Annotated in this window: 53 protein-coding genes (1 of these 53 only partly in view); 33 read left to right on the top strand and 20 right to left on the bottom strand. The window is 65.3% G+C overall.

All coding sequences use genetic code 11. The features are described 5' to 3' along the window. From QW868_RS14525 to tyrS, 3 genes are all read right to left on the bottom strand, one after another. Positions 1-1,116: the 5' portion of a methyl-accepting chemotaxis protein gene (locus tag QW868_RS14525; protein ID WP_316230808.1), read on the bottom strand. 582 nt of this gene lie to the left of the window's left edge; 1,116 of the gene's 1,698 nt are visible here — the first part of the coding sequence; the start codon lies at positions 1,114-1,116; its stop codon lies off the left edge, out of view. Positions 1,117-1,265: 149 nt separating this feature from the next. Continuing rightward, positions 1,266-2,525: an MFS transporter gene (locus QW868_RS14520; protein WP_316230807.1), complete on the bottom strand. Its 1,260-nt coding sequence runs from the start codon at positions 2,523-2,525 to the stop codon at positions 1,266-1,268. Between the two features lie 55 nt (positions 2,526-2,580). Next, on the bottom strand, positions 2,581-3,834 hold the full coding sequence (tyrS, locus tag QW868_RS14515; RefSeq protein WP_315774653.1) for a tyrosine--tRNA ligase: 1,254 nt from the start codon (positions 3,832-3,834) through the stop codon (positions 2,581-2,583). A gap of 193 nt (positions 3,835-4,027) precedes the next feature. Here tyrS and QW868_RS14510 point away from each other — a divergent pair, with 193 nt between their 5' ends. Both QW868_RS14510 and QW868_RS14505 read left to right on the top strand, forming a co-directional pair. Next, entirely contained in the window at positions 4,028-5,131 is a 1,104-nt protein-coding gene (locus QW868_RS14510) for an anhydro-N-acetylmuramic acid kinase (protein WP_315737801.1), read from the top strand. 81 nt (positions 5,132-5,212) lie between these two features. Next, positions 5,213-5,890, top strand: a complete 678-nt coding sequence (locus QW868_RS14505; RefSeq protein WP_316230806.1) for a glutathione S-transferase family protein — start codon at positions 5,213-5,215, stop codon at positions 5,888-5,890. 320 nt (positions 5,891-6,210) lie between these two features. Here the strand turns inward: QW868_RS14505 and QW868_RS14500 are convergent, their stop codons facing one another. Both QW868_RS14500 and QW868_RS14495 read right to left on the bottom strand, forming a co-directional pair. Further along, a complete protein-coding gene (locus QW868_RS14500; protein ID WP_008971476.1) occupies positions 6,211-6,858 on the bottom strand; it encodes an alpha/beta hydrolase in 648 nt (215 codons plus the stop codon). 318 nt (positions 6,859-7,176) lie between these two features. After that, entirely contained in the window at positions 7,177-7,968 is a 792-nt protein-coding gene (locus QW868_RS14495) for a LytTR family DNA-binding domain-containing protein (RefSeq protein WP_316230805.1), read from the bottom strand. 172 nt (positions 7,969-8,140) lie between these two features. Here QW868_RS14495 and QW868_RS14490 point away from each other — a divergent pair, with 172 nt between their 5' ends. From QW868_RS14490 to QW868_RS14455, 8 genes are all read left to right on the top strand, one after another. Beyond that, the gene (locus QW868_RS14490; RefSeq protein ID WP_316230804.1) at positions 8,141-9,304 is read left to right on the top strand and encodes a cysteine desulfurase family protein; all 1,164 of its coding nucleotides are present in this window, start codon (positions 8,141-8,143) and stop codon (positions 9,302-9,304) included. An 84-nt stretch (positions 9,305-9,388) separates the two neighbouring features. Then, positions 9,389-10,885, top strand: a complete 1,497-nt coding sequence (sufB, locus tag QW868_RS14485) for a Fe-S cluster assembly protein SufB (RefSeq protein WP_315798542.1) — start codon at positions 9,389-9,391, stop codon at positions 10,883-10,885. A 113-nt stretch (positions 10,886-10,998) separates the two neighbouring features. Continuing rightward, positions 10,999-11,751: a Fe-S cluster assembly ATPase SufC gene (gene sufC, locus QW868_RS14480; protein WP_315712154.1), complete on the top strand. Its 753-nt coding sequence runs from the start codon at positions 10,999-11,001 to the stop codon at positions 11,749-11,751. A 22-nt stretch (positions 11,752-11,773) separates the two neighbouring features. Beyond that, on the top strand, positions 11,774-13,087 hold the full coding sequence (sufD, locus tag QW868_RS14475; protein WP_316230803.1) for a Fe-S cluster assembly protein SufD: 1,314 nt from the start codon (positions 11,774-11,776) through the stop codon (positions 13,085-13,087). Then, a complete protein-coding gene (locus tag QW868_RS14470) occupies positions 13,084-14,331 on the top strand; it encodes a cysteine desulfurase (protein ID WP_315755584.1) in 1,248 nt (415 codons plus the stop codon). Before sufD ends, QW868_RS14470 begins: the two co-directional genes overlap by 4 nt. Beyond that, a complete protein-coding gene (locus QW868_RS14465; RefSeq protein ID WP_315737808.1) occupies positions 14,328-14,699 on the top strand; it encodes an SUF system Fe-S cluster assembly protein in 372 nt (123 codons plus the stop codon). The genes QW868_RS14470 and QW868_RS14465 overlap by 4 nt, the downstream gene beginning before the upstream one ends. A gap of 61 nt (positions 14,700-14,760) precedes the next feature. Beyond that, the gene (locus QW868_RS14460) at positions 14,761-15,162 is read left to right on the top strand and encodes an iron-sulfur cluster assembly accessory protein (RefSeq protein WP_315737809.1); all 402 of its coding nucleotides are present in this window, start codon (positions 14,761-14,763) and stop codon (positions 15,160-15,162) included. A gap of 117 nt (positions 15,163-15,279) precedes the next feature. Beyond that, positions 15,280-15,831, top strand: coding sequence for a TfoX/Sxy family protein (locus QW868_RS14455; protein ID WP_316230802.1), 552 nt, complete (start codon positions 15,280-15,282; stop codon positions 15,829-15,831). A gap of 34 nt (positions 15,832-15,865) precedes the next feature. Here QW868_RS14455 and QW868_RS14450 read toward each other — a convergent pair whose 3' ends face one another. After that, positions 15,866-16,864, bottom strand: coding sequence for a diguanylate cyclase (locus QW868_RS14450; RefSeq protein ID WP_316230801.1), 999 nt, complete (start codon positions 16,862-16,864; stop codon positions 15,866-15,868). On the opposite strand from QW868_RS14450, the gene QW868_RS14445 reads away from it, so the two are divergent. After that, on the top strand, positions 16,853-16,984 hold the full coding sequence (locus QW868_RS14445; RefSeq protein WP_316230800.1) for a hypothetical protein: 132 nt from the start codon (positions 16,853-16,855) through the stop codon (positions 16,982-16,984). The two genes, QW868_RS14450 and QW868_RS14445, sit on opposite strands and share 12 nt — an antisense overlap. A 298-nt stretch (positions 16,985-17,282) precedes the next feature. Here the strand turns inward: QW868_RS14445 and QW868_RS14440 are convergent, their stop codons facing one another. After that, the gene (locus tag QW868_RS14440) at positions 17,283-18,743 is read right to left on the bottom strand and encodes a DEAD/DEAH box helicase (RefSeq protein ID WP_315755582.1); all 1,461 of its coding nucleotides are present in this window, start codon (positions 18,741-18,743) and stop codon (positions 17,283-17,285) included. Between the two features lie 484 nt (positions 18,744-19,227). Here QW868_RS14440 and QW868_RS14435 point away from each other — a divergent pair, with 484 nt between their 5' ends. Further along, on the top strand, positions 19,228-20,727 hold the full coding sequence (locus tag QW868_RS14435; RefSeq protein WP_410051297.1) for a caspase domain-containing protein: 1,500 nt from the start codon (positions 19,228-19,230) through the stop codon (positions 20,725-20,727). Positions 20,728-20,735: 8 nt separating this feature from the next. Here the strand turns inward: QW868_RS14435 and QW868_RS14430 are convergent, their stop codons facing one another. The 4 genes from QW868_RS14430 to parE form a co-directional block, all read right to left on the bottom strand. Continuing rightward, positions 20,736-21,503, bottom strand: a complete 768-nt coding sequence (locus tag QW868_RS14430; protein ID WP_315774660.1) for a glucose 1-dehydrogenase — start codon at positions 21,501-21,503, stop codon at positions 20,736-20,738. 28 nt (positions 21,504-21,531) lie between these two features. Next, complete coding sequence (locus tag QW868_RS14425) at positions 21,532-21,717, bottom strand: hypothetical protein (protein ID WP_315712631.1); 186 nt, start codon at positions 21,715-21,717, stop codon at positions 21,532-21,534. Between the two features lie 202 nt (positions 21,718-21,919). Next, a complete protein-coding gene (locus tag QW868_RS14420) occupies positions 21,920-22,693 on the bottom strand; it encodes a porin family protein (RefSeq protein WP_315755578.1) in 774 nt (257 codons plus the stop codon). Between the two features lie 238 nt (positions 22,694-22,931). Next, positions 22,932-24,995 (bottom strand): DNA topoisomerase IV subunit B, encoded by a 2,064-nt coding sequence (gene parE, locus QW868_RS14415; RefSeq protein ID WP_315737816.1) that lies wholly within the window; start codon positions 24,993-24,995, stop codon positions 22,932-22,934. A 270-nt stretch (positions 24,996-25,265) separates the two neighbouring features. Here parE and QW868_RS14410 point away from each other — a divergent pair, with 270 nt between their 5' ends. The 10 genes from QW868_RS14410 to QW868_RS14365 all read left to right on the top strand — a co-directional run bounded on the left by QW868_RS14410 (position 25,266) and on the right by QW868_RS14365 (position 35,157). Next, positions 25,266-25,796: a DedA family protein gene (locus tag QW868_RS14410; protein ID WP_315737817.1), complete on the top strand. Its 531-nt coding sequence runs from the start codon at positions 25,266-25,268 to the stop codon at positions 25,794-25,796. A gap of 250 nt (positions 25,797-26,046) precedes the next feature. Beyond that, positions 26,047-26,712 (top strand): FMN-binding negative transcriptional regulator, encoded by a 666-nt coding sequence (locus QW868_RS14405; RefSeq protein ID WP_315811101.1) that lies wholly within the window; start codon positions 26,047-26,049, stop codon positions 26,710-26,712. Continuing rightward, on the top strand, positions 26,709-27,701 hold the full coding sequence (argC, locus tag QW868_RS14400) for an N-acetyl-gamma-glutamyl-phosphate reductase (protein ID WP_315811100.1): 993 nt from the start codon (positions 26,709-26,711) through the stop codon (positions 27,699-27,701). Before QW868_RS14405 ends, argC begins: the two co-directional genes overlap by 4 nt. A gap of 117 nt (positions 27,702-27,818) precedes the next feature. Beyond that, the gene (locus QW868_RS14395; protein WP_315811099.1) at positions 27,819-29,045 is read left to right on the top strand and encodes a threonine ammonia-lyase; all 1,227 of its coding nucleotides are present in this window, start codon (positions 27,819-27,821) and stop codon (positions 29,043-29,045) included. 247 nt (positions 29,046-29,292) lie between these two features. Further along, positions 29,293-30,552 (top strand): extracellular solute-binding protein, encoded by a 1,260-nt coding sequence (locus QW868_RS14390; protein WP_315811098.1) that lies wholly within the window; start codon positions 29,293-29,295, stop codon positions 30,550-30,552. Between the two features lies 1 nt (position 30,553). Continuing rightward, positions 30,554-31,495, top strand: a complete 942-nt coding sequence (locus QW868_RS14385) for a sugar ABC transporter permease (RefSeq protein WP_315811097.1) — start codon at positions 30,554-30,556, stop codon at positions 31,493-31,495. Continuing rightward, positions 31,488-32,336, top strand: coding sequence for a carbohydrate ABC transporter permease (locus QW868_RS14380; RefSeq protein WP_315798550.1), 849 nt, complete (start codon positions 31,488-31,490; stop codon positions 32,334-32,336). Before QW868_RS14385 ends, QW868_RS14380 begins: the two co-directional genes overlap by 8 nt. A 22-nt stretch (positions 32,337-32,358) precedes the next feature. Continuing rightward, the gene (locus tag QW868_RS14375) at positions 32,359-33,456 is read left to right on the top strand and encodes a Gfo/Idh/MocA family oxidoreductase (RefSeq protein WP_315811096.1); all 1,098 of its coding nucleotides are present in this window, start codon (positions 32,359-32,361) and stop codon (positions 33,454-33,456) included. A gap of 10 nt (positions 33,457-33,466) precedes the next feature. Further along, positions 33,467-34,111, top strand: coding sequence for a ThuA domain-containing protein (locus tag QW868_RS14370; protein WP_315712128.1), 645 nt, complete (start codon positions 33,467-33,469; stop codon positions 34,109-34,111). Then, positions 34,108-35,157: a LacI family DNA-binding transcriptional regulator gene (locus QW868_RS14365; protein ID WP_315755568.1), complete on the top strand. Its 1,050-nt coding sequence runs from the start codon at positions 34,108-34,110 to the stop codon at positions 35,155-35,157. The genes QW868_RS14370 and QW868_RS14365 overlap by 4 nt, the downstream gene beginning before the upstream one ends. Before the next feature lie 9 nt (positions 35,158-35,166). On the opposite strand, the gene QW868_RS14360 is transcribed toward QW868_RS14365, so the two are convergent. Both QW868_RS14360 and QW868_RS14355 read right to left on the bottom strand, forming a co-directional pair. Beyond that, positions 35,167-35,565: an MAPEG family protein gene (locus QW868_RS14360; protein ID WP_315737826.1), complete on the bottom strand. Its 399-nt coding sequence runs from the start codon at positions 35,563-35,565 to the stop codon at positions 35,167-35,169. Positions 35,566-35,638: 73 nt separating this feature from the next. Further along, complete coding sequence (locus tag QW868_RS14355) at positions 35,639-37,444, bottom strand: class I poly(R)-hydroxyalkanoic acid synthase (RefSeq protein ID WP_315798553.1); 1,806 nt, start codon at positions 37,442-37,444, stop codon at positions 35,639-35,641. A gap of 369 nt (positions 37,445-37,813) precedes the next feature. Between QW868_RS14355 and QW868_RS33560 the strand changes: the two genes are divergently transcribed. The 5 genes from QW868_RS33560 to QW868_RS14330 all read left to right on the top strand — a co-directional run bounded on the left by QW868_RS33560 (position 37,814) and on the right by QW868_RS14330 (position 42,866). Next, positions 37,814-38,002, top strand: coding sequence for a hypothetical protein (locus tag QW868_RS33560; RefSeq protein WP_409997747.1), 189 nt, complete (start codon positions 37,814-37,816; stop codon positions 38,000-38,002). A 234-nt stretch (positions 38,003-38,236) separates the two neighbouring features. After that, positions 38,237-39,457 carry an LL-diaminopimelate aminotransferase gene (locus QW868_RS14345; protein WP_315737828.1) on the top strand — a complete coding sequence of 407 codons (1,221 nt, stop codon included), beginning with the start codon at positions 38,237-38,239 and terminating at the stop codon, positions 39,455-39,457. A 39-nt stretch (positions 39,458-39,496) separates the two neighbouring features. Beyond that, complete coding sequence (locus tag QW868_RS14340) at positions 39,497-40,816, top strand: homoserine dehydrogenase (RefSeq protein WP_315737829.1); 1,320 nt, start codon at positions 39,497-39,499, stop codon at positions 40,814-40,816. Positions 40,817-41,021: 205 nt separating this feature from the next. Next, positions 41,022-42,023 carry a class II fructose-bisphosphatase gene (glpX, locus tag QW868_RS14335; protein WP_315737830.1) on the top strand — a complete coding sequence of 334 codons (1,002 nt, stop codon included), beginning with the start codon at positions 41,022-41,024 and terminating at the stop codon, positions 42,021-42,023. Between the two features lie 123 nt (positions 42,024-42,146). Continuing rightward, positions 42,147-42,866, top strand: coding sequence for a haloacid dehalogenase type II (locus QW868_RS14330; RefSeq protein ID WP_315737831.1), 720 nt, complete (start codon positions 42,147-42,149; stop codon positions 42,864-42,866). A gap of 10 nt (positions 42,867-42,876) precedes the next feature. Here QW868_RS14330 and QW868_RS14325 read toward each other — a convergent pair whose 3' ends face one another. Further along, positions 42,877-43,965 carry a methyl-accepting chemotaxis protein gene (locus QW868_RS14325; protein WP_316230797.1) on the bottom strand — a complete coding sequence of 363 codons (1,089 nt, stop codon included), beginning with the start codon at positions 43,963-43,965 and terminating at the stop codon, positions 42,877-42,879. Between the two features lie 309 nt (positions 43,966-44,274). On the opposite strand from QW868_RS14325, the gene recJ reads away from it, so the two are divergent. From recJ to QW868_RS14310, 3 genes are all read left to right on the top strand, one after another. Beyond that, positions 44,275-46,116 (top strand): single-stranded-DNA-specific exonuclease RecJ, encoded by a 1,842-nt coding sequence (gene recJ / locus QW868_RS14320; RefSeq protein WP_316230796.1) that lies wholly within the window; start codon positions 44,275-44,277, stop codon positions 46,114-46,116. Between the two features lie 521 nt (positions 46,117-46,637). Beyond that, positions 46,638-47,594, top strand: a complete 957-nt coding sequence (locus QW868_RS14315; RefSeq protein ID WP_316230795.1) for an IS481 family transposase — start codon at positions 46,638-46,640, stop codon at positions 47,592-47,594. Positions 47,595-48,027: 433 nt separating this feature from the next. Next, positions 48,028-49,035 carry a serine hydrolase gene (locus tag QW868_RS14310; RefSeq protein ID WP_316159839.1) on the top strand — a complete coding sequence of 336 codons (1,008 nt, stop codon included), beginning with the start codon at positions 48,028-48,030 and terminating at the stop codon, positions 49,033-49,035. Between the two features lie 121 nt (positions 49,036-49,156). Here QW868_RS14310 and QW868_RS14305 read toward each other — a convergent pair whose 3' ends face one another. Beyond that, on the bottom strand, positions 49,157-49,558 hold the full coding sequence (locus tag QW868_RS14305; RefSeq protein WP_315737835.1) for a hypothetical protein: 402 nt from the start codon (positions 49,556-49,558) through the stop codon (positions 49,157-49,159). Between the two features lie 295 nt (positions 49,559-49,853). On the opposite strand from QW868_RS14305, the gene QW868_RS14300 reads away from it, so the two are divergent. Next, positions 49,854-50,645 (top strand): NYN domain-containing protein, encoded by a 792-nt coding sequence (locus QW868_RS14300; protein WP_315737836.1) that lies wholly within the window; start codon positions 49,854-49,856, stop codon positions 50,643-50,645. A gap of 190 nt (positions 50,646-50,835) precedes the next feature. Here the strand turns inward: QW868_RS14300 and QW868_RS14295 are convergent, their stop codons facing one another. Both QW868_RS14295 and QW868_RS14290 read right to left on the bottom strand, forming a co-directional pair. After that, positions 50,836-52,068, bottom strand: a complete 1,233-nt coding sequence (locus QW868_RS14295; protein ID WP_315811092.1) for a lytic murein transglycosylase — start codon at positions 52,066-52,068, stop codon at positions 50,836-50,838. A 58-nt stretch (positions 52,069-52,126) separates the two neighbouring features. Then, complete coding sequence (locus QW868_RS14290) at positions 52,127-52,672, bottom strand: MarR family winged helix-turn-helix transcriptional regulator (protein ID WP_315811091.1); 546 nt, start codon at positions 52,670-52,672, stop codon at positions 52,127-52,129. 53 nt (positions 52,673-52,725) lie between these two features. On the opposite strand from QW868_RS14290, the gene QW868_RS14285 reads away from it, so the two are divergent. Both QW868_RS14285 and QW868_RS14280 read left to right on the top strand, forming a co-directional pair. Further along, positions 52,726-53,196: a carboxymuconolactone decarboxylase family protein gene (locus QW868_RS14285; RefSeq protein ID WP_315785262.1), complete on the top strand. Its 471-nt coding sequence runs from the start codon at positions 52,726-52,728 to the stop codon at positions 53,194-53,196. A gap of 59 nt (positions 53,197-53,255) precedes the next feature. Beyond that, on the top strand, positions 53,256-53,438 hold the full coding sequence (locus tag QW868_RS14280; protein WP_315712101.1) for a hypothetical protein: 183 nt from the start codon (positions 53,256-53,258) through the stop codon (positions 53,436-53,438). A gap of 91 nt (positions 53,439-53,529) precedes the next feature. On the opposite strand, the gene QW868_RS14275 is transcribed toward QW868_RS14280, so the two are convergent. The 3 genes from QW868_RS14275 to efp form a co-directional block, all read right to left on the bottom strand. After that, entirely contained in the window at positions 53,530-53,793 is a 264-nt protein-coding gene (locus QW868_RS14275) for a hypothetical protein (RefSeq protein ID WP_316230794.1), read from the bottom strand. Between the two features lie 62 nt (positions 53,794-53,855). After that, positions 53,856-55,469: a M23 family peptidase gene (locus QW868_RS14270; protein WP_316230793.1), complete on the bottom strand. Its 1,614-nt coding sequence runs from the start codon at positions 55,467-55,469 to the stop codon at positions 53,856-53,858. 39 nt (positions 55,470-55,508) lie between these two features. Next, positions 55,509-56,075, bottom strand: a complete 567-nt coding sequence (gene efp / locus QW868_RS14265; RefSeq protein ID WP_315712097.1) for an elongation factor P — start codon at positions 56,073-56,075, stop codon at positions 55,509-55,511. Between the last annotated feature and the right edge of the window lie 123 nt (positions 56,076-56,198).

The following is a 56,198-nucleotide window of genomic DNA, read 5'->3' as shown; positions in this document are numbered from 1 at the left end:
GACCTCGGCGGATTGGGCGACCTGACGGCTGATCTCGGTGATCGACGAGGTCAGCTCCTCCGCAGCGGTGGCGACCGTCTGCACGCGCGAGCTCGCCTCCGTCGCCGCGGAGCTGACGGCGGTGGCGCGCGCATTGGTGCTCTCTGCCGTGCCGGTCATCGATTTTGCCGTCGCCTCGAGTTCTCCGGCGCCGGACGCCATCAGGGCGACGAGCTGGCCGACGGAGGCATCGAAGCGGTCGGCCATCGCAATCAGCGCGTCGCGCTTGTCCGCTTCGCTGCGCTGCTTGGATGCGGCCTGCTCCTGCTCCAGCATGCGCGCGGTGATCGCCGTCTTGCGCAGCACCTCCAGGGTCTCGGCCATGCGGCCGATCTCGTCGCCACGCTCGGTCTCGGCCACCGGCTGCTCGAGCCGCCCGCCGGCGATATCCTGCATGCGATCCTTCAGCCGATGCAGCCCGCCGACCACGTTGTGCGAGATCAGGAAGGACAGGAGGCCGAGCAGCACGAGCAGCGCCGCGCCGATCCCCGCGAGCCGCATCAGCAGTGCATAGACATCCGCCTCGATGTCGTCGACATAGAGCCCGTAGCTCATGACGATGTTCCACGGCGCGAAGCTGCGGACGAAGACGACCTTCCTGAGCGGCTCGGTCTGGCCGGGCCGGGGATAGAGATAGGACGTCGTGCTGCCTTCGGGTTTCTGCTGCGCAGCCTTGATCTGCGCATCGGCGATCATGACGCCGTTGGCGTCCTTGGTGCCGAGGATCTTGCCTTCCAGCTTCTCGTTGGCGGCGTTCAGAAGAAGCGCCGAATCGGACGCGTTGTAGGCGATCGGATATCCCTGGCCGTTGTTGAACGTCATCCGTCGCGCAAGGTAACGAAACTTGTTCTTGGCCTCCTCCACCGACATCTTTCCTGCCGCGACCTCCGTCTGCAGCGTCTCCGCGAGGCCGTAGACGAGGTCGACCGCCGTATGCATCTGGGTGATGCGGTCCTCCAGCATGCGCGCGCGGCTGAGCCAACCGGAGACGGCCACGATCGCGATCACCGTCGCGATCGCAAGGATCACCATGCTTGCAAGCTTGGTGCGGAACTTCATGCGGCTGAGCAGTGTCACGGCGTCCTCTTCGTTGTTGTTGCCGGAACAACTATCATCAAGCTGCTTACTAATCATGAATGCGAATCTGTCGAGCCGAGTCCACTATGTGGACTGACGCGGCAATCAGGCGCGTCCCAGCACATCGTGCGCGGATGGCCCGACCGCAACTACGTGCGGAGGGCAGGAACCACGAGGAACGGGATCATCCCGATGACGACGCTCACGAGCGCGAGCAGAATGACGGCATCGTAGCCGTGGGTGAGATCGTGGATGACGCCGCCGCTCCACGATCCCAGCGCGGATCCGAGCCCGCTGCCGATCGTGATGGTGCCGTAGATGGTGCCGAGCCGCCTGCCGCGGAAGATCTTCATCGCGGTGGCCGACAGGAGCGGTCCGCGCGAGCCGATCATGCTGCCGAAGCAGACGACGAAGCCGGCGAGCAGGAAGATGTTCGGCGAGAATTGCAACGCCCACAGCATCAGGATTCCTGCGATCGATACGGCGTAGGAGAACAGCACCGATGGCCGTCGGCCGATCAACCCATCCAGGGCCGAGACGCCGAGCATGCCGAACAGCAGCACCACGCCCGAGAAGCCCCAGGCGGTGGCGGCCTGCAGCGGCGCGAAGCCGGCGTCGATCAGATAGGCGACGACCTGCGGCGCGATCGCATACATGCCAACGGCGGTGAAGAAGAAGGTCGAGAACAACGCCCAGAAGGCGTGATGACGTAGCGCCCGCGACAAGGTCCAGGCATCGTCGGCGAGCTCGTCGGCGACGGGCCTGGTAATGTGGGGCGCGCCGGCGGCAAACAGCCGCCAGGGCAGCAGCGCCAGCGGCACCAGCAGAATGAAGGCGGCGGCGCCGAACGCCTGATAGGTGCTGCGCCACCCGATCGCGTCGATCAGCAGTTGCGAGCCCGGCAGCAGGATCAGCACGCCGGCGCCGGTGGCGGAATAGATCACCGCCATCGCGGTCGGCAGCTTCTTGCCGAACCAGCGGCCCAGCAGGATCGAGTTGGGGACGTTGCCGATCAGCGCGATGCCGATGCCGACGCACAGGCCGATGCTGATCTGGAACTGCCACAGCGCCTGCGCGTGCGCGGCGGCCGTGAAGGCTGAACCAAGCAGCAGGAGGCCGAGCGCATAGACGGCGCGTGGTCCGGAGTGGTCGAACAGCCGCCCGATCAGCGGAGCGGCGAGGCCGCCGGCGAGCGCCGTCAGCGAATAGATCGAGACGACCTCGGAACGATCCCAGCCGAAGCTGTCGGAGATCGGCTTGAGAAAGACGGTGAAGCTTTCTCCCAGCCCGCGGCCGATCACCGACAGCGCAAAGCAGAGACCCAGCACCACGAACGCCATGCGCACTCGTGGTGGAGCTGTCGGGGTTTCCTCGGCTTGCGCAGGCTCTCGCGGTGCGCTGATCGTCATGCCGTCAGGGAGCGCCTTTCGGCCTTCCCTGACAAGCAGGCAAAAACGAATACGGCTATGCAGGCTTGACCAGCACGTGGCGCTTCTTGCCCAGCGACAGCTTGATCACGCCCTCGCTGGTCAGTGCAGCCGGCGTCAGCGCCATCTTCTCGTCGGTGACCGCAACGTCGTTGACGCGCAGGCCGCCGCCCTTGATCTGCCGCCGCGCCTCGCCGTTGGAAGCCACGAGGCCGGCCTTGACGAAGGCGTTGAGCACGCCAAGGCCAGCGTCGAGCTCGGCCTGCGGCACCTCGACCGTCGGCAGGTTCTCGGCGATGGCGCCTTCCTCGAAGGTGCGGCGGGCGGTCTCGGCAGCGGTGCGCGCCGCCTCTTCGCCATGCAGCAAGGTGGTGGCCGCATCGGCCAGTGCCTTCTTGGCCTCGTTGATCTCGGCGCCCTGCAGTGCAGCGAGCTTCTCGATTTCGGACAGCGGCAGCGTGGTGAACAGCTTGAGGAACTTGACGACGTCGGCGTCCTCGGTGTTGCGCCAGTACTGCCAGAAATCATACGGGCTGCACTGGTCGGCGTTGAGCCAGATCGCGCCCTGCGCGGTCTTGCCCATCTTGGCGCCGGAGGCGGTGGTCAAGAGCGGCGTGGTCAGCGCGAACAGCTGCTCGGTGCCCATGCGGCGGCCGAGCTCGACGCCGTTGACGATGTTGCCCCACTGGTCGGAGCCGCCCATCTGCAGCCGGCAGCCGGTGCGCCGCGCCAGCTCGACGAAGTCGTAGGCCTGGCAGACCATGTAGTTGAACTCGATGAAGCTCATCTCCTGCTCGCGCTCGAGCCGCAGCTTGACCGAGTCCATGGTCAGCATGCGGTTGACCGAGAAGTGCCGGCCGATGTCGCGCAGCATCTCGATCCATTTCAGCTGCGTCAGCCATTCGGCATTGTCGAGCATGATGGCGTCGGTGGCGCCATCGCCGTAGCGCAGCACCTTGGCAAACACGCCGCGGATCGACGCCTTGTTGGCCTCGATCTCCTCGACCGTGCGCATCGCGCGGGTCTCGTCCTTGCCGGAGGGATCGCCGACCATCGTCGTGCCGCCGCCCATCAGGGTGATCGGCTTGTTCCCGGTCTGCTGCAGCCAGTACAGCATCATCATGGTCAGGAAGTTGCCGATGTGCAGCGAGCGTGCGGTGCAGTCGTAGCCGACATAGGCGGTCGCCTGGCCCTTGGCGGCGAGGGCATCCAGCCCCTCGAAATCCGAACACTGATGAATGAACCCGCGGCTCTGCAGCACGTTCAGGAAATCAGACTTGAAGCCAGTCATTGTCGGCGACTCTGAGCATTTGTTTACGGTATTGACCGCTTGTCGCGGGGACGTGCGGGGGGCACATGCCACGGATACGGGCGTTGTGGCATTATAAGATGCGCCGGGCTTGTACAAGCATGTGCACGGCCTGGGCGGGACCTCAAATCGGCCGTACTTGGCAAGCAGGGCAGGGTTTTTAGGTTCGACTGCAATGATTCTGACCGCACTTGGCCTCATGAGTGGCACCTCGCTCGACGGGGTGGACGTGGCCCTGATCGAGACCGATGGGCGGCAGATCAAGAGCCTCGGTCCCTCGGGCTACCGGGCCTATAGCGCTGCGGAGCGCAGCCTGCTGCGCGAGGCGCTCGCCGATGCGGTGCAGATCGAGCGGCGCGATGCGCGCCCCGGACGGGTGCGCGACGCCGAGCGCGTCGTGACGGTGGCGCATGCCGAGGCGGTCGCCGCGTTCCTGGCGCAGCACCGGCTGAAGCCCGAGGACATCGATATCATCGGCTTTCATGGCCAGACCGTGCTGCACCGCCCCGAACGCCGCCTGACCGTGCAGATCGGCGACGCGGCCGCGCTCGCCAAGTCCGTCCATATCCCGGTGATGCACGATTTCCGCGCTGCCGACGTCGATTTCGGCGGGCAGGGCGCGCCGTTCGTGCCGGTCTATCACCGCGCCCTGGCGCAATCGCTGTCGCGCGCGGGGCCGATCGCCGTGGTCAATATCGGCGGCGTCTCCAACATCACCTATATCGACGGCGACGACGTGCTGATCGCCTGCGACACCGGTCCCGGGAATGCGCTGCTCGACGACTTCATGCACCGGACCACGGGCCAAGCATTCGATCAGGATGGCCGCGTGGCGGAGCAGGGCAACCCGGACGAGGCCTGGATCACCAGCGCGCTGGAAATGCCCTTTTTCGCGCTGCCGCCGCCGAAATCTCTCGACCGCAACGATTTTGCCGCGCTGAAGCTGGGCGATGTGAAGCCGGCGGACGGGGCCGCGACCCTGACGGCGTTCACGGCCGCAGCGATTGCCCGCATCATCCCGCTGCTGCCGAAGCCGCCGGCGAGCTGGATCGTCTGCGGCGGCGGCGCCCGCAACCATACCATGATGCGGATGCTGCGCGAGCGCGTCGCGCCGGCGAGCGTCGAATCGGCCGATGCGCTGGGCTGGTCGGCGGACGCCATCGAGGCCCAGGCGTTCGGCTTCCTGGCGGTCCGCGGCATGAAGGGCCTGCCGCTGAGCTACCCCACCACCACAGGCGTGCCGTTTCCGATGACCGGCGGGGTGATTGCGCGCCCTTGATTCATGCAATTGCATGAACCTTGACAGTTAGATGCGTATGCATCTAGTTTGATGCATCTGCATCAAACTGCCGAGGATGTCATGGCGCCTGTCCTGAAGCTGATCAGCCACAAGCTCTGCCCCTATGTGCAACGCGCCGTCATTGCGCTCACCGAGAAGGGCGTCGCATTCGAGCGGATCGACATCGATCTCGCCAACAAGCCCGACTGGTTCCTGAAGATCTCGCCGCTCGGCAAGGTGCCGGTGCTGGTGGTACCCTTGGGCCAGGGCGAGGTGGCGCTGTTCGAGAGCAACGTGATCTGCGAGTACATCGAGGAGACGCAGCCGGCTGTGAGGCTGCATCCCGAGGACGCGCTGGTCCGCGCGCAGCATCGGGCCTGGATGGAGTTCGGCTCAGCGATCCTCGGCGATCTCTGGGGCCTGGAGACGACGCAGGATGCCGCATTGTTCGCCGCCAAGCGCGAGGCGCTGACGGCGAAGTTTGCTCGCGTCGAGGATGCGCTGGGCGAGGGGCCGTATTTTGCCGGCGCGCGTTTCAGCCTGGTCGACGCCGTGTTCGCGCCGATCTTCCGCTACTTCGATGTGTTCGATGCGTACGGTGATCTCGGCATCTTTGCGTCCACGCCGAAAGTTCGGGCGTGGCGCGATCAACTCGCGCAGCGGCCGAGCGTGAGGACGGCGGTCAGCGTCGACTATCCGCAGCTGCTGCGCGCGTTCCTCGCGCGGCACGATGCGTATTTGTTGAAGCAGGCGGCGTAGAGAGGCACGACGTTGTCATGGAAGGTGCCGGCTCCACTCGCAGCGTCATCGTCCGCGCAGGCGGACGATCAAGTATTCCGAGACGCCGGTGACGAACTGAGAAGCCGCGGCGCACTGGATCACCCGCCTGCGGACGATGACGGCGGAGAATGTGGCGGCAGTTCGTAGTTCGTAGGGTGGGCAAAGCCGCAGGCGTGCCCACCATTGTCTCCGAGCCGCCAAATGAAGATGGTGGGCACGGCGCGTTGCGACCATCCGCGTTGACGGAGCGCGCCTTTGCCCACCCTACAGACCGAGGGCTTTGCAACGACGCGCCGACCTCACCTCACATTGGCGAGGCGCATGTCCAAATAGGCGGTGATGGTTTCCATCAGTGGCTCGAGCTTGCCGTCGAAGAAGTGGTTGGCGCCGGGGATGACCTGCTGGTCGATCACGATGCCCTTCTGCGTCTTCAGCTTCTCGACCAGCGTATTGACGTCCTTGGGCGGCACCACCGCGTCGCGCTCGCCATGCACGATCAGCCCGGAGGACGGGCAGGGCGCGAGGAACGAGAAGTCGTAGAGGTTGGCGGGCGGCGCGATCGAGATGAAGCCCTCGACCTCCGGGCGGCGCATCAAAAGCTGCATGCCGATCCAGGCGCCGAACGAGAACCCGGCGACCCAGCAGGCGCGTGCCTCGGGGTTGATGGTCTGCGCCCAATCGAGCGCGGAGGCCGCATCGGACAGCTCGCCGGTGCCGTGGTCGAACGAGCCCTGGCTGCGGCCGACGCCGCGGAAATTGAAGCGCAGCACCGAGAAGCCGCGATGCGCGAAGGCGTAGTAGCACTGGTACACGATCTGATGGTTCATCGTGCCGTGGAACTGCGGATGCGGATGCAGGATCATCGCGATCGGCGCGTTCTTCTGCTTCGCCGGATGGTAACGGCCTTCGAGGCGGCCGGCCGGACCGTTGAAGATGACTTCAGGCATCAGAGAATCCTTGGCAGAGCGTCGACCGACTTCGTCCGAGCTTCATCTGGCGCCTCGCCGACGAATTCCGCAGGAGAAGTGGTGATCGAGCGCCATCCGTTCGCTTGGACGGAGCAGCGCTGGCGTGACTGGAAGTTGGCCTTCTAGCATGGAGCGCGGGGCAAAAAGCAAGGATTTTCAACGCCCGGCAAGGCGGCTGCGGCAGGGATGCAGACCGGGCCGCCGACACAGCGGCGGGGCGAAGCGGCCGCGGAACGTGATCCGAATGCGCCTGCAATTCGATGAAAATACTGGCGTTTTCGTCTGCAGCCCGGCCGTTCAGTGCAGCGACGCCGTGTGCTCCAGCTGCGCAACGGCGCTGCGATAGCGGCGGCTGCCCTGCACGGATTGTCCGCTGTCGAAGGTCAGGCCGAAATCGCCCGTTGGCAGGACCGAAAGCGCGGCGACCCGGGCCATGTTGACCAGCCGGCCGCGGTGGATGCGGACGAGCGCGAAGCGGGCGAGCTCGACCTCGGCGGCCGACAAGGTGCCGCGGATGAGATGCCGCCTGCCGTCGGCCATGGCATATTCAACGTAGTTGCCGGCCGCGGCCACCCACAGGATGTCGGCCGGCGAGATGCGGATGCGGCTCGGGCCGTCGCGCAGCCAGAGCGTGGCAGGGGCAGGAGGCTCGGATCGCCGTGTCGGCTCTCGGACAGCGCTCGCGCGATAGCCGTCGTACAGCCAGAGCGTGCCACCGATGAGCAGCGCCGTCATGACGTCCTTGCGGAACTCGTACACGATGGTGGCAAGGGAGAGCTGGAAGTCGTACGCGCCGCCCGCGGTCCACATCAGCAGCTTGCGCAGCGTCACCATGCCGATCATGTGAAGCGCAGAGAAGGCGACGACGGCGGCGACGGCGAGCGCGATATGACGTGCCATGGCGGCCGGGCCCAGCCGGATGGAACGAACGGTGGCGACCGGCAGCGGCGCCAGCAGGATGATGACGACAATGCTCGTCATTTCCCACAGCAACTGCTTTTCCAGATCGTAGGCCGCGCCCCGCCTGACGGCATCGTGGGCGGCGGAAAGGGCGTTGACGACGCCGATGCCGAGCGAGAGCCCGGCCATGATCGCGTAGAAGGTACGATCATTCGGACGCAGCATCGAGCCGACAAGCTTGTTCATGGCACCGGACCCGCTATCTCAATCTCGCGCCCGACGATATCACGCTGGCCGTCGCGCATCATCATGGCGCGGGCGAGCGATGGTCGTTCGTGTCCCGAGTTGATAAGAACGAGCCATGGCCGACAGGATCTATCTCGACTGGAATGCGACGACCCCGCTGCGACCGCAAGCGCGCGCGGCGATTCTCGCCGCCATGGATCTGGTCGGCAATCCCTCGTCGGTTCACGCCGAAGGCCGCAAGGCGCGGCGGCTGACCGAGGAGGCCCGCGAGGTGATCGCCCGGGGGCTCGGCACCGTCGCGCGCCGCGTGGTGTTCACCTCCGGCGGAACCGAGGCCAATGTGCTCGCCTTGAGCCCAGGCCTGCGCGCGCCGGCCGGCCCGGTCGAGCGGCTGCTGGTGTCTGCGGTCGAGCATGCCTCGGTGCTGGCCGGCGGCCGGTTCGCGCCATCAGCGGTGCAGACGATCCCGGTCGACTCCTCCGGCGTGGTCGATCTCGGCCGCCTGGAAGCCCTGCTGGCCGGCGGGCCGCCGGCGCTGGTGTCCGTCATGGCCGCCAACAACGAGACTGGGGTGCTTCAACCGGTTTCGAAAGTCGCCGAGATTGTGCACCAGGCGGGCGGCGTGCTGCACGTCGATTCGATCCAGGCATTCGGGAAAATACCCCTCGATATCAAGCAGATGGGCGCGGACCTTGTGACCATCTCTGCGCACAAGATCGGCGGACCCAAGGGCGTCGGCGCTCTGGTCCTGGGCGCCGGCGTGGAGGAGCCGATACCGGTTCTCCGCGGTGGCGGCCAGGAGCGCGGCCGCCGGGCTGGAACCGAAAACGTGGCCGGAATTGCCGGATTTGGCGCCGCGGCCGGCGCTGCCCTGGCTTCGCGCGAGGTGGACCTGACCCGGATCACGGCGCTGCGCGACCGGCTGGAAGCGGGCCTTCGTCAGATCGCTGGCGTGACGGTATTTTCGTCCGAAGCGGCGCGGCTTCCGAACACGACGCTGTTCACCGCACCGGGGCTCAAGGCCGAGACGGCCGTGATCGGGTTCGATCTCGAAGGGATCGCGGTGTCTTCCGGCTCGGCGTGTTCGTCCGGCAAGGTCCAGCCGTCCCATGTGCTGGAAGCGATGGGCGCCAGTTCCGCAGCGGCCCAGGGAGCGGTGCGCCTCAGTCTGGGCTGGTCCACCACGGAGGCGGAGGTCGATCGTTGCGTCCAGGCTTGGCGAAAGCTGTCATTGACCCTACTTAAAGGTGGCGACGAAACCGTGCTTGAGCGATTCTAAGGGCGTGATTTCGTCGACGAAACGTCGTAAGACGGTTCCAGAACGTGTCCACCGCGGTCCTTGAAACCGCGAGCGGAGGATGGAATGCCAGCCGTACAAGAGACGGTCGACCGCGTCAGGCGGATCGACGTCGACCAATATCGCTATGGGTTCGAGACTGTCATCGAATCCGAGAAGGCTCCGAAGGGGCTTTCCGAAGACACCGTCCGCTTCATCTCGGGCAAGAAGAACGAGCCCGCCTGGATGCTCGAATGGCGCCTCGAGGCCTATCGCCGCTGGCTGACCATGACCGAGCCGACCTGGGCGCGCGTCGACTATCCCAAGATCGATTTCCAGGATCTCTACTACTACTCGGCGCCGAAGCCGAAGAAGCAGCTCTCCTCGATCGACGAGATCGATCCTGAGATCCTGAAGACCTATGAGAAGCTCGGCATTCCCCTGCGCGAGGTTGCGATCCTCGAAGGCGTCGAGCCGGTGCCCGGCGCTGGCAGCCCCGAGACGCGCAAGATCGCGGTCGATGCCGTGTTCGATTCGGTGTCGGTCGCGACCACGTTCAAGGAGGAACTGAGGAAGGCCGGCGTGATCTTCATGCCGATCTCGGAAGCCATCCGCGAGCATCCCGAGCTGGTGCAGAAATATCTCGGCAGCGTGGTGCCGACCTCGGACAATTTCTATGCGACGCTGAATTCGGCGGTGTTCTCCGACGGTTCGTTCGTCTACGTGCCGCCGGGCGTGCGCTGCCCGATGGAGCTGTCGACCTACTTCCGCATCAACGAGCGCAACACCGGCCAGTTCGAGCGAACGCTGATCATCGCCGACAAGGGCGCCTACGTTTCCTATCTCGAGGGCTGCACCGCGCCGCAGCGCGACGAGAACCAGCTGCACGCGGCCGTGGTCGAGCTGGTCGCGCACGATGACGCCGAGATCAAGTACTCGACGGTGCAGAACTGGTATCCGGGCAATTCGGAAGGTGTCGGCGGCATCTACAATTTCGTCACCAAGCGTGGCGACTGCCGTGGAAACAATTCCAAGATCTCGTGGACCCAGGTCGAGACGGGATCGGCGATCACCTGGAAATATCCGAGCTGCATCCTGCGCGGCGACAATTCCCGTGGTGAATTCTATTCGATCGCGATCTCGAACGGCTATCAGCAGGTCGATAGCGGCACCAAGATGATCCATCTCGGCAAGAACACGACCAGCCGGATCATCTCCAAGGGCATCGCCGCAGGCCGCTCGCAGAACACCTATCGCGGCCTGGTGACGGCGCATCGCAAGGCGTCCAACGCGCGCAACTTCACCGCCTGCGATTCGCTGCTGATCGGCGACAAGTGCGGCGCGCACACCGTGCCCTATATCGAGGCCAAGAATTCCTCGGCCACTTTCGAGCACGAGGCGACGACGTCCAAGATCTCCGAGGACGTGCTGTTCTATTGCGTCCAGCGCGGCCTTTCGCAGGAGGAGGCGGTCGGCCTCGTCGTCAACGGCTTCGTCAAGGACGTGCTGCAGCAGCTGCCGATGGAGTTCGCGGTCGAGGCGCAGAAGCTGATCTCGATCAGCCTCGAAGGATCGGTCGGCTAAGACCACATGGGAGCGGGTCCGCTGCGCGGCCCGCTCTTGCTGACATCAACATCATCCGCCCTCGGACCCGATCGATCGGTTGCTCCAGGGCAAGCGTTGAGCGGAAACAGATTATGGCACTACTCGAAATCAACAACCTGCAGGTCCGCGTCGAGGAGCGCGAGATTCTCCACGGCCTGACGCTTTCGATCGACGCCGGCAAGGTGCACGCCATCATGGGGCCGAACGGCTCCGGCAAGTCGACGCTGTCCCATGTCATCGCCGGCAAGCCGGGCTATGAGGTCACCGGCGGCGAGATCCTGTTTAAGGGCGAGGATCTCCTGGCGATGGCGCCGGACGAGCGCGCCGCCAAGGGCGTGTTCCTGGCGTTCCAGTATCCGGTCGAGATTCCAGGCGTCGCGACCATGACGTTCCTGCGCACCGCGCTCAACGCGCAGCGCAAGGCGCGCGGCGAGGAGGAGTATTCGACGCCGGATTTCCTCAGGAAGGTGCGCGAGATCTCGAAATCGCTCAGCATTCCGCAGGACATGCTCAAGCGCGGCGTCAATGTCGGCTTTTCCGGCGGCGAGAAGAAGCGCAACGAGGTGCTGCAGATGGCGCTGTTCCAGCCGTCGCTCTGCATCCTCGACGAGATGGATTCCGGTCTCGACATCGATGCCCTGCGCATCGCCGCCGACGGCGTCAACGCGCTGCGCTCGCCGGAGCGCTCGATGATCGTGATCACCCACTATCAGCGGCTGCTGAACTACATCGTGCCCGACGTCGTTCACGTGATGTCGAAGGGCCGCGTCGTGAAGAGCGGCGGCAAGGAGCTCGCGCTGGAGCTCGAGGCGTCCGGTTACGCCCAGTTCGAAGACGCGGCCTGATCGCTGCGTGAATGGATCTGTGATGAACGTAGCTTTGGTCAAGAACGACAGCGGCACCGTGGCGAGCAGCGTCTTTGCTTCCGCCCAGGGCCGGCTGCCCGGCGCCGGCAAGGTCGCGGATATCAGGCGCGAGGCCTTCGCGGCTTTCGAGCGCACGGGCCTGCCGCACCGGCGCATCGAGGAATGGAAGTACACCGATCTTCGTGTGCTGATGCGCGAGGTGCTGCCGCTGGCAGGCGCGCCGGACGCGGCGGCGCTGGCGCGGGCCAAAGCCGTGCTGGCTTCTGTTGCCGTCGACGGTGCTCGGAAGCTGGTGCTGGTCGACGGCGTGTTCGTGGCGGAGCTCTCGGATATTTCGGCCTCCGAGGATGGTGTCAAGGTTCACACGCTGCGCGAGGCGCTGCAGAGCGCCGGCAGCGAGCGGCTGCTGGAAACGACCGTCAACGATGCCATGGTCATCTTGAACGGTGCGCTTGCGACCGATGGTGTCCTGATCTCCGTGGCGGATGGTGCAAAGCTCTCGAACCCGCTGCAGATCATTCACATCGCGACAGCATCGCAAGCATCGCGTGCCAGCCGCTCGCATCTTTCGGTGGGGAACGGCGCGCAGGCGACTTTGATCGAAAGCGCGATCGCAGCCGATGGTGCCTCAGGCTATCAGGCCAATGACGCCGTGGTCGTGTCCCTCGGTGATGACGCTGCGCTGTCCACCATTCGCCTGATGCGCGATGCCAGGGACGCCGTTAACATCACTTCAGCCAAGTACGAGGTCGGTGCGCGGTCGAAACTCAATATCTTCAACATGACAACAGGCGGCGCCGTCAGTCGTCTGCAGGGCTTCATTACTCTCAAGGGCGAAGGCAGCGAGCTGATCGTCAACGGTGTCAACCTGCTGCGCGACAAGCAGCATGGTGACATGACCCTGGTTGTCGACCACGCGGTACCCGGCTGCACCAGCCGCGAGAACTTCCGCGCCGTGCTCGACGATCGTGCCCACTCGGTATTCCAGGGCCGTATCATCGTGCGCCCCGACGCGCAGCAGACCGACGGCAAGATGATGACGCGGGCGCTGCTGCTTTCCGACGAGGCCGAGGCCGACTCGAAGCCGGAGCTCGAGATCTTCGCCGACGACGTCTCCTGCGGCCACGGCGCCACTGCCGGCGCGCTCGACGAAAGCCTGCTGTTCTATCTGCGCGCCCGCGGCCTGCCCGAGAAGCAGGCGCAGGCGCTGCTGATCCAGGCCTTCGTCGGTGAGGCGATCGAGGCGATCGAGGATGATGGCCTGCGCGAGCGCGTCATCGCCGCCGCCCAGGACTGGATGGAGGCGCGCGCATGAGCACGCATCCCGCTGTCTCAAACGGCTCCTACGACGTCGCCCGCATCCGCGAAGATTTTCCGGCGCTGGCGCTGCAGGTCTACGGCAAGCCGCTCGTCTATCTCGACAATGCGGCGTCGGCGCAGAAGCCGCGCGCCGTGCTCGACCGCATGACGCAGGCCTACACCAGCGAATACGCCAACGTGCATCGCGGCCTGCATTATCTCGCCAATGCCGCGACCGAAGCTTATGAGGGCGGCCGCGAGCGTGTCACGCGCTTCCTCAACGCGCGGCGCAGTGAAGAGATCATCTTCACCCGCAACGCGACCGAGGCGATCAACCTCGTCGCATCCTCCTGGGGCGGACCGAACATCGGTGAAGGCGACGAGATCGTGCTCTCGATCATGGAGCACCATTCCAACATCGTGCCGTGGCACTTCTTGCGCGAGCGCCAGGGCGCCGTGATCAAGTGGGCTCCGGTCGACGATGACGGCAACTTCCTGATCGACGAGTTCGAGAAGCTGCTGACGGACAGGACCAAGCTGGTCGCGATCACGCAGATGTCGAACATGCTGGGCACGTTGGTTCCGGTGAAGGAGGTCGTGCGATCAGCGCATGCGCGCGGCATCCCTGTGCTGGTCGACGGCAGCCAGGCCGCCGTGCACCTCGCAATCGATGTCCAGGACATCGATTGCGACTTCTATGTCTTCACCGGCCACAAGCTGTACGGGCCGACCGGCATCGGCGTGCTCTACGCCAAGTACGACCACCTTGTTGCCATGCGCCCCTACAATGGCGGCGGTGAGATGATCCGCGAGGTCGCGCGCGACTGGGTCACTTATGGCGATCCGCCGCACAAATTCGAGGCCGGCACCCCGATGATCGTCGAGGCGGTCGGGCTGGGCGCGGCGATCGATTACGTCAATTCGGTCGGCAAGGAGCGCATCGCCGCGCACGAGCACGACCTGCTCACCTATGCCCAGGATCGGCTGCGCGAGATCAATTCGCTGCGGCTGATCGGCACCGCCAAGGGCAAGGGCCCGGTCATCTCGTTCGAGATGAAGGGCGCGCACGCGCACGACATCGCGACCGTGATCGATCGCCAGGGTGTCGCGGTGCGCGCGGGCACGCACTGCGTGATGCCGCTTTTGGAGAGATTCAACGTCACGGCGACCTGCAGGGCCTCGTTTGGCATGTACAATACGAGGGAAGAGGTCGATCAGCTTGCACAGGCATTGATCAAGGCGCGGGAATTGTTTGCATGACCGACACGGCCGACGTCAAAACTCAGACTGTCGAAACCCATTCGGCGCTGCCGCCGGAGGAGACCGAGCGGCTCTCCACCGAGATCATCGCGGCGCTGAAGACGGTGTTCGATCCGGAGATCCCGGCCGACATCTACGAGCTCGGCCTGATCTACAAGGTCGACATCAAGGATGACCGCAGCGTCGACGTCCTGATGACGCTGACGACGCCGAACTGCCCGGCGGCCGGCGAGTTGCCGACCATGGTGGAAAACGCGATCGCCAGCGTTCCGGGGGTCGGCGTGGTCAATGTGAGCATCGTCTGGGAGCCGCAATGGACGCCGGACCGGATGAGCGACGAGGCCCGGCTCGTCCTGAACATGTGGTGAGACGAGCGGGCACGAAGTTTGAATAGTAAGGGCGGATCACATACCCCGCCGGGATGACGCCATGACCAGCACGACGAATTCGACAGCGCCTGTTGCCAAGCCCAAGCCGCGGCCCCGTCCGCAGGTGATGCGGCTCACCGATGCGGCGGCCAGGCGCATCCGTGAGCTCACTGATCGCGCCGAGTCCGAGATCATCGGATTGCGTGTCGGTGTCAAGAATGGCGGCTGCGCCGGTCAGTCCTACACGGTCGAATATGCCCATGATATCCGGCCGACCGACGAGGTCGTCGAGGACAAGGGCGTCAAGATCCTGGTCGATCCCAAGGCCGTGCTGTTCCTGCTCGGCACCGAGATGGACTATCAGGCCGACAAGATGCAGGCGCAGTTCGTGTTCAACAATCCGAACCAGATCAGCGCCTGCGGCTGCGGCGAGTCGGTTCAGCTCAAGCCGGCCGAGGTCTGATCGTCCGCTTTCAGCCAGGGCGGCACCGGAGCTGTCGCGTTCCGGACATTGACATGCGCCACCCTCTCGACCGAAAACTCCAGGCGAGCAACTGGGGCGTTGGCGAGAGCTGGTGCGATGGACCGCGAATTCCTGATCGATCTGTTCGCCGGTTTCGGTCCGGTCACAATCCGGCGGATGTTCTCCGGCTTCGGCATCTCCGCCGACGGCATCAACTTCGCGCTTGCGCTGCGCAGCGGCCTTTATCTCCGTGCTGATGAAACCAGCTTTGCCAGGTTCGAGGAGGCCGGATCCAAGCCGTTCTCCTACGAGACCCGCGCGCGGACCATGACGGTGCGCTCGTATTGGCAAGTGCCGGCGCATCTGTTCGACGACTCCGACGAGTTCGCGATATGGGCCAGAGATGCGTTTGCAGCGGCGCAAAGAGCGGCCCTGAGCAAGCAGACCAGGAAGCGGGCGGCATCTCGCCGCGGGCGCGAGCAGGGTCCGGCACGTGGCGGGGGGCAGCCCGGTGCGACCAAGCCAGCGGCGAAAACGGCCAAGCCGGCCAAGACGCGGAAGGTCGCCAAGACGATCCGCAAAGCGCCCGCGGCAGGTCGCAAGACGCGCAGTGCGACAGCAGCGTCGGGCCGACAGAAATCCCGCACGCCATCATCGCGGACGCGTTGATGCTGCTGCCGGGGCAACGCCGGCACCGTCGCAGTCAGGCCACCCGACCTCGCGTCGTCGTCGCGTATTCGGGATCGTTCTCGCACACCACCTTGTTGCGCCCGTTGCGTTTGGCGGCATAGAGGCAGGCGTCGGCGCGTTCGATCAGCGTATCGGTATCGTCGCCGGCCCGCAGCAGCGACACGCCGACCGAGATCGTCACACGTCCCAGGATCTCCCCGGTCGACTTCTTCTTCAGCTCCTTCGCCGTCACGGCGCGGCGGATGTGATCGGCGACTGTCAGCGCGTGCTGCAGCGAGGTGTTCGGCAGCACGACGGCGAATTCCTCGCCGCCGTAGCGCGCCGCGATGTCCTGCCCCTTGATGGCGTGCTTCAGGGTCATTCCGACCAGGCGCAGCACCTGGTCTCCGGTGAGATGTCCGTAGGAATCGTTGAAGGACTTGAAATGGTCGATGTCGAACATCAGCAGCGACAGCGGCTGTTGGGTCGCTAGCCCCGATTGCACGGTCGTTTCGATCATCCGGTCGAAATATTTGCGATTGCCGAGGCCGGTGAGCGGATCGGTCAGGCTCTCGGCCCGGATCACCTCCAGGCTATGCTGCAGCCCGCTGATCTCGTCCTTCGACAGCGTCAGCCGCTCTTCGAGGATCCGGTTGGTCTCGCGCATCTGCCTGGTCGAATCGGTGAGCGCCTCGATGATGTCCACCAATTGCTCGCGGCTGGTTGCCGACGCGAGCCGCTGATCGGCGCCCGCGAGGCTCGCATCGTAGCTCGCCGTTCTGCCGAGAGCATCGGTGAGCATGTTCACCAGGTCGTCGATCTCGCCGACGACGCGCGCGCCGACCTTGTCGATGCGATCCGACGTCTTGAGCTGCGCGAGGTAGGAGTCGTACAGTTGATCGAGATCGGACTGCGACAGCTTGCCGTTGCGCGACAGCGTCTCGTTGATGATCTCGTTCAGCGGTGCGTTGTAGCCCGTCGCGTAGACGTACCAGACCTCGTAATTGCGCGGATTGGCCGAATGGCGAAGCATTCTGATCTGGCTGAGCGCGACTTCGGCGAAGCCTATCGTGCGTTCGTGTTCGTCAAGCGCATTGACCACCACAGGTTCTCCCCAATCGCCCGCGTCGCCGTCGTCACAGCAATGAAATAAACAATGCCGGCCAAGCTAAAGGACGTTTGTGAACCAGGGGTAAATACGGCCGTAGTATCCCGGATACACCCAAGCCACGCATACGGGAAAGGCACCTCATATGTTCAATGAGCTACATAGGATGCTTCTGGGAACTTGCTGAAGCGGGCTGGAGCTGTTCGCTCGGGTGTGCGCCTCGCTGATAGCTCCAGCGCTGTCGTCGACTTAAGTCTCATGTCTGACGGAAGCGGCAGCTGATCTTTTTGCGGACGCGACGTTCCGGGCGACCGCATTTGGAACAGCCCGGAATCTTGCTTGCTCAGGGAAGCGGTGCCCTCACCGGGCGAAGCAGGAACGCCGGCAGATGTGAGTGATCAGCGGGCTCGTTGTCGAGGTCGCGCCGCGGCCGCCGCGCTTCATTGCGAGGCTGTTCGTTACGAGGCTGTTCCTTGCGAGCGCTCGGCGCGGCAGGCCGAGGAGAATTTGCCTGTGCGGCGCGCGGCGCTGCCGCCCGCGGCTCACGCTCGCGCGGGGCTGCATCACGCTCGCGAGGGGCCGCATCGCGCTCCCGCGCCTTGCCGCGGCTGCCGCGACGCGCGGCGTCACGCGGACGGCGCTCACGCGTGTCCTCGTCGCCCGAGGATTCCTGCACCTCGTAGTCGCCCTCGATCGTCGGAATGCCCTGTCCGATCAGCTTCTCGATGGCGACCATCGACTTCTGGTCGGCCGGGGCCACGATCGAGATTGCGGTGCCGGTCCGTCCGGCACGGCCGGTGCGGCCGATGCGGTGAACGTAGTCGTCGGAATGATGCGGCACGTCGAAATTGAAGACGTGGCTGACTTCCGGAATGTCGAGGCCGCGTGCGGCGACGTCGGAGGCGACGAGCAAGGGCAGTTCGCCCTTGCGGAATTGATCGAGCGCGGCCGTGCGGGCCGACTGGTCCATGTCGCCGTGCAGGGCGCCGACGCTGAAGCCATGCTTCTGCAGCGACTTGTGAACGATGGCGACGTCGCGCTTGCGGTTGCAGAAGATGATTGCGTTCTTCAGATCCTTGGCGTCCCGCAACAGCCTGCGCAGCACCTCGCGCTTCTGATGCGCCTCGCGTCCGGATGGGACCTGCAACTGCGTCACGGTGACGGCGGTGGTGGCGGGCTTGGAAACCTCGACCTTCTGCGGGTTGTGCAGGAAGGCTTCGGTGATGCGCCGGATCTCCGGCGGCATGGTTGCTGTGAAGAACAGCGTCTGGCGGGTGAAGGGGACGAGCTTGCAGATGCGCTCGATGTCCGGGATGAAGCCCATGTCGAGCATGCGATCGGCTTCGTCGATGACCAGGAGTTCGACCCCGGTGAGCAGCAATCCGCCGCGCTCGGTATGGTCGAGGAGGCGGCCCGGCGTGGCGATGAGGACGTCGACCCCGCGGGTCAGCTTGGTGTCCTGGTCGCCGAAGGAGACGCCACCGATGAGGAGCGCGACATTGAGCTTCTGCCCGGCGCCATAGCGATCGAAATTCTCCTTGACCTGGGCGGCCAGCTCGCGGGTCGGCTCCAGGATCAGAGTGCGCGGCATTCGTGCGCGGGCGCGGCCCTTCTCGAGGATCGTGAGCATCGGCAGGACGAACGCGGCGGTCTTGCCGGTGCCGGTCTGGGCGATGCCGAGCACATCGCGGCGCGCCAGGACGTGAGGAATCGCTTGTTCCTGAATGGGCGTGGGGGTGGTGTAACCGGTGGCCGCAACTGCAGCCAACACCTTGTCGGACAAGCCGAGATTGGAAAAAGACATCGAGCCTCTATGTCACGCGCCGATAGGCACGGGGCCTCTGTTCGACGCCGCCGTTAGGAATCGAGGGGTAAAAGGCTGTGGTCGCGCTCAACCCCGAAACGGCATGCTCTAAGGAAGCTGGGGGTTTTCTGACTAACGCCGACCCGCGGTCAATCTCTCAGGAATCGGATGCGATCCGGCCGCGCTGCTGCGGAAGATAGGGGCGAATCCTGCAAAGTCAATGGAAGAGGGGAACGAAGTACCGAAAAAGCTTAATGTTTTTGCATTATTTGCGGGCAACCTGTCGTCGAGCTGTCGTATTCGGCTGCTCCGAAGCTCTGGCCGGCCGCTGGCGGAAAGCGCTCTGGTCGAATTGTCGACGGAATTGCGGCGTGTGTTCGGCAGGGAGTTGGAGCGGCCCGCGGGCGCCTCGGAGATGAACCGGTGGCGGCGTGCCGCCGACTATCGATGGCGGCAGCCCACGCAATGAAGGCAGGGACGGACGATGAGATCGATGCGGACGTGGCTGGCGTGCGGGCTGGCGATGCTGGCGGTGGTTCTGGCGCCGGCCGCCGCGCATGCCGAGAAGCGCGTTGCGCTCGTGATCGGCAACAACGACTACCGGTACGTTCCGAAGCTGCAGAAGGCCGTCAACGACGCGCGCACGATGGGCGACACGCTGAAACAGCTCGGCTTCAATGTCATGGTCGCGGAGAATCTCAGTCGCCAGCAGTTCAGCCAGACACTGCTGGCGTTCGACAATGCCGTCGAGCCGGGCGACACCGCGTTCTTCTTCTATGCCGGCCACGGCTTCGAGATCGCGGGCCAGAACTTCCTGTTGCCGACCGACGTGCCGGCGGCGACCGAAGGGCAGGAGGAGCTGGTGCGCGACGCCTCGATCCTCGCGGACCGCGTCATCGAGCGGCTGCAGAACAAGAAGGCGCGCACCTCGATCCTGGTGTTCGACGCCTGCCGCAACAATCCGTTCGAGCGCTCGGGCACCCGCGCGGTGGCGGGCGGGGGTGGCCTGGCCCCGATGACGCAGTTGCCCGAAGGCGTATTCTCGGTGTTCTCGGCCGGTCCGCGCCAGACCGCGCTCGATCGGCTCTCCAACGATGACGCCAATCCGAACTCGGTGTTCACGCGCACCTTCGCCAAGGAGCTGACGCAGCCCGGCGTCAATCTGGTGCAGGTCGCACAGCGCACCCGCCGTCTGGTCAGCGAACTCGCCGAGACCGTGCGGCACAAGCAGATTCCGGTCTATTTCGACCAGATGGTCGACGATGTGTTTCTCAACGGCATGGCGAAGGGCCCGGCCGCGGCCGACAAGCCGGCCGAGCCGCAGCCGAAGCTCGCGGCGCTGCCTCCCGTCTCGGCGCCACGCATTCCGCCGGCGAACGAGAGCCTGAACGCACCGATTGCGATGTTCTCGCGCCACAATGGCGGCTGGACCGTCACGTTCTCGATCGCCGATCCGACGCTCGGTATTTCCTGGCGCATGGGTGAGGCAGGGGAGTTTCGCGAGACCGGCTTCATGGACGTGCTCGATCCGCGCACGCGCAAGCGCATGCCCAATCCCTCGATCCAGCTGTCGGCGGATGCGCCCGCGGGCACCATCCAGGTCCGCTATGTCGATGCGACGGGCGAGATGCAGGGGCCGTTCCCGATCCGGTTCGAGCCGGAGGCCGCGCTGGTGCGTGACCAGCGCAAGATCCTCGACATGACGGCGACCAGCTGGCTGTCGTTCCGCGAGTTCAACGGTCTCCTGGTCTACTACACGCACCTGATGTCGTATCGCTGCGCGATCCGCGAGGTCCGCATCGGCGTCGACACGGCCGTGCCGGACAAGGTCCTGAACATGCCCGGCTGTGACATGCGCGATCCCATCGCGATTCCATCCAACGCCACGCCCTATTTGAAATTGCCGCCGGCGACGAAGTTCGTCTCGGTGGAGTTGACCTATCGTGACGGCAGCGTTTCCGAGATCAAGAGCTTTCGTCGCTGAGGCCTTGGCTACGCCATGATCGAATAGCCGCCGTCGACGGGAATGGCTGTGCCGGTGACGAAGTCCGAGGCCGATGAGCTCAGAAACGTGGCGATGCCGGCGAAATCGTCGATGTCACCCCACCGTGCCGCGGGCGTGCGCGCCAGCACGCGGTCGTGCAGGCCGTCGATCTGGCTGCGCGCCGCGCGCGTCAGGTCGGTGTCGATCCAGCCCGGCAATATCGCGTTCACCTGGATGTTGTCGGGCGCCCAGGCGCAGGCACAGGCGCGCGTGTACTGCACGATTCCGCCTTTGCTGGCTGCATAGGCCGGCGCGAAGCTGGCGCCGAAGATCGACAGCATCGAGCCGATGTTGATGATCTTGCCGCCGCCGTTCGCCTTGAGGGCCGGGTAGGCGGCCTTCGAGCACAGGAAGGCGCTGGTGAGATTGGTGTCGATCACCTCCCGCCACTCCTCCAGCTCGAGCACGTGCGGCGGCTTGCGGATGCTCATGCCGGCATTGTTGATGAGGATGTCGATGCGACCGAGCTCGCCGGTCACGCGCGCGACCATGGCGGTGACGTCGTCCTTGTTGCTGACGTCGGCCGTGACGGCGATGGCGTTGACGCCGCGCGCCGCCAGATCGGCAACTGCCGCCTGCGACTTGGCTTCGTTGCGGCCGACCACGGCGATGTCAGCGCCGGCATCGGCAAGCCCGCGCGCCATTCCCAGGCCAATTCCGCCGTTGCCGCCCGTCACGATCGCAACCTTGCCCCTCAGGTCGAAACGGCCCGCCATGCCGTGTCTCCATTGTTGTTGTCGGAGATCAGCAGGTGCCCTGCCAGATCATCACCAGGCCGAGCGCACCCATGCCGACGCCGTAGCCTGCCCACTGCAGCTGGTTGATCATGAAGCTCGTCCGCGGCCATGCCACCACCCCGGTGCCCTGACCGACCCAGAGCAGGCCGATGGCGAGCAGAAGCAGGCCGCCGATCATCAGGAATTTCCGCATGGCCACTTCCTCCCTCATCGACCGCGTCACAGCATCGGAAACGCTGCTGCCGTCTTTTTTGTGAAATTTTGTGACGAGGAGGCTAGCGGCCGGCGCGGCAGATGACCAGCGGCTCCAGCCGCCAATATCCGAGCCAAAAACAAAAAGCCCCGGATCAACCGGGGCTTTTCGCAGAATTATTGAAAGACCGAGTGCGTTCGGCTCAGTACTTGACGACCGGGCCGGTCCAGTTGAAGCGGTAGACCAGCGAAGTGCTGATGGTCTGCACCCACGGCTTGAAGCTGACGGAGTCGGTCGTCACGAGGTTGCCGACGTCGGTACGGACCGCGATGTCCTTCCGGTCGTAATAGGCAGCGCGATATTCGGTCTTCATGAACCAGCCCGGCGCCGAGATGCCGAAGATGTTCAGGTTGTTCTCGACGCCGCCGCCGACGAACCAGCCATTGCGGTTGAACGAGTCGGTGTGGAAGCCGGACGCCGCGCCGGTGAGGGTGGTCAGGCCGGTGCCCGACCAGTGCGAGCCGGAGTAGCCGGCGTTGACGTAGGACAGCACGTTCGGCGCAACCAGGTAGCCGACGCGAGCGCCAGCGGCCCAGGCGGTTTCCATCTTGATCCGGCCGGTCAGGGCAGCGAACTGATCCTGCACGGTGCCACGCAGGCTGCCGAACTGGCCGTCAGCGAACACACCGAAGACCCAGGTCGGGTTGACCTGCCAGTCGTAGCCGGCGCCGACGGTGCCGAACCAGCCGTCGCCGCCGACGCGCTGATCGATCGTCACCGGCACGCCGTTGAAGTTGGTGTGCGAGTCTGCATCCCAGATGCCGCCGCCGGCACCACCGAAGATGTAGAAGCCGGTCCAGCTCGGCGCCACCGGCATCATCGGAGCCTTCACATAGGGGCGAGCCGCCAGATCAGCAGCCGAAGCGGCACCCGTGATCGCAACCAGCGCAGTGGCAGCAAGCAAAAGCTTTTTCATATTCAATTCCCCAAGATCGTCATGTCGCAGGTGCCGGGTTGCGGCGGCGATTCCCTCGCCAGATGTGCCCGAACTATAGCCGATTGGTGCCCAAAAGCTGTTGCCGGTTGACCACACCGGAGGGGAAAGTGCGGTGCGGGACGCCTTAGCTTTCTGTAAACAACTGAAACAGAAAGAGAAAAGCAGGCCCAGGCGAGCGAATGGAACCTGCAATCGAGGCGTGAAATCGGGTCAAAAGCTAGACGTCGAGCAGCTCGTCGCTGGCGAATTCGGCCTTTTCCGAAATGAAGGCGAAGCGGGCCTCTGCCTTGGTCCCCATCAGCCGCTCGACCGAGTCGGCGGTGCCGTCGCGATCCTCGGCCAGCAGAACCACGCGCAGCAGGGTGCGCTTGGCCGGATCCATGGTGGTTTCCTTGAGCTGGGCCGGCATCATCTCGCCGAGACCTTTGAAGCGGCCGATCTCGACCTTGGCGTTGGCATTGAACTCGCGCTTCAGGAGCTCGTCCCGATGGGCATCGTCGCGCGCGTAGAACGTCTTGCTGCCATGGGTGAGCCGGTAGAGCGGCGGCACGGCGAGGTAGAGATGCCCTTCGTCGATCAGCGGCCGCATCTGCCGGTAGAAGAAGGTGATCAGCAGCGAGGCGATGTGGGCGCCGTCGACGTCGGCGTCGGTCATGATGATGATGCGCTGGTAGCGCAGATCCTCTTCGCGATACGACGTGCCGGTGCCGGCGCCGATCGCCATCACGAGATCGGCGAGCTGGGCGTTGGCGGTCAGCTTGTCCTTGCCGGCCGAGGCCACGTTGAGGATCTTGCCGCGCAGCGGCAGCACCGCCTGCTTCTTGCGGTCGCGCGCCTGCTTGGCGCTGCCGCCGGCCGAATCGCCCTCGACAATGAACAGCTCGGAGCCCTCGGTGCCCGCGTCGGTGCAGTCGGCGAGCTTGCCGGGCAGGCGCAGCTTCTTGGTCGCGGTCTTGCGCGCCGTCTCCTTTTCCTGACGGCGGCGGATACGCTCCTCGGCGCGCTCGATGACGAAGTCGAGCAGGCGATTCGCCTGCACCGGGTTGCCGGACAGCCAGTGATCGAACGGGTCCTTGACGGCCTGCTCGACGATGCGCTGAGCCTCTGCGGTGGCGAGGCGGTCCTTGGTCTGGCCCTGGAATTCCGGCTCGCGCACGAACACCGAGAGCATGATGGCGGCGCCCGCCATGATGTCCTCGGAGGTGATGTTGGCCGAGCGCTTGCCCTGGCCGACGCGCTCGGCGTGGTCCTTCAGGCCACGCAGCAGCGCGCTGCGGATGCCGGATTCGTGCGTGCCGCCGTCGGGTGTCGGAATCGTGTTGCAATAGGAGGACAGGAATCCGTCGGCGTCCGCGGTCCAGGCGACCGCCCATTCGCAGCCGCCATGGCCACCGGTGCGGCCCGACTTGCCGGCGAAGATATCCGGATGGACCAGCGTGTCGGCATGGATCGCGGCGGCCAGATAGTCCTTCAGGCCGCCGGGGAAGTGGAAGGTCGCCTCGGGCTGAACGTCCTCGATGCCTTTCAGCAGCGACGGATCGCATTTCCAGCGGATCTCGACGCCGCCGAACAGATAGGCCTTCGAGCGCGCCATCTTGAACAGGCGCTGTGGCTTGAACGTCGCCTTGGCGCCGAAGATGGTTGGGTCGGGTTGGAAACGCACCCGTGTGCCGCGGCGGTTGGCGACCTTGCCGACCTCCTCGAGCTTGCCCTTCGGGTGGCCGCGCTCGAACACCATGCGGTAGAGCTTCTGGTTGCGGGCAACCTCAACCTCGAGCCGGGTCGACAGCGCGTTCACCACGGAGATGCCGACGCCGTGCAGGCCGCCCGAGGTCTCGTAGACCTTGGAGTCGAACTTGCCGCCCGCGTGCAGGGTGCACATGATGATCTCGAGCGCCGACTTCTTCGGAAATTTGGGATGGGGATCAATCGGAATGCCGCGGCCGTTGTCGGTCACGGTGAGGAAGCCTTCGGCATCGAGCTCGACCTCGATGAAGGTGGCGTGGCCGGCCAGCGCCTCGTCCATCGAGTTGTCGATGACCTCGGCGAACAGGTGGTGCAGCGCCTTCTCGTCGGTGCCGCCGATATACATGCCGGGGCGGCGCCGCACCGGCTCCAGGCCCTCGAGGACCTCGATGTCACGGGCAGTGTAATCGCCCTCGGCACCCGCAGAGCGGGCGGCTGGCTTGGCCGGAGCCTTGCCCTTTGCGGCGAACGCCGCCAACGGGTCCGTGACGCCCTTGGCCTTGGCTTTTGCAGCTGATTTCAACGGCTTACCCATGGAATCTGATGTTGCGTGTGCGCAAGATGGAACGAATCGTTGGGCCTGACTATGCCATGGACCGGCATAAAACAATGACCCGGGAAACAACGACGTTCACCGGCCCGCCACGTCTTGGCCGGTTCCGATCGCCGGATCGACGCTGTTCACGCGGTTCAGCCGGTTGTTGTGACTTGAAGTGGGCGGGTTCGGTGGCGTACCAGTCTGCGCCAGGGAACCGCGAAGGCCTTCAAGCACTTAAGCGCCCCGGAGCAGAAAGGCGTCGAGCAGATGGAAGATTTTGGCCGCGCGGTTGCCGACTTCGTGCGCGACCATCAGGCCTGGGCTGCTCCGATCGTTCTGTTGCTTGCCTTTGGCGAGTCCCTGGCCTTTGTCTCACTCCTGATTCCTGCCTGGGGCGCCCTGGTCGCGATTGGAGCCCTGATCGGCGCCACCGGGATCAGCTTCTGGCCGATTTGGCTGGCCGGGGGCATCGGCGCCGCGCTCGGCGACTGGCTCTCCTATTGGTTCGGCTACCGCTACAAGGATCGTGTCGCCCAGATGTGGCCACTGTCGCGCTACCCGGAGATGCTTCCGCGCGGCGAGGCCTTCGTGCGCGATTGGGGCGTGCCGAGCATCTTCATCGGCCGGTTCTTCGGCCCGTTGCGTGCATCGGTGCCGCTGGCGGCGGGCATTTTCGAGATGCCCTACATGGTGTTCCAGATCGCCAACTTCGTGTCGGCGCTGGTGTGGTCGGCGGTGCTGCTGCTGTTCGGCGACATCATCGGGCGCATCATGGAATGGCTGTGGCATGCGGTCTGATGCCAGCCCCAAAAACGGGGGCCGGGCCGACTTGCGAGCTTGACGCAGGAACCCGGCGGCCTTATAGGCCTGCCCCCATGATCAACGCAGCGACCAACATGATCGCCGAAATGCGCCGTCGTACCCCCGCGGTACGGGCGATGATCTGCGTCTAGATCACAGCCCCTGCCGCCGGATCCGAATCCCGCGGCAGACTTTCTCCTTGCAGCGCGATTGATCAGGCGGCTCCTTCGTCCAGCAGGAGTTTCCGATGTACACGCCACCACCCTTCAAGCCCGATCGCGCCGCGAGCCTCGGCTTTGCAGACGCGCGCGGCTTCGGCACGGTGTGCGCGTCGGACGGCACCAAGCCGATCGCGTCCTCCGTGCCGTTTCATCTCGGGGCGCTCAACGACGGCACGCCGCAGGCGTTCTTCCACGTCGCACGCGGCAATCCGCTGGCGAAGCTCGCCGACGGCGCGACGCCGTGGCTGCTCGCCGTCAACGGCGCCGATGCCTATGTGTCGGCCGACTGGTACGTCTCGCCCGATCAGGTGCCGACCTGGCTTTATCAGGCAGTGCATCTGACCGGCCCGGCGCGCATCCTGTCGGAGGCGGAGCTCGCAGAGCAGGTGGATGCGGTCAGTGCCGAGTTCGAGCAAAGGCTGTTGCCGAAAACGCCGTGGACCTCGGACAAGATGAGCGCTGGCCGGCTGGAGGCGATGCGCAAGGCGATCATCGGCATCGTGATGACGATCGACCAGGTCGAAGGCAGTTTCAAGCTCAACCAGCACAAGTCCGAAGCCGACTATGCGGCGGTCGCAACCCGGCTCGGCGAGCGGCCCGACATCGGCTCGCAACAGATATCGTCTCTCATGCGGCAGGCGCGGCCCCAGGCCTTTGCCGGCGAAACCCACCCCTCAAGGAGCGTGTCATGACCGTGATCGATAGCAACTTGCCGAAAGCTCACACCGCCTCCGGGGTTGCGGCGCGCGCCGTGTTCGTCGACGGCGGCTCGGGCACGACTGGCTTGGGAATCGCCGAGCGGCTCCGGCACCAGCCGGACATCGTCGTGAAGACGATCGCCGAGGACAAGCGCAAGGATCCAGCGGCCAAGCGGGCGCTGATGGCGGAGGTCGATCTCGTCATCCTCTGCCTGCCGGATGATGCGGCCAAGGAGACGGTGGCGCTGATCGACGGCATGGGACATGCCGCGCCGAAGGTGCTGGACGCGTCGACCGCATACCGGGTCGCGCCGGACTGGGCCTATGGCTTTCCCGAGCTCGCCGCCGACCAGGCCGACAAGATCCGGAATGCGCGGAAGGTCTCCAATCCCGGCTGCTATCCCACCGGCGGCATCGCGCTGCTGCGGCCGCTGGTCGATGCCGGACTGATGCCGCAGGACTATCCGGTCACGGTGAACGCGGTGAGCGGCTATTCCGGCGGCGGCAAGACGATGATCGCGGCCTTTGAGAATGGCACCGCGCCGAACTTCGAGCTGTACGGCCTCAGCCTCGAGCACAAGCATCTACCCGAATTGCAGCTCTATTCGCGGCTGACCCGGCGGCCGATCTTCATTCCCTCGGTCGGCAACTACCGGCAGGGCATGCTGGTCTCGGTGCCGCTGCAGCTCGACACGCTGCCGGGCAAGCCGTCTGGCTCAGACCTGCAGACCGCCCTGGCGAAGCACTATGCCGGCAGCCAATACGTCTCGGTGATGCCGCTCGATGGTGCGGCGGCCAAGAGCGGCCGGCTGGAGCCGGAGGCGCTCAACGAGACCAACAAGCTCGAGCTCTACGTCTTCGCCAGCGACAAGCATCACCAGGCGGTGCTGGTGGCGCGGCTCGACAATCTCGGCAAGGGCGCGTCGGGCGCGGCCGTGCAGAACATGCGGCTGATGCTCGGGCTGCCCGATCTCGGCAGCTGAGATCGATCTGGATCATCCGGTCGCGGAAGCGCCCGGCACGATCGGCAACATCATGCGACGGCCGGCGTTCCGCCGGCCGCGCTGTGCAACGACGCACGCTGAGGAATGGGCAGACCCATGACCCCCACCGATCTGAATGCGCTGGCCGTCACCGTGAGCGATGTGCGAGCCGCCGCGGCGACCATCCACGGCGCCGTACTCGCGACCGCCTGCAACCAGAGCCGGACGCTCGGCGAGATCTGCGGATGCAACATCTGGCTGAAATTCGAGAACCTGCAGTTCACGTCCTCGTTCAAGGAGCGCGGCGCGCTGAACCGGCTGAATGCGCTGTCCGCCGAGCAGCGCGAACGCGGCGTGATCGCGATGTCGGCCGGCAACCACGCGCAGGGCGTCGCTTACAACGCGCGGCGTCTCGGCATTCCCGCGACCATCGTGATGCCGGTGGGCACGCCGATGGTGAAGGTGGAGAACACCAGGCGGCACGGCGCCGAGGTCGTGATTTCCGGCGCCACCTTGGAGGAGGCGGGCGCGTTCGCCAGGGAGCATGGCGCGGCTCTCGGCATGACCATGATCCATCCTTACGACGATCCGCTGATCATCGCGGGGCAGGGCACGGTGGCGCTGGAGATGCTCGCGGTGGTCCCCGAGCTCGATACGCTCGTGGTGCCGATCGGCGGCGGCGGGCTGATCTCCGGCATGGCAGTCGCGGCGCGCGCGATCAAGCCGGGCTTGCGCATCGTCGGCGTTCAGGCCGAGCTCTATCCGTCGATGTACAACGCCATCCGCGGCAGTCAGCTGCCGATGCGCGGCGACACGCTCGCCGAGGGCATCGCGGTGAAATCGCCGGGCCGGATCACGACCGAGATCATCCGCCATCTCGTCGACGACATCCTGCTCGTCACCGAACCGCAGATCGAGCGGGCGCTCGCCACCCTGATCTCGATCGAGAAGACGGTCGTCGAAGGCGCCGGCGCGGCCGGTCTCGCTGCCGTGCTTGCGCACCCCGCGCAGTTTGCCGGATGCAATGTCGGGCTTGTGCTGAGCGGCGGCAACATCGACACCCGGCTGATCGCCTCGGTCCTCACCCGCGAACTGGCGCGCGAGGGGCGGCTGACGCAGCTGTCGATCGACATCGTCGATCGTCCCGGACAGCTTGCTGCCGTCTCCACATTGCTGGCGGACGCAGGCGCCAACATCATCGAGGTGTCGCACCAGCGCACGTTCTCCGACCTGCCGGCGAAGGCGACCTTGCTGGAGCTGGTGATCGAGACGCGCGACCAGGGGCATCTCAACGACGTGATGGCAAAACTGGTGGCCGCCGATTTCAAGGCGCGCTGCACCTGAGCGTCAGGCGATCTCCAGCAGATCCTTCGCGGTGCGGCAGACGTCCGCTCCGCATTTTCCAGGCGAAAGGCGCGTGCGGCTGCCCGCCGATTCTTGCTCAGCCCAATTAGCAATCTCTCTGTCTGCTCGTGAAGCTGTTCGCAAATGCGAACACGTTTGAGGTTTGCTCGGTCAGAATTTCAGTTGCGTACCTCAAAAAATGAGGACAGGATTACCGCAACAAAAAAGACGGTTGGGAGGATTTCTGATGAGACTGCTCGCGAAGCTGGGACTCGCCGCTGCCGCATGCCTGCTCTGGGCCAACGCCGCGAGCGCCGATACGACCGTGAAATGGCTGCATATCGAGGTCAATCCGGCCCAGGTGAAGATCTGGGAGGAGGTGGTCCGCGCCTATGAGGCGTCGCATCCGGGCGTCAAGATCGAGATGCAGTTCCTCGAGAACGAGGCCTACAAGGCCAAGCTGCCGACTATCCTGCAATCCAAGGACCGGCCGAACATCATCTACAGCTGGGCTGGCGGTGTCCTGAAGGCGCAGATCGAGGCTGGCGTGCTCGAGGACATCACTGAGCAGGTGAAAGGCTACAGCGACAGCGTGACTCCGGCGGCGCTCGCGGCATTCACCGACAGCGGCCACGTCTACGGCTTGCCGATCTCGCTGTCGCAGGTCGGCTTCGTCTGCAACAAGGAGCTGATGGCCAAGGCGAAGGTCGATCCCACGGCGATCAAGAGCTGGAACGATCTGCTGAGCGCCGTGAAGACGTTGAAGGCGGCCGGCGTGACCCCGATCGTGGTCGGCGGCGCCGACAAATGGCCGCTGCATTTCTACTGGACGCATCTTGCGGTGCGGATCGGCGGTAAGCCGGCATTCGACGCGGCGCTGCGTGGCGAGAATGGCGGCTTTGCCGGCGACACCTTCGTCAAATCAGGCGAGCTGTTCAAGCAGCTCGTCGATTTGCAGCCGTTCCAGAACGGCTTTCTTGGCTTCAAGAATCCGCAGGCGGTCGGTTATTTCGGCGATGGCAAGGCGGCGATGACGCTGGCGATCAGCTCGGTCTACAATCTCCAGCGCGCGCTCGCTGCCGATAAGGTCGGGTTGAGCGAGGACAAGATCTGCTGGTTCGATTTTCCCACCGTGGCCGGCGGCAAGGGCGCGCCGACTGATACGCTCGGCGGCATCACCGGCTGGCTGGTCACCAAGGGCTCGCCGAAGGAAGCGGTCGATTTCCTGAAGTACTTCATCTCGAAAGATGTGCAGACACGGCTGGCGGCAGGGAATTTCGTCATCCCGGTGGTGCAGGGCGCGGAGGCAGGCCTCAACAACTCCTTCATGAAGCTGATCGCCGCCAATCTGGCGAAATCGAACTATCACCAGAACTTTTATGACCAGAGCCTCGGCCCCTCGGTCGGTCGCGTCGTCAACGACGTCTCCGCGGAGATCGCGGGTGGCAGCATGAGCCCGCAGGACGCCGCCAAGGCGATCGAGGCGGCGCGGAAGCAGGGCAACTGACGTGGCAAGGCCATTCGCGGGCTCGCCGGCGATGGATGTGTCGCCGGCATCGCTCTCGTCACGCGCGGTGCGTGGCCCGAGCTGGGACGGCCGCTTCACCGTCCTGATCCTGTTCCTGCCGCCGGCGCTGCTGCTGTTCACGCTGTTCGTGGTGCTGCCGATCGGCGAGGCCGCCTGGTACTCGGGCTTCAATTGGAATGGGTTTGGCAGGCCGACCAACTGGATCGGCTTTGACAACTATCGCTTCGTGCTGGAGACACGGGCGTTCTGGCTCGCGCTTCGCAACAATGGTCTGATCGTCGCGGTCTCGCTTTGTGTCCAGCTACCGCTTGCGCTGACGCTGGCCTTGATGCTTGCGGAGCGGTTCCGCGGCGCAGTGGCGCTGCGGATGCTGTTCTTCATGCCCTATATCCTCGCCGAGATCGCGACCGGGCTGATCTTCAGCTTCGTCTATGACGGCGATTACGGCCTGGTCGCCTCGATCTGGCGCAGCTTTGGCGCCGACCCGCCGCATCTCCTGGCCTCGACCGACACGGCGATGCTGGCAGTGCTGATCGTGATCGTCTGGAAGTATTTCGGCTTCCACATGATGCTGTTCATCGCCGCGCTCCAGAGCATCGACAAGAGCCTGATCGAGGCCGCCCGGATCGACGGTGCGACGCGGTCGCAGAGCCTGCGCCACGTCGTCATTCCCTTGCTCCATCCGACGATCCGGCTCTCGGTGTTCTTCGCCATTGTCGGCTCGCTGCAGCTGTTCGACCTGGTCATGCCGCTGACGCGCGGAGGGCCCGCCGACTCCTCGAATACGATGGTGAGCTTTCTCTACAACAACGGCATCTCCCGCATGCGGGTCGGCTACGGCAGCGCCATCGGCGTCATCCTGTTCGTGATCTGCGTGACCTTTGCCTTCACCTACAAACGATGGTTCATGCGCGATGAATAGTGCCGAGGCCACCAGGGCGCCGTTCGATCCTGCCGTGCTGTTCAAGGCAGCGTTCCTCGCCATCGTCGCCATCTTCGTGCTGGTGCCGCTGCTTGCGACGCTGCTCGGTGGCTTCAAGTCGCTCGGGGAGCTGCGCGTCAACCCGTTCGGCCTGCCACAGCATTGGGAGTGGCAGAACTATGCCGACATCCTGTTCTCCGGGCGCTACTGGCAGCTGCTGCGCAATTCGCTGATCATCTCGACGCTGACGGTCGTCCTGACTCTTATCGTCGCCTCGATGGCGGCCTTCACCTTTGCCCATGTCCGATTCTACGGCAGCTCGATGCTCTTGAGCTATTTGACGCTCGGTCTGCTGTTTCCGGCGGCGACCGCGGTGTTGCCGCTGTTCATCAAGGTGCGCGATCTCGGGCTGCTCGACACCTATTTCGGCGTCGCACTGCCGCAGGTCGCCTTCAGCCTCGCCATGAGCGTGCTGCTGCTGCGCCGCTTCTTCAAGGACATCCCCTACGAGCTGCTCGAGGCCGCGCTGGTCGACGGCTGCAGCTATATAAAATTCTTCCGCTACGTGACGTTGCCATTGTCGCGCCCGATCCTGGCGACGGTCGGCACCATCACCTTCGTCAACAGCTGGAACGCCTATCTGCTGCCGCTCGTGATGCTCAACACCGATGCGCTGTATCCATGGCCGCTCGGCATCATGGTCTATCAGGGCGAGTATTCGTCCGAGTGGCACCTGATCCTCGCCTTCATCACCCTGACCATCCTGCCCACCATCATTCTGTTCCTCCTGGCGCAGAAGCACATCGTTGCTGGCCTGACATCGGGCGCGGTCAAGGGATGAACGGGACCTCACGGAGACCACAATGAGAAAAGTCGGCATCGGCATCATCGGCTGCGGCAACATCAGCACCGCCTATCTGAAGGCGGCCGAGCGCTTCCCCGTTCTGGACATCAAGGCGCTCGCCGACATGCGCAGCGACGCAGCCGAGCGACAGGGCGCAGCCTTCGGCCTGCCGGCGATGCGGGTCGATCAATTGCTGAAGCGCGATGACGTCGAGATCGTCATCAATCTCACCGTGCCGCTCGCCCATACCGACGTCAGTCTCGCCGTGCTGAATGCCGGCAAGCACGTGCATTCCGAGAAGCCGCTCGGAATCGACGTCGCGGAAGCCCGCAAGGTGATCGAGCTTGCCGCGCAGAAGAATCTGCGGGTCGGCTGCGCGCCCGACACGTTCCTTGGCGGCGGCCACCAGACCGCGCGCAAGCTGATCGACGACGGCGCGATCGGCACGCCTGTCGCGGGCAGCGCGTTCTTCGGCTGTCCCGGCCATGAGCGCTGGCATCCGGCGCCGGGCTTCTATTACCTGCGCGGCGGCGGGCCGATGCTCGACATGGGCCCGTACTACATCACCGATCTCGTGCAACTGCTCGGCCCGGTCGTGAGCGTCATGGGCTCCACGGCGCGCCCGCGATCAGAGCGCCTTGTCACCAGCCAACCGATGAACGGCACACTGATCCCGGTCGAGGTCGCGACCCACGTCGCGGGCACGCTGGAGTTCGAGAGCGGGGCGGTGGTCTCGGTCACGATGAGCTTCGACGTTCCGAAGCACCGGCACGCGCCCATCGAGATCTATGGCGCCGAGGGTAGCATGCTGGTGCCGGACCCCAACCGCTTCGGTGGAGAGGTCCAGGTCGCCAAGACCGGCGGCGACTGGCAGACGATGCCGTTGACGCATGGTCACGTCGACGGCGAGTTCCGCTCCATCGGCGTGGCCGATATGGCGACCGCGATCCTGAACGACCGGCCGCATCGGGCTAGCGGTGCGCTCGCCTTCCACGTGCTGGAGGTCATGGAGGCGTTCCAGACCTCCGCAAACGAAGGCCGGCGGGTCAGGATCGAGAGCCGCGTGGAGCGGCCGGCGATGTTGCCTGTTGGACGCGACACCGGACAGATCGACTGAGGACAGAGACATGCGCAAGGCAATGATTGTATGGGGCGGCTGGCCAGGACATGACCCCGATCTGTGCGCCTCGATGATCCGCGGCTGGCTGAAGGCGGAAGGCTTCGAGGTGCGGATCGAGACCACGACGGCCGCGTTCGCAGATCCTGCGATCCACGATCTGTCGCTAATCATTCCAATCTACACGATGTCCAAGATCGAGAAGGCGGAAGCGCTCAATCTCTGCGCGGCGGTGCGCAGCGGAGTCGGGCTCGCCGGCCATCATGGCGGCATGTGCGATGCCTTCCGCGATTCGGTCGACTACCAGTTCCTGTGCGGCGGGCAATGGGTCGCCCATCCCGGCAACATCATCGACTATCGGGTCGACTTGACCAGGCCGGACGATCCCATCATGAAGGGCCTGACAAGTTTCGAGCACCGTTCCGAGCAGTATTACATGCACGTCGATCCGGCCAACGAGGTGTTGGCGACCACGACCTTCACCGGCGAGCACGCCCCATGGATCGAGGGGGTGGTGATGCCGGTGGTCTGGAAGAAGCGTTACGGCGCGGGCAGGGTATTCTATTCTTCGCTCGGCCACCGCGCCTACGAGCTCGACGTGCCGGAGATCCGGACGTTGATGACCCGCGGCATGCTATGGGCGGCGCGCGAGTGACGGCTGACGCGAACCCGTTACCGGTCCGGGCCACGCTGGAGGACGTCGCGCGGACGGCGGGCGTGTCGCTCGCCACCGTCGACCGCGTCATCAACCGGCGCGAGGGCGTGCGTGCCAAGACCGTTGCCCGGGTGGAGGCCGCTGTTGCCAAGCTGGGTTATCGCGCCGACGTCGCAGCGGCACGGCTCGCGCGCGGCCAGAGCTTCCGCTTTGCCTTCGTGCTGCCGACCGGCGGCAACAGCTTCATGACCATCCTGACCGAGCAGGTCCAGCGCACGGCAGAGTGGCTGGCCGGTCAGCGCGGCTTCATCGATATCCTCCACGTCGACGTGTTCGATCCTGACGTGCTGGCCGGTGCGCTGGAGAACCTGTCGCCGGCCTATCAGGGCGTTGCGGTCATCGCGCTGGATCACCCCAGAGTGCGCGCCGCGATCGACGAGCTCACCGCGCGCGGCGTCGCGGTGGTGACCCTGGTCTCGGATGCCCCGAGCTCGCGCCGCCTGCACTATGTCGGCATCGACAACCCTGCCGCGGGACGGACGGCGGCCACGCTGATGGGGCGCTACCTCGGCGGCCGCGAGGGGACGGTTGCCGTGATCGCGGGATCATTGTCGTTGCGCGATCATGCCGAGCGGCAATTCGGCTTTCACCAGATCCTGTCCAGCGAGTACCCGAACCTGCTCGCGCTTCCGGCCATCGAGGGCCGCGATGAGAGCGAGCGCACGCGGGAGCTGACCGCCGCGCTGCTCGCCCGCCATCCGGATCTGCGCGGCATCTACTGCTGCGGCGCCGGCAACCGTGGCATCGCCGACGCGCTCGAGGCATCCGGCCGCGCCCGGGATGTGGTCTGGATCACCCATGAGCTGACCCAGCACACGCGGCGGTTCCTGGTCCGCGGAACGCTGGACGCCATCATCAACCAGGACCCCGGCCACGAGGCGCGCTCGGCGGCGCGCATTCTGCTCGCGCACTGCTCGGGGGAGCCGATCAGTCCGGACCAGGAGCGCATCCGCATCGATATCTTTCTGCGGGACAATCTGCCCTAGCAGATCGGCCTAGAGCCAGCCGAAGATGGCGAGCGCCAGGATGGCCTGGGCGATGAAGCCGACCACGAACGCCAGCGTCCGGAACACGGGCAGGCCGATCGCGTAGACGATGACGTGGGCCACCCGCGACCAGAAATAGACGGCGCAGGCGAGCACGGTCCATTTGGTCGAATAGTCGATCGCGTTGAGGATCAGCACCAGCGGCGCGAAGATCACGAGGTTCTCGACCGCATTGTCGTGCGCGAACATCAGCCGCGTTGCCCACGGCGCGTGCGGCTTGTCGTTGCGGGAGGGGTTGGCCATCGCGCCCGTGAGGCCGCGGACCTGGCAGCGGTTCAGGATGTAGGGAACCCACAGCAGGCCGGTCAGAATGACCGTGAGCGTCAGCCAGAACAGTTCGCGCGTCATCGAGATCCCCTCAACTGATTCCCGTCCCGTCCCGGCGGGACGGAGCGGTTATAGTCAATCGCGGCGGATCACGCTATGCGCGGACGCGGACATAGGAGCCCGGCGCATCCTCGAGCGGTGGATAGGCCTCGCTGCCGACGCCGCGCGCGGGAACCTCTTCCGGATCGAGCTGACTCAGCCATTCGCGCCAGTCCGGCCACCAGGAGCCCTTGTGCTCCTGCGCGCCCTTGATCCAGTCCTTCAGCGAGATGTCGTGGATCTGGTCGTTGGTCCAGTACTGATACTTGCCGGAGGAGGGCGGGTTGACGACGCCGGCGATGTGGCCGGAGCCCGACAGCACGTACTTCACCGGCCCGCCGAAGAATTGCGAGCCGTACAGCACGGAGTCGGCCGGCGCGATGTGGTCCTCGCGGGTGGCGAGGTTGTAGACCGGCACCTTCACCTTGGAGAGATCCAGCAGCGTATTGTCGAGCACCATGGTGCCCGAGGTCAGCCGGTTCTCGAGGTAGCAGTTGCGCAGATAGTAGGAATGGTTGGCCGCCGACATCCGCGTGGCGTCAGAATTCCAGTGCAGCAGGTCGAACGCCTGCGGCGCCTGGCCTTTCAGGTAATTGTTGACGACATAGGACCAGATCAGGTCGTTCGAACGCAGCATGTTGAAGGCCATCGCCATCTTGCTGCCCTCGAGCACGCCCGACGCCTGCATGTCGCGCTCCAGCGCCGAGATCTGGGTCTCGTCGACGAACACCAGCAGATCGCCGGCATGGGTGAAGTCGACCTGTGCGGCAAGGAACGTCGCCGAGGTCACGCGCTGGCGGCGCTTGTCGGCGAGCCAGGCGAGCGTGGTCGCGAGCATGGTGCCGCCGACACAGTAGCCGAGCGTGTGCACCTTCATCTCGCCCGTCACCTTCTCGATGACGTCCATCGCGGTGAGCGGGCCTTCCTTCATGTAGTCATCCCAGGTCTTGGTCCCAAGCTTTTTGTCGGGATTGACCCAGGAGATCACGAACACCGTGAGGCCCTGATCGACGCACCATTTGATGAAGGATTTCTCGGGGCGCAGATCGAGGATGTAGAACTTGTTGATCCAGGGCGGCACGATCAGCAGCGGCGTGCGCAGCACGTTCTCCGTCGTCGGCGCGTACTGGATCAACTGCATCATCTCGTTCTGGAAGATCACCTTGCCCGGCGTCGTCGCCATGTTGACGCCGACCTCGAGATTGCCCGGGTCGGACTGGCGGATCTTCAGCGAGCCCTTGCCCGCCTCGATGTCCTCCGCGAGCATCTGCATGCCGCGCACCAGATTGTCGCCGCTCGACGCCACCGTCTGCCGCAGCACCTCCGGATTGGTCAGGACGAAATTCGAGGGCGCCAGCGCATTGATGATCTGGTTGACGTAGAACTCGGCCTTCTTGCGCGTGTGCGGATCGAGGCCTTCGGCATTGTGGACCAGGTCCTGGGCCCACTGCGTCGTCAGCAGATAGGCCTGCATCACGAAATCGAAGAACTGGTTCGACTTCCATTCCGGATCGGCGAAGCGCTTGTCGCGCGGGGAGGGCGAAATGGCCGGGGGTGCGTCTTCGCCGGCGAGACGGCGCGAGGCCGAGCCCCACAAATCGAGATAGCCCTTGGCGATCTTGGTCTGGATGTCGCTGGCGCGCTCCTTGTCCGACAGCCAGTAGTCGGCGACGGCGGTGAAGGATTTGACGACCTCGGTCAATTCGGTCGGTGGCCGGTCCTGAACTTCGCCTGTCTCGCGCGGCTTCAGATAGGCCGAGAGCGCCTTGCCGCTGCTTTCCATGGCTTTCGCGATGTTCATCGCGAACGCTTCCGCATCGAATGTTTTTTCTGGATTGCTGCTGTTCTGAACGTCGGTCATGGCTCAATCACACTATCGCGTCGGGACCGTCTCGTCACCGCGCGAGATCAATAATCCGCGAGTTTGCGACAAATTCGATTTCTGATTGTTGCGTTGCGAAAAAATCTCTCGTTTCCGACATGTTGATCACGTAGCTGGATGAAATTCCTGTTCAAGCCGGTAACGTTTCGAGTGACAATTGGTTGTACTGCGGCAAAATGCGCCGCGCCGCGGTCGGACTGGGGACCGTTGACTGGAAGTTGGGGACCGAGGGACGTGCGCGTGGGGACGCAGGGGCGAGGCTGGAGGTCGGGACGGCGCGCCCTTGTTGCGGGGCTCGTTGTGTCCGGCGCGCTCGCGCTTGCCGGGTGCTCCAGTCCAATCGCGGACATGCCGTCGCTCGACGCGGATGCGGTCGCCCGACCCAAGGAGCCGGGCGGGTATCTGCCCGTCAACGACGTGCCGCGCGACCGCGATGCGCCGATCATTTCGCCGCAGGAGCGCGCCAAGATCGAAAAGGAGCTGCTCGCGGCGCGTGACCGCCAGGCTTCGGCGGGCACCACCACCAGGCCCAAATGATCGGCCAGGTGACCAAGGGCTGGGAGATCGGCCGCTCTGAGCGGCGTAATTGTCTGGCGTGGCGCGGCGGCCATGATAAAACACCGCCATCAACACCTCCGCGTGTCGTTGCCAGCCAAGCCGCGAGCCCGTGCTAAACTCCTGATCCAGCACCGGTTTCAATGCATGGCCCGCGTCGCCGCAGCGCCAGCTCTGCTGGCGAATCCGCCCCCGGTTGCCGGAGCCGAGAGACCCATGGAAGATTTCTATCGCATCCGCCGTCTGCCGCCTTACGTGTTCGAGCAGGTCAACCGGGCCAAGGCGGCCGCGCGGAACGCCGGGGCCGACATCATCGATCTCGGCATGGGCAATCCGGATCTGCCGGCGCCGCCGCACGTGCTGGAGAAGCTCAAGGAGACCCTGGGCAAGCCGCGCACCGACCGCTATTCGGCCTCGCGCGGCATCGTCGGACTGCGCCGGGCGCAGGCCGCCTATTACGATCGCCGTTTCGGGGTGAAGCTCAATCCCGACACCCAGATCGTGGCGACGCTCGGCTCCAAGGAAGGCTTTGCCAACGTGGCGCAGGCGATCACCGCGCCGGGCGACGTCATTCTCTGTCCCAATCCGAGCTATCCGATCCACGCCTTTGGCTTCCTGATGGCGGGCGGCGTGATCCGCTCGGTGCCGTCGGAACCGACGCCGCAGTTCTTCGAGGCGGCCGAGCGTGCGATCATTCACTCGATTCCGAAGCCGCTCGCGCTGATCGTCTGCTATCCGAGCAACCCGACTGCCTATGTCGCGAGCCTCGACTTCTATCGCGACCTCGTCGCATTCGCGAAGAAGCACGAGATCCTGATCCTGTCGGATCTCGCTTATGCCGAGGTGTATTTCGACGACAAGAACCCGCCGCCGTCGGTGCTGCAGGTGCCTGGCGCGATGGATGTCGCGGTCGAGTTCACCTCGATGTCGAAGACCTATTCGATGGCCGGCTGGCGCATGGGCTTTGCCGTCGGCAACGAGCGCATCATCGCAGCGCTCGCCCGCGTGAAATCGTATCTCGACTACGGCGCGTTCACCCCGGTGCAGGTCGCGGCCACGGCTGCCCTGAACGGTCCCGACGACTGCATCCGCGAGATGCGCGACGTCTATCGCAAGCGCCGCGACACGCTGGTCGAGGCGTTCGGCCGGGCCGGCTGGGAGATCCCGTCGCCTGAGGCCTCGATGTTCGCCTGGGCGCCTTTGCCGGAGAAGTTCAAGAGCCTCGGCAGCATGCAGTTCGCGACGCTCATGGTCGAGAAGTCCGGCGTGGCGGTGTCGCCGGGCGTCGGCTTCGGCGAGCATGGCGAGGGCTATGTCCGCATCGCGATGGTCGAGAACGAGCAGCGCATCCGGCAGGCCGCGCGCGGCGTCCGCCGCTTCCTTGAAAGCGGGATCGAAACGTTGCACAACGTCGTTCCCATCGCCAACCGGCGTTGAACCCTCCCGTATTTTCCTTTCGACAGGTTCTTTGATTCCATGGTCGCACCCCTGAGAGTGGGCATCGCGGGCCTCGGCACCGTGGGTGTCGAGGTCGTTCGTCTCATCGAGCGTCAGGGGCGCGTGCTCACCGAGCGGACGGGACGCCCGGTGAAGGTCGTTGCCGTGACGGCGCGGTCGAAGGCCAAGAAGCGCGGCATCGATCTGTCCGGGATCAAATGGGCCAAGGATCCGATCGCACTGGCTGGTGATCCCGAAATCGACTGCCTGGTCGAGCTGATGGGGGGCGCGGGTGATCCCGCGCTGTCGGCGATCGACACCGCGCTCAAGGCCGGCAAGTCGGTGGTGACCGCCAACAAGGCACTGATTGCGAAGCATGGCCTGAAGCTCGCCAAGGCGGCCGAGAAGCATGGTGGCGCGCTGAACTTCGAAGCGGCCGTCGGTGCCGCCATTCCGGTGATCAAGACCCTGCGCGAGGGGCTTGCCGGCACCGGCATCAACCGCGTCTATGGAATCCTGAATGGCACCTGCAACTACATCCTGACGCGGATGGAGCAGGAGGGGCTGTCGTTCGACGAGTGCCTCAAGGATGCCCAGCGCCTGGGCTATGCCGAGGCTGACCCGTCTTTCGACATCCACGGCCATGACACCGCACAGAAGCTTGCGATTCTCGCGAGCCTCGCCTTCGGCACCCAGGTGGCGCAGAACTCCGTCTATGTCGAAGGCATCTCCTCGATCGCGCCGGAGGACCTGCGCGCGGCCGCCGAGCTCGGCTACCGCGTCAAGCTGCTTGGCGTTGCCGTGCGCACCGCCAAGGGCATCGAGCAGCGGGTGCATCCGACGATGGTGCCGAAATCCTCCTCGATCGCCCAGGTCATGGGCGTGACCAACGCGGTCACGATCGACGGCGACGGTATCCCGCCGATCACGCTGGTCGGTCCGGGAGCAGGGGGCGCCGCCACGGCCTCCGCGGTCGTCGCCGACATCGCCGATGTCGCGCGCGGTATCCGCGCGGCGCCGTTCGGACGGCCGGTCGATAAGCTGCAGGCGACCGAGAAGGCCCCGATGGAGCGGCACGAGGGCGGCTACTACATCCGCCTGATGGCGCGCGACCATGCCGGCACGGCAGCGACCATCGCGACCCGGCTCGCCGAGCAGAAGATCTCGATCGAATCGATCGTGCAGCGGCATCCCAACGGCAGCGAGCCGGCGAAGACCGCCGGCAAGTCCGCGCCGGTCCCGGTGATCCTGATCACCTACGCGACCCACGAGGACGCCGTGCATCGCGCGCTCCAGGCGGTGCAGCGCGACAAGGTCATCAGCGGCAAGCCCCAGGTGATCCGGATCGAGAAGAACTAGCGCATGATGCACAGGGAACCGCTTGTCCCTGCTCAAACAAACGCGTGGCGTTTGGTATAGGTTCATGCTCAAACCGGGAGAGTAGACAGGCGGGGAACGGCCATTCGTGCCGACCGCCTGACCCGGCTGCCGCCCAGGGGGGGCGGCGTGCGAGCGGTAGATTTTGATGGCGGATGTCCGCCGTGACGTCTTGAGGAGTTGACCGATGTCGACGCAGATTTCTGTCCCGCAACAATTGCTGCTCGAGCGCATCCTGACGCTGGAGCTGGTGCGCGTGACCGAACGGGCGGCGGTGTCGGCGGCGCGGCTGCGCGGCCACGGCCAGGAGAAGCCGGCCGACCAGGCCGCCGTGGATGCGATGCGCCGCGAGCTCAACAAGCTGCCGATCGAAGGCACGGTCGTGATCGGCGAGGGTGAGCGCGACGAGGCGCCGATGCTCTATATCGGCGAGAAGGTCGGCCTCAATGCCGGCCCCAGGGTCGACATCGCGGTCGACCCGCTCGAGGGCACCACCCTGTGCGCCAAGAACATGCCCGGCGCGATCGCGACCATGGCGATGGCCGATGGCGGCACGCTCCTCCATGCTCCCGACGTCTACATGCAGAAGATCGCGGTCGGCCCGGGCTACGCCAAGGGCGTGGTCGACATCGACGCGACGCCTGCCGACAACGTCCGCCGGCTCGCCAAGGCCAAGGGCGTCGAGCCGGGCGCGATCACGGTGCTGGTGCTGGACCGCCCGCGCCATGCCGATATCATTCAGGGCGTGCGCTCGACCGGCGCTGCGGTACGCCTGATCACTGACGGCGACGTCGCCGGCGTGATCCACTGCGCCGATCCCGACAACACCGGCGTCGACATGTATCTCGGCACCGGCGGCGCGCCGGAGGGCGTGCTGGCCGCGGTGGCGCTGCGCTGCATCGGCGGCCAGATGCAGTGCCGCCTGATCCTCGACACCGAGGAGAAGCGCGAGCGCGCCCACAAGATGGGCGTCGGTGATCCCAAGATGATCTACGGCATCGAGGACATGGCCCGCGGCGACTGTCTGTTCGCGGCCACCGGCGTCACCACCGGCTCGCTGCTCTCCGGCGTCAAGTTCCGCAAGGACGGCGTCATCGAGACCGAGACCGTCGTGATGCGCTCGGTCACCGGCACGGTGCGCTACATCCGCGCCGAGCACCGCCAGCTGGCGAAATTCCACCTCGACTGATCCAGCACAGTCGTACCGGGGCACGCGGAGCGTGAACCCGGAATCTCGAGACCGTGGCGCGAGATTCCGGGTCTGCGCGCTGTGCGCGCATCCCGGAATGACGAAATTGGAGAGCGGCTCAGCATGTCCGATCTGTCCATGGTCAAGGCGCTGGTGTTCGACGTGTTCGGCACCGTCGTCGACTGGCGCACCAGCCTGATCAACGACTTCACCGCGTGGTCGAAGACCCGCGGCATCCAGGGCGACTGGACCGCGCTGGTCGATGGCTGGCGCGGGCTCTATGTCGGCTCGATGGACGAGGTCCGGAGGCATCCGGAGCGCGGCTACGTCATCCTCGACGTGCTGCACCGGCGCTCGCTGGAGACGCTGGTCGCGCAGCTCGGCATCACCGGCCTCACCGAAGCCGATCTCGATCATCTCACCCGCGGCTGGCACCGGCTGCATCCGTGGCCCGACAGTGTCGCCGGGCTGACCCGGTTGAAGTCCAAATACATCATCGCGCCGCTCTCCAACGGCAATGTCGCGCTGCTCACCAACATGGCGAAGTTTGCGGGTCTGCCCTGGGACCTCGTGCTCTCCGCAGAGCTGTTCGCGCACTACAAGCCCGATCCCGAGACCTATCTCGGTGCCGCACGTCTCCTTGGCCTTTCGCCCGGCGAGGTGATGATGGTCGCCGCGCACAACAATGATCTCGAGGCGGCGCAACGCTACGGCCTCAAGACCGCCTTTGTCGCCCGCCCCACCGAATACGGCCCGCTGCAGAGCCGCGATTTCGAGGCCACCGGCGCCTGGGACATCGTCGCCGATGATTTCGGCGGCATCGCCGACCGGCTGGGCTGCTGATCCTCCTGCCTCACGCACCCGACACGATCACGCCGTACCAGCCGAGACCCTTGTAGGTCTCGTAGCCGGGCGTCGCGTGGAACGCGACCATGCGCCCGGAGATGTCCTGATAGAAGCCGCTGCGTTTGCCATCGAGCTTCAGCGACACCCGCTCGCTGAGAATGCCCTGGCCGTCCGAGGACGCGATGACGCGCAGATTCGAATCCACCAGCAGCACGCGCGCCTTGTCGCTTTCGCTGACGCGGACGCCCTGCACGATCGCGCGCGCCTGAGCCTCCCAGTCGAAATGAATGGCGAGCACGCCGAGTGGCTTGCCATGCGCCTTGCCGTCCTCGCGGACCGAGGCGCAATAGGTTGCGACCTGGGCGTTGCCGAGCAGCGGCTGGCACTCGACGTCGCCGGCGACGTAGTCGTCGCCCGAGCGCAGTCCGCGCGCCTCGCGAAACCATTTGGTGTCGGCGACGCTCTGGCCGACGACGTTGAAGCGGTCGGCGCGGCCGTTGGCGATCACCTTGCCGCTCGGATCGCACAGCCACAGATCGAGATAGACGGTGTAGGCCGACAGAATCACCGCGAGCCGATCGGAGACGTGCGTGACGCGGGCGGCATCGGGCGCGGCCGCGCAGTCGACCACGGCCGAATCGGTCGCCCACCAGCGCACGTCGCAGGTCCGCTCATAGAGATTGCGGTCGATCAGCTCGATCGCATTCAGCGCCAGATCGACCATGCGCTCGCCGCGCGCCCGCTCGGTCATGCGCTCGATCGAGCTCTTCAGATTGCCCGTGCGGGTCGTGAGCTGCCCTTCCAGCTCGCGCGCGATGGTCTCGACGAGCTGGCCGACGGCGCGGACCTCCTGGGCCACCACGGCGAAGCCCGCGCCCTGGGCGCCGACCCGCGAGCTCTCGATCAGCGCGTTCAGCGCCAGCATCTTCATCTGGTTGGTGATCTGCTGGATCGACTTGGTCTTCTCGCAGGCGATCTGATTGACCTCGCCGGTGAGCCGGGCGATCAGCGCCGAGACGTCGGTCTCGTCATCCTTGGGAGTCGTTTGTGCCGGAGCGGCGGAGGGCTGCGTCTTCAACTCGGGCGCGGTCAGCATCGGCAATGAACTCCATGTTGCCGCGCCTCCTGGTCGGCACGAAGAGGGCGGACAAATCGGATGTAATAATTGATTGAAATGTTACGGAGTTCGCCTAACGGCTGTTTAATGCACTCCATTGAACGCAGCTCGAATTTTAGGCAACCAGCCGTATATGGGCGGCATTTCCCTGATTTCCTGTGAGTTCCGCCAAGTTCTGGGACGATTCTGGTGGGTTTCATGGATGGAACCTGCTGAGGCAGGCCAGTTGCTGTAGATTCGACGGCGTCCGTTTCGAATCGCTGCGCTGCAAGCGAGGCCCCGCGCGTCATGGCACCATCCGCCCTTGCACTGCCCCTGAGCGCCCCGCAGGCGTTCCTGGGCGTGCGGCTGTCGCTGACCAACAAATTGTGGCGCGACCGGCTGGATGCGCGCGGCGCGGCGCGCGCGCTTGCGATGGTGCAGCGCTATCAACTGCCGGAGATGCTGGCCCGGGTTCTGGCGGGGCGTGAGGTCGAGCTCGATCAAGTCAACGACTTCCTCGATCCCACCATCCGCAAGCTGATGCCGGATCCGTTCACGGTGACGCAGATGGAGGCGGCGGCCGAGCGCATTGCCGACGCAGCGGTCAAGGGCGAGAAGGTCGCGATCTTCGGCGACTACGATGTCGACGGCGCAACCTCGGCGGCGCTGCTCGCCTGGCATCTGCGCCATTGCGGGCTCGATCCGCTGATCCACATTCCCGACCGCATCTTCGAAGGCTACGGCCCGAACGTCGATGCCATCCGCGCGCTCGCGGCCAAGGGCGCGACGCTGCTCGTCACGGTCGACTGCGGCACCACCAGCCTCGAGCCGCTGGCGGAGGCGCGGCGGCTCGGCATGTCCGTGGTGGTGATCGATCACCATCAATGCGGCGAGGACCTGCCCGAGGTCGACGCGCTGGTGAATCCGAACCGGCCCGACGATCTCTCCGGCCTCGGCTATCTCGCCGCGGTCGGGCTGACGCTGGTCACGCTGGTTGCGGTCAATCGCGAGCTGCGCGGCCGCGGCTTCTGGAGCAGCACGCGCCCGGAGCCGGATCTGCTCAGCATGCTGCATCACGTCGCGCTCGGCACCGTCGCCGACGTCGCGCCGCTGATCGCGCTCAACCGCGCGTTCGTCGCCAAGGGCCTGATCGCGATGCGCCGGCGCGACCATGTCGGGCACACCGCGCTGATGGATGTCGCCCGGCTCAACGGTCCGCCCGAAGCCTGGCATCTCGGCTTCATGCTGGGACCGCGCATCAATGCCGGCGGGCGCATCGGCCGCGCCGATCTCGGCGTGCGGCTGCTGTTGGAAAGCGATATCTCCGAAGCCGCGCGAATCGCCGCCGAGCTCGACCGGCTCAACAGCGAGCGCCGCGTCATCGAGCAGCAGGCCGAAGCGCAGGCCGAAGCGGAGGCGCTGGCCTCGCTCGGGCTGGAGGACAAGGGCGCCGTCATCGTGACCGCGTCCGAAGGCTGGCATCCCGGCGTGGTCGGGCTGGTCGCGTCCAGGCTCAAGGAAAAGTTTGCCCGGCCGGCGTTTGCGATCGCGCTCGAGCCGGGCGGCATCGGCACCGGGTCGGGCCGCTCGATTCCGGGCGTCGATCTCGGCAAGGCCGTCCGCCATGCCGTGGAGCAGGGCATCCTGATGAAGGGCGGCGGGCACGCGATGGCCGCCGGCGTCACCCTGCGCAAGGAGCGGCTGGCCGAATTCCGCGCCTATCTGGAAAGCGCGCTCGCCGCCGACGTGTCCGAGGCCCGGCACGTCAACGAGATCCTGATCGATGGCGCGATCAGCGCGCGCGCCGCGACGCCCGAGTTGGTAGCGACGCTCAATCGCGCCGGTCCGTTCGGCAGCGGCAATCCCGAGCCGATCGTGGCGCTGCCGTCGCATCAACTGGTCTATGCCGACGAAGTCGGGCAGGCGCATCTGAAGCTGCGCTTCAAGTCCGGCGACGGAGCCATGGTGAACGCGATCGCGTTCCGCTCCGTCGGTCAGAAGCTCGGCAACGCGCTGGTTCAGCATCGCGGCCAGATCCTGCACGTCGCCGGCACGCTCACCGTCGACCGCTACCAGGGAGTCGAGCGCGTGCAACTGCGCGTGCTCGATGTCGCCGTGCCGGATCATGGACCGGCGATGATCAGGTAGCAGCCCCAACACCGCTGTCGTCCCAGACAAGCTTCGACGACGCTCGCGTCGGCGAAGCGCCGATCCGGGACCTATACGCAGCAGCAGACGTTGTGAGAACGAGATGCTCACTCCGATCATGCCTCAAACGGCTCCCTGTGGGTATGGGTCCCGGCGCGGAGGCCGGGACGACAGCGGAGTGCGGGGTGGCCGTCGCGTGTCTCATTGCAGGGCAAGTCTTTGTAATCCCGCCGCGCATCTGCGCCCGAGTGATGCAGGATCAAGACCCTCATCAGAGAAGAGAGGGCGCAGGGAATGCCGGGTGAAGGCCTCACCCATGGCCCGCCTGCAAACAAAAAGCAGGCGGCAGTCACCACAGGCAAAGCCGTTTCAACCGGCATTCCCTGCGCGGAGGTCTTAACGCTTATACGCGATCTCCCCGGTGTTCGGCTTGATAGCTGTGGTCTTCCAGGAGGTTGTCCATCCGGTCTGAACCGAGGAAGCTGAGGTTGCGAAGCTTCAGTGTTCCAAGGAGAGACCAGATGGACGTCCACAAGAATGCGCCTATGACACCGAAAGGTCGAGAGGCGATGGTGCGGAGTGTCGTTGAGGGTGGGCTGAGCTATGCTGAAGCTGCTTACCAGTACAATACGACGCCGAAGACCGTAGCCAAATGGGTGAAGCGGTTCCGCGAGGAAGGTGTCGAGGGATTGCTCGATCGCTCCTCCAGACCGCACTCATCGCCAGGCCAAACCACTGCTGCCACATGTACCGCTATCGAGGCTTTGCGCCGTCAGCGCCACACGGGCAAGCAGATTGCGGCTGAGGTTAAGGTGTCGCCGGCCACGGTCAGCCGCGTTCTGCGACGACTGGGGTTGAACCGAATCCGTGATCTGGAGCCGATCGAACCCGTGCGTCGCTATGAGCACGCTGCGCCGGGCGAGATGATCCATATCGATATCAAAAAGCTCGGCCGTTTCGCGCAAAGCGGCCATCGCGTCACCGGCAATCGGAACGGCTATAGTCATTGTCGCGGACTTGGCTGGGAGTACATGCATGTCTGCATCGATGACCACTCCCGTGTCGCCTTTTCACAGCTCAAGCCTGATCAGACCGCCGAGAGTGCTGTTGCGTTTCTCAAGGCCGCTGTCGCTCACTACAAGAGCTTGGGCGTTACCGTCACCCGCGTCATGACCGACAACGGTGGCTGCTATATCGGCTTCGATTTCGATAAGGCCTGCCGCGATATTGGTCTCAAGCATATCCGCACCAAGCCCTACACGCCCAGAACCAATGGCAAGGCTGAGCGCTTTATCCAGACAGCGCTCCGGGAGTGGGCCTATGCACACACCTATCCCACTTCCGATCAGCGCGCCGCGCAACTGCCCATCTGGCTGCACCAGTATAATTGGCACCGGCCTCACGGCGGCATAAACTCCCAGCCGCCTATCAGCAGACTCGGTTTAACCGAGGACAACCTCCTGAGGCTCCACAGATAGCCACCGTCGTCTCCGGGATCATCATCACCCAAAGACTTGGCGCCAGCATCGGGGCGCCAGGACCACGCGATTTCACGTCCGCAACCTGCCGTTCGTCCGCGTACATCGAGCACGCTGCGACACGATCGCGGCCACCGCATCCCATCCTCCACGTTCGTGACGATCGCGAAGCGCCCCTCTCATGAGGACGGGACCGTCATATAATTTCCGATTTTCGTAAGAAAAGCAAGCGAAATCTTGCGCCTCCCAAAGCGGTTTCGGTCATCCGACTGACATCGCTGCGAGACATGACGTTCGCTTGCTGTGGCGTTGAGGAGCACGCGGCGACGGGACGTCGGTGTTGCAACCTGCCGCTCGTTCTTGCCAATTTGCCATCTTGGCGCACTGAGTCATCTTCGCGACGAGGGCGGCTGTCCGACAATGTGGGTGTTCGATGCAATATCTGTCTGGTGTCTTCGTGGTGCTGTTGCTGTGCTTGCCGTGGGCGCATGCCGAACCGGGCCTGCACTGGCAGACAGCAAACCCCAGCGAAAAGCCTTGGACCGCGGCGATTTCGCAGGAGGTTCAGCAGTTCGCCGACGCGCAGAAGCCGACGGCGATCATGGTGGTCAGAGACGACGAGATCATTGCGTCGTCGGGTGACATCGGCGCCAAGGTCAATATCCGGTCCGAGCGCAAAAGCCTCATCAGCGCCCTGTACGGCTTGGCGGTCGAGGAGGGCCGGATCAACCTCGACAGCACCCTTGCCGAACTTGCGATCGACGATCGTCCCGACGCCCTGTCGCCGACCGAGAAGACCGCGACGGTTCGCCAATTGTTGATGGCTCGTTCCGGCGTCTATCATCTCGCGGCCTACGAGACGCCGCGGATGAGGGACCTCCGGCCTGCCCGCGGAAGCCATCCGCCTGGCAGCTTCTGGTACTACAACAATTGGGATTTCAATGCGCTCGGCACGATCTATCGGCAATCCCTGGGCGACGTGTTCAAAAGCTTCGAGACCCGGATCGCGCGGCCGCTCGGCATGGAGGATTTTTCGACGAAGGATGGTCACTACCAGAAGGAGGACTCGTCCTCTCATCCCGCCTACGTGTTTCACATGAGCGCACGCGACCTCGCGCGGTTCGGCGTGCTTTATCTCAACGGCGGACGCTGGAACGGGACCCAGCTGATCCCGGCTCATTGGGTGACAGAATCGACGACGCGGCTGTCGGATACCGAGCAGCCTGAACGCGGCTATGGCTATCTCTGGTGGACGTACACGAAGGGCAGTCCGGGCGTCAGCGCCTTCTTGGCCAATGGCTATGGTGGGCAATTGGTCGTCGTCGTTCCGTCGAAGCGCCTGGTGCTGGTCGAGCTGGTCGATCTCGCCGTCAACCCGCATGGCGTCCGAACCCAGCGCGTCCTCGATCTCGTGAGCAGGATCAGCGCGTCGGTGCCGTGAGGAGCATGCGATGGCGATCGCGCTCGATCTGAGATCGGATCACGTCTCAGCAGGTGAGATCGAGCGTCCGTGGGATCGGGTCGCAGCGCGCGACACAGGGCTCCTCGACAACCGCGACAGCTCAGCGCCAGGACGGCTTCGGCAGATGATCGGGACTGAATTTCGGCGTCGGCCGGGGCGTTTGCGGAGGTGCGGCGTCGTCGGACGCCGAGAACAGCAGCAGCGCCTCGAACGGCACGTCGGGAGCTTCCGCGGCATAGCCGGAGCACGTGACGGGCGTGCCTCTGCAGCACCCTTCGAGGCTGAGCGTCAGCTCGTCGGGGCCGAACAGCGACGGCTGTCCCGGCGCGTGACGCTTCGTCTTGATGATGGCGGTAAACCGATCGCCATGCGTCTCGTAGCTGCCGGCATAGCTCAGCACGGTATCGCCGCCGCAGACCTTGCCGCCCACCAGCTCGACGATGCCGGTTCCCTGGCCTTTGGGGGTCCTGAACCAGGCCGAATAGGTGCCTTCCTTCATCATCTGCCGCAGATCCCATCGTTGGGTCGTCCGCATCGTTGTGCGAGGCAAATTAAGAGAAGGTGAAAACAACCGTCAGAACAGGCCTGGAACCCAAATTTGTTCGTGTACGAACGGAGGGAGCGTCAGCGGCCGGTCTCCGCACACCCAGCCAGCCGTGCCGCGACTCGCGGAGTGCCTGGTTGCGCATCCCGTGGTCTTGCCATTCGTCTCAAGAAAATCATTCGGCTGGATGTCGGCCCGCGTATAAGGGCGCGTATAAGGGAATGAGAACTGGGCCAACTTTGAGGACTATCCGATGCCGTCCGAACCTCGCTCGCCGCGTCTTGCCGTTCTGATCGATGCCGACAATGCCTCGGCCAAGATCGTGGACGGGCTGTTCGAGGAGATCGCCAAGATCGGCGAGGCGAGCGTGCGCCGGATCTATGGCGACTTCTCCAGCCCGCGCTCCAGGCCCTGGGCCGACACGCTCGCCAGACACGCCATCGTGCCACAGCAGCAGTTCGCCTACACCACGGGAAAGAACGCCTCCGACATCACGCTGGTGATCGACGCGATGGACCTGCTGCACAGCGGACGGTTCGACGGCTTCTGCCTGGTGTCCTCGGACAGCGACTTCACCCGGCTCGCGGCGCGCATCCGCGAGCAGGGCATCGACGTGTTCGGCTTCGGCGAGCAGAAGACGCCGGAGAGCTTTCGGCAGGCCTGCCGCCGGTTCATCTACACCGAGAATTTGCGCAGCGACGCCGCGACCAGCAAGGACGCCGATACGGCTGCGGCACCCAAGTCTCTTTTGCCCATCACCGCGGCGACGCCGATGATCAAGAACGTCATCACGCAGATGGAAAGCGAGGACGGCTGGGTCGCGCTCGGCGAGGTCGGCAAGCAGCTCTCCAACCTGGTCTCCGACTTCGATCCGCGCACCTATGGCTGCCGCAAGCTGAGCGATCTCGTCCGCAAGACCGGCGCGTTCGAGATCGAGGAGCAGCCGAAAGGCGGCTCGGTGCGCATCCGCGTCAGGGCGTCGAGCGCGTCGCAGCCCAAGGCGAAGGCGCCGAGGGGACACCGCGAGGCGGCGGCCAAGGCGTGACGCAAGCTGAGCGTCGCCGTTGCTCGCAACATGACGGACACGTAGGATGGGCAAAGCAGCCGCCGAAGGCGGCAGCGTGCCCATCGTCGGGCGGCGTGCTCAGCGTGAGGTGGTGGGCACGGCGCCACTACCAGCTCTCAGGTGGCGAGAGCACGGCCGCGCCTTTTGCCCACCCTACATTTCTTCGCGGCTAGCCGCCCTGCCTGAGCTTCGCCAGCACCTTCAATCCCCCATAGCCGTCGGCGGGAGTGATGCCGGCCTTGGCCTGGAAGTCGCGGATCGCCTTCATGGTGTCGTTGCCGACGCGGCCGTCGGTGCCGCCGGTGTCGAAGCCGGCGGCCGTCAGGCGCTTCTGCATCTCCTGCACCTCGGCAAGCGTCAGCGCGCGCTCGGAGCCGGGGAAGGGCTGCAGGAACGGCGGTGCCCCCAGGATGCGGTCGCCGAGATGGCAGATCGCGAGCGCGTAGCTCATCGCCGGATTGTAGGACTTCACCGAGTAGAAGTTCGGGCCGAGCAGAAAGGCGGGGCCGCCCGCGACCGGAATCCAGAGCTGCGCGGTGGCATTGGGCTGTGGGAACGGCTGGCCGTCGGCGCGGGTGATGCCGGCTGCCTGCCAGGCCGCGTAGCTGCGGCTTCCTGACATGTTGCCGGGCGCGCGCACCTCGTAGCCCCAGTGCTCGCCGCGGTGATATTTGCCGCGGTTGACGAGATAGCGCGCGGTCGAGCCGAGCGCGTCGTCGGGGCGGCCGAACGGGTTGATCTTGCCGTCGCCGTCATAGTCGAAGCCGACGTTGAGCCAGACTTCGGGCATCCATTGCGTGTGGCCCATCGCGCCGGCCCAGGAGCCGCGCATCTCCTCCGGCGTGCTCCAGCCGCGATCGACGATTTTCAGCGCGTTGGTGAGCTCGGTCTCCCAATAGGCCTTGCGGCGCGGCTCGTTCCAGGCGAGCGCGGCGAGCGCCGGAAACACCGGGCGCATGTGGTTCTGCTGCACCAGCGGATCGCCATAGGCGGACTCGACGCCCCACAGCGCCAGCAGCGTGCCGCGCTCGACGCCAAAGTCCTTCTCGATGCGGGCGAACAGCGCCTCGTTCTTCTGCAGCGCGATCTTGCCGTTGATGACGCGCCAGTCGGAGACGCGACGGTTGATGTACTGCCAGAGCTGCTCCTTGAACTCCGGCTGGTTGCGCAACTCCTTGAACACGGTCATGTCGGGCTCGAGCCGCGCCATGACCCGGGTCCAGGTGGCCGGCGAGATGCCCTTGGCGAGCGCGCGGGCGCGAAAGCCGTCGCGCCAGGCCTCGAACTCGGCCGGGGCAGCCGCTGCCGGCAGGGCGGGGCCGAGCAGCGCGGCGGCACCGATGCCGGAGCGGAGCAGGGCGCGGCGGGTCATCGTATCGGGCTGTGAATCGGACTGAGTCATGGAGGGCAGTCTACCCGCTGATGCGGGCCGGCGGCAAAGCCCGGAACGGGCGGAACTTTCACGCTTGGTGGAGCTCGGCGGCGATGCGGGCCAGCCAACGGCGGATGGTCGCGAGGTCCCGCTTGCTCAGGTCGCCGGCGAGTCGCCGCTCCAGCGCGCTGGCGCGGCGCCGGGCCTTGGCGAGCAGAGCGAGGCCGTGCCGGGTCAGGGTCCATTGCAGCGCCCGGCCGTGCACGGGATGCGGCGCTCTCTGGATGGCGCCGTCGCGTTCGAGATTGCTGATGATGACGTTGACGGTCTGCGGCGTCAGCAGCGCGACGCGGGCGAGGTCGGCGCCGGACAGCCCGGGATAGGCCTTGAGCATCGTCAGCACCACGAATTGCGGATGGGTCAGTCCGGTCGCGATGAGCGCGCGGTCGAGCGACAGCCGCGCCGCGGCCTGTGCCTGGCGCAGCAAATAGGCGAGGTAGCCGTCCTCGCCGCGCTTGCCCTCGCCGGGCGATGGCGGGCGGGCCGCTGTCTTCGGCCGACGCGCGGGGCCGGCCTTTGCGGGGGCTGCCTTTCGCGACGCTCGCGAGGTCGTCAATTCCGGTGCCTTGCGCATATCATCAGAGCCCTGATAAGTTATCATATATCTGATAACATGAGAGACAGACCATGTCACATGCGCGCAGCGAGTACACCACGTTCCGGAGGCAGGCGCCGGAGCTGTACGATGCCATCCTTGCGGTGAGTCAGCAGGCGGCCAAGGCCGGCCTCGACAAGCAGCTGCTCGAGCTCGTCAAGATCAGGGCGTCGCAGATCAACGGTTGCGCGTTCTGCGTGCAGCATCACGTGCTGCTGGCCGAGAAGCTCGGCGTCTCCGCCGACAAGATCAATCTCGTCGTGGTATGGCGCGAGGCGCCGCAATTCTCGGCACGCGAGCGCGCGGCGCTGGCCTTCACCGAGGCGTTGACCACGCTGCAGGGCGGCGTCAGCGACGAGGTCTATGCCCAGGCCCGGGCCGAATTCTCGGAAACGGAGCTGGTGTTCCTGACGTCGGCGATCGGCGTGATCAATCTCTGGAATCGCTACGGCGTCGCGTTCCGCTGGACGCCGGCGGAGCGGCCGGCGCGGGCGGCCTCCTGAGTTGCCTGGAACCGCGGCACGGCCCGGCGGGTTATGCGCGGGAGGCAGAGGAGGCGCGCATGACCGGGACGGACGAACCGCTCAAGCCGGAGGATTTTCCGCTGGAAGCCGACAAGGAGCGCGTGCAGCGCCAGGACGGCAAGCCGATCGCCACGACCAAGAACGAGGCGATGGCGCAAGAGATTGCGGACCGCCTCAATGCCGAGGAGCATCGTCGCGAAGAGGACAAGTGGTCGGCGTGACTGTTGACTGTCTCCCCGTCTCGTATCTCGCTGAGAGTTGAGACAGATGCCGCTTGCAATCAGCTCGAACGAATAAGCGCGCGTGCCAGGCTCAAAACGGATTCGCCGGCTGCGCCGGCTTGGGGCCTTCCGGCTTCGGCTCGACCGCGAGGCTGGGGCCGGTCGGCATCACGCGCGCGCCGGCGGCGCGGGCGACCTGGCCGGTTGTCGAATGCCGTGCCGCCTCGGCGGACTTGATCTCCGGCGGATGCCAGCGGTCGCGCACCAGCATTGTCAGCGCCCCCACGCAGAGCAGCGCAATCGCGGCTGAAACGAGCGCCGGTCCGGCTCTGCGATGCGGGTTGGCTGTCATCATCTGCGATCCTCCGTGGCCAGACAACCCGGAGCGGTCGGCTCCGGTTCCGGGCCCGCCGGTGATCAGTTCCGGTCGCGCGCGGCGGCGGCGTCGGCCGCAGGTCCGAGCGGCGACGATCCGAGTGCCCCGGTGGTCGCCGGCGGCGACGCGGCGATCTCCTCCAGCCCGACCTCGCGGCCGCGGCCGCCGATCAGGCGCTCATAGGCTGTAATCAGCGTCACGTAGGGATTGACCCAGATCCAGCCATCGCGCGTGAACAGCTGGACGTCGAAATGCAGATGGCGCGTGGTGCCGTTGGGATGGTCGAGATAGTTCGAGACCACGCCGATCGGCTCGCCCTCGCGGAGGCCGCGGCCATTGAGCAGGCCGTCGGCATCCATCGCCGCGGGATTCATGTGCATGTAGCGGAAGCGGACGTGCTCGGTGCCGCTGTTGACCTGCACCGTCACGGCCTGCTGCCGGGTCGAGCGGATCACGACGCCGTCGCGCACGGCGAGCACGCGCTGCCGCCACGGGTTGCAGCCGTCGGCGCCGTCGCGGCGCACCGGGCAGGCGCCCGGCCTGAGATCCTGGCCCTGATGGCCGAAGCCGCTGGCGCATTGGCCGACGTTGAAGCTGCGCGCCTCGCAGAAATTGTCGCGCCAGGGATACTGGCTCCACGGCTGGTCGAATTTGTCGCTCGCGCGCCGGCGGCCGAACGACTGCGAATGCACATAGGCCGGCGCATCAAGGGGGTAGCGGATCTGCGAATAGACGGTGCGGTCGGCCCGCCCGCCCTGGCCGCGTCCGCCGCTGTTGGCGACGATGTCGCCAACGGGCCGATAGGTGAAATCGGCATCCAGCGTGACCGGGCGCTCGGCGGCGAGCGGCGCGATCTCCGGCGGGATGCGCGACGGCTGCCCGCCGGCGATGCGCAGTGCCTTGAGGAAGCGCTCGGCGATGGGATAGGCCTCGCGGCAGGCGAGCCGCCGCGGCCGCGGCGCGCTGTCGAGGCACTGGATCGAGACCACATAGGGCACGCCGAAGCGCGTGAAGGCGTAGCGGACATAGCCCTCGCGAATGAAGCGGCGCAGATCGGGATATTGCGCTGACAGCGCCTTGACGGCTTCGCCCTTGCCGCCGGCGGGATCGGCGACATCGTAGGTGAGGAGTGATCCGGTGATCTGGATCTCGACCGGTTTTGCGAAGACGCGCGACGGCAGGCCGGAGGTCACCTCCGGCGGCAGCGAGAACACCGCGTCGTAGCCGGACGGGCCGGCATCGAACAGGTCAGTCTGGAAGTCGGCCTGATAGCGCGGCAGGCCGCGCGCCGCGATGGCGGCGCTGCGGCGCGCGGCGAGATAGGCGGTGGCGTCGAACGGCAGCAAAACGGGGACCGGACTGCGTCCGATCCCCGTGAAGATGGTTGAGGTCACGCCGTTGAGCTGGACCAGCGCGGGCCTGCGCCGCGCATCACCGGCCGAAACGCTGCTCCGGCGCGCCGGCGCGAAGTCGGCGGCGACCTCGGGCGCCGCGTTGAGCTCGGAGCGGAGCTGGTCCAGCGCCGCGCGCCAGTCGGCGCGGTTGATGGTGAGGGCGGGCGGAGCAAAGTCATCGGCCGCGCGCGTCGTGGACGGCGCGGCCAGCGTGATGATCGCCGCCAGGGCGGCGATGAGTGTGATGACCCGTGCCCCCAAATCCCCCCGCGCCCCCCGGCGTCAGATCCTCGAGATGTCTCAGTCCTTGGCGCGCTCGCAGTAGGAGCCGTCCTCGGTCATGACGACGATGCGGGTGCCGACCGTGATGTGCGCCGGCACGCCGGTGCGAACGCCGTTGGAGAGCACCGCCGGCTTGTAGGACGACGACGCGGTCTGGCCCTTGGTGACCGGCTCGGTCTCGACGACCTCGAGCGTGACCCGCTGGGGCAGCGTGATCGCCACCGGGACCACGTCGTGCATCGACAGCTTGACCGTCATGTTCTCCTGGAGATAGGCGGCCTGGTTGCCGACCACGTCCTTCGGCACCTGGACCTGGTCGTAGGTCTCCGGGTTCATGAAGTGGAAGCCGTCGGCATCCTCGTAAAGATACGTGAAGTTGCGCTCCTCGATCGTCGCCTTCTCGACCTGGTCGGTGGTCTTGAAGCGCTCGGAGATCTTCACGCCGTCGCTGATTCGGCGCATTTCGATCTGGCTGACCGGAGTGCCCTTGCCGGGATGGATGTTCTCGGCGGTGACGACGACATAGAGCTTTCCATCTTGCTCAATGACGTTACCCTTGCGAATAGAGCTGGCGATGACTTTCAAAGCTGTTTTCCTGACACTGAAAAAGGGGCGCCGGACTGGGCCGGGGCGCCACGCGACGCGGAATGCGGTTTCGGGCGGCAACATACTGATTTTGTCCGGGGTTGCCAGTCTTTTGCGGCCCGA

The organism is Bradyrhizobium sp. SZCCHNR1051, from assembly GCF_032489615.1.
Classification (GTDB): Bacteria; Pseudomonadota; Alphaproteobacteria; order Rhizobiales; family Xanthobacteraceae; genus Bradyrhizobium.
The sequence above is the reverse complement of the archived record's forward strand: the minus strand, read 5'-3'. Positions and strand labels throughout refer to the sequence as shown.

Bases quoted from the DNA above. Each gene is read 5' to 3' on its own strand.
- QW868_RS14520 (WP_316230807.1), bottom strand. From the start codon at position 2,525: ATGACGATCAGCGCACCGCGAGAGCCTGCGCAAGCCGAGGAAACCCCG.
- tyrS (WP_315774653.1), bottom strand. From the start codon at position 3,834: ATGACTGGCTTCAAGTCTGATTTCCTGAACGTGCTGCAGAGCCGCGGG.
- QW868_RS14510 (WP_315737801.1), top strand. From the start codon at position 4,028: ATGATTCTGACCGCACTTGGCCTCATGAGTGGCACCTCGCTCGACGGG.
- QW868_RS14505 (WP_316230806.1), top strand. From the start codon at position 5,213: ATGGCGCCTGTCCTGAAGCTGATCAGCCACAAGCTCTGCCCCTATGTG.
- QW868_RS14500 (WP_008971476.1), bottom strand. From the start codon at position 6,858: ATGCCTGAAGTCATCTTCAACGGTCCGGCCGGCCGCCTCGAAGGCCGT.
- QW868_RS14495 (WP_316230805.1), bottom strand. From the start codon at position 7,968: ATGGCCGGGCTCTCGCTCGGCATCGGCGTCGTCAACGCCCTTTCCGCC.
- QW868_RS14490 (WP_316230804.1), top strand. From the start codon at position 8,141: ATGGCCGACAGGATCTATCTCGACTGGAATGCGACGACCCCGCTGCGA.
- sufB (WP_315798542.1), top strand. From the start codon at position 9,389: ATGCCAGCCGTACAAGAGACGGTCGACCGCGTCAGGCGGATCGACGTC.
- sufC (WP_315712154.1), top strand. From the start codon at position 10,999: ATGGCACTACTCGAAATCAACAACCTGCAGGTCCGCGTCGAGGAGCGC.
- sufD (WP_316230803.1), top strand. From the start codon at position 11,774: ATGAACGTAGCTTTGGTCAAGAACGACAGCGGCACCGTGGCGAGCAGC.
- QW868_RS14470 (WP_315755584.1), top strand. From the start codon at position 13,084: ATGAGCACGCATCCCGCTGTCTCAAACGGCTCCTACGACGTCGCCCGC.
- QW868_RS14465 (WP_315737808.1), top strand. From the start codon at position 14,328: ATGACCGACACGGCCGACGTCAAAACTCAGACTGTCGAAACCCATTCG.
- QW868_RS14460 (WP_315737809.1), top strand. From the start codon at position 14,761: ATGACCAGCACGACGAATTCGACAGCGCCTGTTGCCAAGCCCAAGCCG.
- QW868_RS14455 (WP_316230802.1), top strand. From the start codon at position 15,280: ATGGACCGCGAATTCCTGATCGATCTGTTCGCCGGTTTCGGTCCGGTC.
- QW868_RS14445 (WP_316230800.1), top strand. From the start codon at position 16,853: ATGGCGAAGCATTCTGATCTGGCTGAGCGCGACTTCGGCGAAGCCTAT.
- QW868_RS14450 (WP_316230801.1), bottom strand. From the start codon at position 16,864: ATGCTTCGCCATTCGGCCAATCCGCGCAATTACGAGGTCTGGTACGTC.
- QW868_RS14440 (WP_315755582.1), bottom strand. From the start codon at position 18,743: ATGTCTTTTTCCAATCTCGGCTTGTCCGACAAGGTGTTGGCTGCAGTT.
- QW868_RS14435 (WP_410051297.1), top strand. From the start codon at position 19,228: ATGAGATCGATGCGGACGTGGCTGGCGTGCGGGCTGGCGATGCTGGCG.
- QW868_RS14430 (WP_315774660.1), bottom strand. From the start codon at position 21,503: ATGGCGGGCCGTTTCGACCTGAGGGGCAAGGTTGCGATCGTGACGGGC.
- QW868_RS14425 (WP_315712631.1), bottom strand. From the start codon at position 21,717: ATGCGGAAATTCCTGATGATCGGCGGCCTGCTTCTGCTCGCCATCGGC.
- QW868_RS14420 (WP_315755578.1), bottom strand. From the start codon at position 22,693: ATGAAAAAGCTTTTGCTTGCTGCCACTGCGCTGGTTGCGATCACGGGT.
- parE (WP_315737816.1), bottom strand. From the start codon at position 24,995: ATGGGTAAGCCGTTGAAATCAGCTGCAAAAGCCAAGGCCAAGGGCGTC.
- QW868_RS14410 (WP_315737817.1), top strand. From the start codon at position 25,266: ATGGAAGATTTTGGCCGCGCGGTTGCCGACTTCGTGCGCGACCATCAG.
- QW868_RS14405 (WP_315811101.1), top strand. From the start codon at position 26,047: ATGTACACGCCACCACCCTTCAAGCCCGATCGCGCCGCGAGCCTCGGC.
- argC (WP_315811100.1), top strand. From the start codon at position 26,709: ATGACCGTGATCGATAGCAACTTGCCGAAAGCTCACACCGCCTCCGGG.
- QW868_RS14395 (WP_315811099.1), top strand. From the start codon at position 27,819: ATGACCCCCACCGATCTGAATGCGCTGGCCGTCACCGTGAGCGATGTG.
- QW868_RS14390 (WP_315811098.1), top strand. From the start codon at position 29,293: ATGAGACTGCTCGCGAAGCTGGGACTCGCCGCTGCCGCATGCCTGCTC.
- QW868_RS14380 (WP_315798550.1), top strand. From the start codon at position 31,488: ATGAATAGTGCCGAGGCCACCAGGGCGCCGTTCGATCCTGCCGTGCTG.
- QW868_RS14375 (WP_315811096.1), top strand. From the start codon at position 32,359: ATGAGAAAAGTCGGCATCGGCATCATCGGCTGCGGCAACATCAGCACC.
- QW868_RS14370 (WP_315712128.1), top strand. From the start codon at position 33,467: ATGCGCAAGGCAATGATTGTATGGGGCGGCTGGCCAGGACATGACCCC.
- QW868_RS14360 (WP_315737826.1), bottom strand. From the start codon at position 35,565: ATGACGCGCGAACTGTTCTGGCTGACGCTCACGGTCATTCTGACCGGC.
- QW868_RS14355 (WP_315798553.1), bottom strand. From the start codon at position 37,444: ATGACCGACGTTCAGAACAGCAGCAATCCAGAAAAAACATTCGATGCG.
- QW868_RS33560 (WP_409997747.1), top strand. From the start codon at position 37,814: ATGCCGTCGCTCGACGCGGATGCGGTCGCCCGACCCAAGGAGCCGGGC.
- QW868_RS14345 (WP_315737828.1), top strand. From the start codon at position 38,237: ATGGAAGATTTCTATCGCATCCGCCGTCTGCCGCCTTACGTGTTCGAG.
- QW868_RS14340 (WP_315737829.1), top strand. From the start codon at position 39,497: ATGGTCGCACCCCTGAGAGTGGGCATCGCGGGCCTCGGCACCGTGGGT.
- glpX (WP_315737830.1), top strand. From the start codon at position 41,022: ATGTCGACGCAGATTTCTGTCCCGCAACAATTGCTGCTCGAGCGCATC.
- QW868_RS14330 (WP_315737831.1), top strand. From the start codon at position 42,147: ATGTCCGATCTGTCCATGGTCAAGGCGCTGGTGTTCGACGTGTTCGGC.
- QW868_RS14325 (WP_316230797.1), bottom strand. From the start codon at position 43,965: ATGCTGACCGCGCCCGAGTTGAAGACGCAGCCCTCCGCCGCTCCGGCA.
- recJ (WP_316230796.1), top strand. From the start codon at position 44,275: ATGGCACCATCCGCCCTTGCACTGCCCCTGAGCGCCCCGCAGGCGTTC.
- QW868_RS14315 (WP_316230795.1), top strand. From the start codon at position 46,638: ATGGACGTCCACAAGAATGCGCCTATGACACCGAAAGGTCGAGAGGCG.
- QW868_RS14310 (WP_316159839.1), top strand. From the start codon at position 48,028: ATGCAATATCTGTCTGGTGTCTTCGTGGTGCTGTTGCTGTGCTTGCCG.
- QW868_RS14305 (WP_315737835.1), bottom strand. From the start codon at position 49,558: ATGATGAAGGAAGGCACCTATTCGGCCTGGTTCAGGACCCCCAAAGGC.
- QW868_RS14300 (WP_315737836.1), top strand. From the start codon at position 49,854: ATGCCGTCCGAACCTCGCTCGCCGCGTCTTGCCGTTCTGATCGATGCC.
- QW868_RS14295 (WP_315811092.1), bottom strand. From the start codon at position 52,068: ATGACTCAGTCCGATTCACAGCCCGATACGATGACCCGCCGCGCCCTG.
- QW868_RS14290 (WP_315811091.1), bottom strand. From the start codon at position 52,672: ATGCGCAAGGCACCGGAATTGACGACCTCGCGAGCGTCGCGAAAGGCA.
- QW868_RS14285 (WP_315785262.1), top strand. From the start codon at position 52,726: ATGTCACATGCGCGCAGCGAGTACACCACGTTCCGGAGGCAGGCGCCG.
- QW868_RS14280 (WP_315712101.1), top strand. From the start codon at position 53,256: ATGACCGGGACGGACGAACCGCTCAAGCCGGAGGATTTTCCGCTGGAA.
- QW868_RS14275 (WP_316230794.1), bottom strand. From the start codon at position 53,793: ATGATGACAGCCAACCCGCATCGCAGAGCCGGACCGGCGCTCGTTTCA.